This window comes from Bartonella sp. B39 (assembly GCF_053795145.1).
The window spans coordinates 692057-749727 of sequence record NZ_CP200036.1 but is presented as its reverse complement, the minus strand read 5'-3'; the positions used below and the strand labels follow the sequence as shown (position 1 = coordinate 749727).

Below are 57671 nucleotides of genomic sequence, written 5' to 3'. Positions count from 1 at the left end.
GGTGATTAGCTCAGTCGGTAGAGCAGCTGACTCTTAATCAGCGGGTCGTGGGTTCGATCCCCTCATCACCCACCATTTCTTTTTCAGATGTGTAGCTTGCCAGCAGGTTTTGCACTATTTGCCACCTAGTTTTGCACCAATGTAGCTTGCCAGCAGGTTTTGCACTATTTGCCACCTAGTTTTGCACCAATTTATTTTTTTTCACAGGGTTTTTTAAGGGGTTCTAAAAGGGTCTTCAAAGATCATTTAAAGACTCTTTGAATGAGTCTTTTTTTTCTGTTAAAAATCACGATTTGAGATGATCAGTTTTTTTGCCACAATCACATGATTTGATACCTACAATTTGTAAGATCATGAGTGCAGAGCACCATAAAATTTTGTATAATTTGTATCGTATTTTGTAAAAACTACCTCCTTTTCAAAGGATTTTCATTTTTTCAAAGGGTTCTCAAAGGGTCTTCAAAGGCCTTTCAAAGGTTATTTAAAGACCCTTTAAATGAGTCTTTTTTTTCTGTTAAAAATCACAATTTGAGATGATCAGTTCTTTGGCAGGAGTCGCACGATTTAAACCACATGTGTAAGATGTTGTGACCTCTTTTATCTGAAATTGACTAAAGGTTTTTCGGATCTCTGGCACATCATTGAGTGAAAGAAGAAACTTCCCCTTTAATTGCGCAAGGAGCGCAGACATGGTCTGGTAATCCTCCCGCTTAAACAAATCCTTTCCATAATAGGGCTCAACGCCAAAATAAGGTGGATCAAGATAAAAAAACACCTGTGGACGATCATAGCGAAGAATAAAGTCAGACCAATTTAAATGTTCAATGGTGACCGTGGATAAACGACGGTAAATAAGCTTTAACAAGGCTTCAAGTTTCAAAGGATTAAACTGTGCAGTGCAGTGAGGATCAACTCTAAACCTACGATTGGTTACCTGACCACCAAAACTCAAACGCTGCAGATAGAAAAATCGTACAGCCCTCTCTAAATCCGTAAGGGTTTTGGGATCTTGTAAAGAGAAGTGTTGAAATACTTCACGGCTGCTAATCTGGAACTTTAACAAATCCGTAAATGGCTGATAATGGCGTTGCAACACCCGAAAAAAATTCACCACATCACCTGAACGATCATTGATCACTTCATATAAAGGTTTCAATTTTCGTCTAAAGAATATTCCTCCCATGCCAACAAAAGGTTCTGCATAAGTTTTATGAGGAATGCTTTCAATGATTCTGATAAGGGTTTTAGACAACTTGATTTTACCACCAATATAAGCACTAGCTGGTGTGATAGGATCAACAGATTTTAATGTTTCAGCATAAAGTGTATCCATACTTTTTTAACTTCTTCCATACATGATAGCCGCCTTCTCATTGCTTCAAGTGATAAGAAGTGGCTGCGATGTTATGTGTTTTGGCATCGGACGGGTGTGTCGCTAAACTATCCCCGTTGGCTGGGTAACCAGCCCAGCCTCTATTTATTGTGTCTCTCCTCCCTTTTGTTTGGTGCTTCCAGTGTAATTTCTGTGGTGTATCCGCTTGATTTCTCATAGCGATGGGTGACGGTTGCGGCTTTCCATGAACCATTGATTTCGCTGCGGAACCCCTGTAGCAAAAGAGGTTGATCGGCCATGATTTCTGGATAACCCTCAAGGGTCAAAGAACCACTCCCCACAGCACGGCAAAGTCGGTCTGATTCTGATGCCGCTACTGCTAACGCCTCTTCCTTGCAGGTATAACAAGTCCGCAGACGACGCACAGGTCCGCTAACCCCTGTCTTATGTTTGACTTGGTATTGCTGCCCTTTTGAGCGATCAAAATAAGAAGCTTCCACCACACCGTATTGCGTGCGTGGCTCCAACGTGAATTCCCAACTGGAACAGTCGTGCTTATGAAGTTCGAGTGCTGGTAAATTGTCTCCGCTTAAAAATAAAAACTTATTGTCCTTGATCAAAAAACGTGCCTGCATGCGGTCAGCAAGGCGGGTTAAAAAATCAACCGCAGATTGATCTGTACGAATCACATAAGGCAAAGCTTGTTTGGTCAACTGGGGACTGATCTTTGCTTGATAGCCATGGCGCTTGGCGAGTGTCTCAACAATCTCACCAATGGTTCTGTGATCAAAATGTTCACTAGCTTGTTCTTTGAGTTCCTTACGCATCGAGGCGCTTTTGCCACAAAGGCGTAAAATCTCTCCTTCACTGCCGCCTGAACTTACAACCGATTCAACAACAAAACGCCCCATAAACGCACTGATGATGTTCTCATAGCCAAAGATCACCTGTAGAGTGCTGTTGCTGGCCGGAACACTTAAATCATGACCGCTATCGTCAAATTCTGCTTCAAATGTATCGGCTTCATTACCGGCATTATCAGTGATGGTTGCCGTTAAAAGACGCTGGTAAAAAACTTCATGAACAGGTCTGTCTCCCACCTTAACCACAATAAAAGGGTATGTACGCATTAATCCCATAGCCGCTTCACCATGCTTTGGGGATTAGACAACACAAATTCAGGAAGTATCACACGCAATCCACGTGGCAAAAGCACACCATATTTGGCAATCTCTGGATTGGCCTCCAATGTGGCTTCTAAATAACCTTTTAAAGCTCCCACGCGAGAGCGATCCCCTAACACAGCCATGGCATGGTGAAAGCAGATGAGGTCTAAGCTCATATCCTCTAGCTCTACAACAATGTGCTTTTCTGCTATCTTCATTGGCATTGTCCCATCTGATATTGCCCCATCTGATACTGTCCTTGAGGTTTTCCCCCATCAAAAAAGGGCAAGAGACTAATGGAATAGCGGAGACGCTGAGATTGGCCAGAGCGGCTGATATAATCATGGTCTTTACTAATACTGGTGAGCACCACGCAGCCATGCATAATGGCGCTATAGGTGGTATCATTGATCCAACGGATCATCGCAACGGGTTTGGCTGCTCGAATCGTTTGGGTAATGGCATCTATCGCTTCACGGTCGCCAAACTCTTCTGGAAACAAAACCCCATGGATGGTTTTGGGATCATTACCATAGCCGGTAAATTGCAAACCAGATGCCTTGCCAAAACGCTCCATAGAGATCCAGGAGGCAGAAAACTCTTCTTCAAAGGATTGGAAATTCAACCAGTCCACATAAAATTGATGTGGTCCTAACATCATCAAAGGATCTCTCATAGGCTCCCTCCCCTCATTCTGTTCCCCCATGCAGGGCATTGGCACGTGCACGTTGAATGGCGTGACTTACCGCACGACCAGTGGCAATAGGATCACGGGCACCATTGACATGTACCGTGACATTTTGATTATGGGTGATGGTGGAGCGGTCTTTGTCCCTTATCCCTGTGTCAGGAGCCTGTTTGTGATGGCTTCCCGCAAATTGCACAATCGGTTGAATGGCTGTTTTGCCCCCAAGCCAACTTGGCAAATGGAAAAGGTCCGATAAATCAATCGACCCAATCCATGTCTTGATGCGGCGGGGCAAGGATGTAAAAAAATCGCTCAACCCCGTGATGGAGGCCATAAAACCATCGACAATCCAATTGGCCAAGTCCTCCCCCGCCTGTTCCATACCGGCTTTGGCATCCTCAGAGAGCTTTTCTTGAGCAAAAAAACTAACCAACCATTGCCAAAAGTTGGAAAGGCTTTGTTTAAACCCATCCCACACATTGCCAAACCACCTGCCAACAGCGTTAAGTCCTTGTTTGAATTTTTGCCAAGCTTGAGAGAAATCAAAAGCAGCGGCAATAATATTTTTCCACTTGGTGATGGTTGCGGTATCAGCACCAAAAAAGCGCATGACGGCTTCAAAGGCACGACTAAGAGCGCGTGTTATTCCCCGTGCAAAGCCTTTGACAAAGGAAGAGAAACGATCCCAATATTTCCACAAAGCAAAGCAAGCGGTAAGGATCACAGCCACAACAGCAGCAATCAGAGCCCCTATCGGGGTAAAAACAGCACCAACTACAGAGGCAATGCCAGCCCCAACCACTTCTATCGCTGTCCCTATCGAACCAAAAGAGGCGGCGAATGCAGAACCAGAGACCATAAGCCCCCGAAACGTAGCCACCAGTAAAGTTATCGGCCGTAAAAGACGCAGTGATCTCCCACCAAGCCCTGCCGCCATTATTCCCAGTGAGCGACCTGAAGCCGCTAACCCTCGCCAATTTGCCTTAAGACCACGACTGAGTGCTCCAAGCTTGATAAAAGAGCTGATCAACTGCAGAAACCCAAGACGTGTACCAGCCATGGTAAAACGCAACACACGCAGAGCAATATTAAAAGCCATCAGGGCGGCAATGGTTTTGATGATAGCGCTTGTTAAAGTGGGATGGGCATTCGCCCATGTCATCAACCCATTGGTAAAATTGCCAACACTTTCCATCAAACTGTTGACAGGGGGCAATAAAACTTCACCAATGGTAATCCCCAACGCCACGATACGATTTTGCAAAAGTTCAAATTGCCTCATCGCACCGGTTGCTTGTTTGTCCGCCTCTTGCTCCACGGAGCCTTTAAAGACTTTTGGATCTCTCACAAACTCTAGAGCTTGCCATAACAATTCGGGATTGCCGACCAATTTGGCAAAATCACCGGTAAAATCGCGTCCAGCGATGGCAATCAGGGAACGCATACCCTGTTCTGATTTGCCCAAAACATCAAAAAAGCGAACCAAGGTACCGGTCGCATCTTTATCGAGATCTTCCATGAATTTTTCACGGGATAGCCCGATATTGGTAAAAGCATCCTCAATATGCTTGCCTCCCGCCTGAATGCGGGCACTGATTACGTTAAAGCCACGCGCTGCGCTTTCTGGAACAATACCAGCGGAAATCATTGCTGTACCAAACGCCGCTGTTTCACGCGCCGTGAGTTTAAACATGGTTGCCGCACCGGTGGCACGATTGGTAAAATCGGAAACCTCACTGGCCTTGGCGGCCATATGATTGGAGAGATGATTGATGGCATCACCTAAAGCCTCAATACCTTCCTGATTGAGTTTAAAGACATTGCGCAATTTAGCAAAGCGCTCCCCAATCTGATCCCCCGTCATATCAAAAGCCACTGCAGCTTTAGCAGCATAAACGCTAAAAGCTTCTAGATCTTGCTCGCCGATGCCGGCTTGGCTGGCACTGGTCATCAGCTCCAAAACTTCACGTGCCGCTAGCGGAATCTTGGTGGAGGTTTCCAAAGCAAAACGGCGCAATGCTTTTAAGCGCTCAAGGGGCGCATCCAGAACCTTTTCCAATCCTTTCATCGATTGGTCAAATTGCATGGCTTTATAGAGAGGGGCAATCAAGGTTGCTGTTTGCGCAATGGCACCCACCATGCGCCCACGTGCTTGATTGAAAGCATTTTCCGCATTTGCTGTTGCCTCCCTCAGATGCTCAGGGTCAAACCAATTTTTAAAGTGCTGCCTTGTCTTGTTTTGGAAATGCGCAACATCTGAACTAAAGGCTGCAAGATCCCGCTTGGCAGAAGCTATCCCCTCTTGCAGATGATTAACAAAACGCACAACAAGGGAAACATCCATGAGAGTATTTTATCCTAACTGATGGCTTTCATATTCTAGGGCTTTAAGGCGTGCTAATTCGCTGCGATAGGAAATCACATCCCGCCAATCCATCTGGTTAATTTCTGAAGGTGCCCAGTGATAATAAAGCGCTAGTTCTGCTCCAAATTGTCCAGCATAAAGGATTGGCGTTGCGTAAAAAAAGCAAAAAAAACCTTGAAGACAGAAATAATGTCAACAACATCAAGACGATCAATCAGTTCAACAGATTCATGTGACATATCGGCTAAAAGCGCTGTGATGCCTTCTGTCGCCTCACTTGTGAACAAAACTTGAGAAAGCTTTGTGATAAGCACATCATTGGTGAGTGTTTTTTGCTCTCCAAGTTCAGAACCAAGCAACTCTGTCAACTGTGGTCCAATCAGCACCGCTAATTGCTTGGCTTGTTTGAAGGTGGGGCGATAAAAGGTCAGTTTCTTGTATAGAGATTCTTTGCCATTTTTGTCTTGATAAAGAAGAGGAACCTGCAACTCCACATCAATGGTTGTTTGTAAACTTGTCATGATCAATTCCTATAAATGAGATCCCTAATAATGAGAGCTTATAAATTGAGAATAGAGCGTCGACGGCCACCGATATCTTGTCCATTGCGTACAAGCCAGCCGCCTCGTTTAAAAGAAAAGCGATGCAGGACAGAACCATCCCAAAATTCCGTATAATCCCAAATATTTTTAATCTCGCAATCATAGCCTGTGGCTTTCCCACCAGACAGACCTTCACTATCAACCTTAACTAAGCGGCCTATGACATCGATGGAATGTTCATGCTCGCGCCCATCTTCTTCACAAACCACATGCTTTTTGCCGGTAAATTTATGACGAACACCAGGGGCACCACCAAAGATGCCAATGATTTCTGGGGTATGGCTGCGGATTTTCATTTGCAAACCAAAAGCTTTGACACCAAGGCCAGCAACATCAATTTGCATATCAGAACCACCTGGTTGATAGGTTTCGGTGATTTCTTCCAATGTGGGAAGTTTAAGTGTCTCAAGATCAAGATGTAGATTGACATCATCATCAACAATCAGGGTAAAACCGCGTATAATGCGTAAGGTCATATTTCACTCCTTGCTGCTTTGCGATAACCCTCAAGCGTATCGCCAAATGCGTAAGTCATTTTATTTTGGATATCCTCGGCCAGCCGATTAAAGTAAGTGCCATTGCGGCGACTGCCAAAACTTAAATCTTCTAAAGGCGGAACTTCTTCCGCATCAAATTCCACCCGTAACTTTCCCAGCTGTAAATTGCTGTTTGAATTAAAAGCACGATCAAACCAAACACGCCCACCCAAAAGGGCGCCACGGGCAATCATATCATCTAGAAACTGCGTGAGACTGCGGGTAATGGCAATGACATGTTGGCCTGTAAGGTTCTCATCATTTGCCCAAGGGCGCAAATTATTGATAATGGTTTTCTCTAGTGCCGCACGGGTGCGTACCACATTAACAAAACGCCACAATGGATCACTGGATGTGGTGTGGTTTCCCCATAAAATGCGTCCATTGGCGACAAATTGCCCCTGCGCATTTTGGCTAAGCCGTGCTGGAATAAAGGTAGCAATATCGGCTTGATTGAGGCGGTTTGCCTCATGATCCATTTCTCCATCAAAATAGCTAATCGGGCGCGCCGTGCCTAAAATGCCTTTGACATCTTGATTGGAAGGAGACCAAAAAACACCGCCCCTTTGCTTATCCCGTTTGATAAACATCGCCACAGCAAAAGGACTTGCCGGTTTAATGCTAAAACCACCATCACTATTTGCAACCCGTACAAAGGGATCAATCAGATAACAAAAGCGTGAGGAAAAATCTGCACGAAATGCAAGGCTTTCTTCAGTGTTTTTGCCTCCCGTATCAAAAACGGCTATCGCTTGCAGCTTTTCGGCAACTTGTTCAAGTGCATCCGCCACGGGGTTTTTGCCATTGTCAACCCGCCCTGCACTATAAGCCGGTGCCAGGAGAATCCCAGGTTCAACACCTAAATGCCCCCGTGCATGTTTCAGCGCATGCACACCGGTCAAGGCAGAATTTGATCCCACCATTTCAGCTTGTGTGTCAGCAATGGTAGATTTTTCTTCCACACGCACAAGAATAATTTGTGCCCCTCCCCCTTGTGCACACACAGCATTAATCACATCAACAGCCGTGCCTTTTTGTCCAAGCTTGTCGATTTTGTCCGCTTCATGCGTAGAGATAAGTACAGGTTCATTAAGGGGATAAAGTTGTGCATCCGCATCAAGCGCCGTGACAACAGCACCAATGGCCGTCTGACTAAACATCTCCAACGGCCGCGATTCTTCACCAGCCTCAACAAGGCGAATCCCATGATTAAATTCTGTTGCCATTTTGCTCTCCAAATCAATGAAGAGACCATAACAACAAACGCATAAGTATCATAAGCCTGACACTGTCAGTCAAATATAGGTCGATGGCAACCCCGGCAGGGCGGCCTTAGCCAATTCGGCAATAGTAAACCATTCCTTCATGGCTGCCCCCTTTTAATGCGAACAGGCGTTGCGCGCATGAGTTTCAATCGCGCCGCAATCTCCCGCTGTTCCTGCTGGAGCCTCGCAATCTCTGCTAACCGTGCCTCATCCCCTTGCAACAGCAATAAACCATCTTCACTCACAACCTCATCCCACAGCCAAAATGCCTCTGTCGCCCGCACAAAAGCCTTAAAACGCGGCAGGGAAATATCCACCTGCTTACTTTCCGCAACATAAGCATCTAAACTTGCCTTACTTAAGCAACCAATCCCTAAATAATGCGCCATACGCTCGGCAATCACACTGCGTTCAAACGGGCATTCACGCAAAGCCCGCGCCATGGCACGCTTAATACGTGAACGAAACCGCTCCAGATCAATCTGGGCAACAGGCTCACGACAGGGAAAAACCGGCTGTCGAAAAAAATCAAGCTGTTGAGAACCATGCCTCTTCATGCCTGCTCCTCCCCCCGTTCTCTTGCAAGATAATCACAAAACCGCGCCTTTGTCTGCGCATCCGCTCTCTGCCAAACACCCAACAATTGAGCAAAAATACGTTCCTGTTCATTGATGTGAGGCGGCGTATTAATGCCATTGACCAAATCAAAAGCCCGCCGTAAATCCCCCTCAACCTGTTGCAAAGCAATCGCCACACGCCGCTGCGCAACCGGCTCCATCTTCGCAAGCTTCAACAATTGCGCCTGATTATCCGCCAATGCCGTGCCACGCAAAACCGCCCGTAATTCCGGCTGTAAATGCTGGGAAATTTTCGTTAAATAATGTACTGCACGTTTCGATAAACCAATGCGATCCGCCACATGTTTGGCAAAAGACAAAACTGTTCCTTTGCCATTTTCTCCACTCGCATGAGAAATAGGTGCAACTTGCACTAATTGCTCTTCATCATGAAATAGTGCAAACTTTGCACTATTTCTCGTTTCAGAAATAGGATCAAGTTGATCCAATTTCTCATCAGCAGACCAAAATGCAATGTTTGCGCTTTGATTTGCATGTATATCATCACCAATCAAAGGGTAAACATTACCCTTTGATTTTTTATTCCTACCAATCTTAATCTCCCCATACTTCTTTTCCCATAATTTGCGGTAGGTCTGGACAAACAGGGCACGGTCAATCACCGACAATTCATTGCGGAAAAGGTTTTCTGCAACCTCTAAAAGCGCGGCATTGTCCTTATCAGCTTGCACCACAACAGCATTAATTTCGCTATAGCCCAAAAGCTCAGCAGCACGTAACCGGTGCGCACCAGCAATCAACGTATAATTGCCTCCCTTGGCATTGGGCGTATGGCGTACTGTAATCGGATTCATCAATCCCTCTCGCACCATTGATTGCGCAAGCGCCTTGGCATGCTCATCATCCACAGGGCGAATACGCTCAGGCACCACAATCAAATCTAAAGCAATCTCTTGAAATCGTGCCATCACGCCGCCACCTTTTCCATTTCTTTAAAAAACAAATCCATCGCACGCCCAGCCCACCTTCGATAAGCTTTCGCAAAAACAGGTTCTTCCAAACGTCGATTAATCACTTGCAAAGATAGAGAGATAGAAGTCCGCTGCCGTGCTTGTATGGCAACAATACGCCATCGTGGTACCCCAAACTGATAATGAAAAAGATGAATGACAATCTGCCGCGCTAACATCGCATCAAACAAATGATGCGGCGGGTTAATAATATATCGTACAGGTAAATGGCGAAAACTGCTTTGCACAACCTTATAACAGCAAGCGAGCATCGTTTCTAATCGTTCAACTTCTGAATAAGGATTAACGATATCGCTTCTGACATCTGGGGTCCATAAATTACAAGCAGCAACCATAATCCCCCCCGATAAAGAAAACTTGACCACCACCTAATCGCCAAAAACAAACCATCCAATCAGCTGCCTGATGAGACAACTGTATGCAATTTATCTTGCCAATTTCGTATTGATGTTTAGACATTGATAAACCTTTTTATCTTATGGTATCTAAATTCATGGCAAATGCGTTTAACACGCAAAGCCGTGTAACGAGTTCAAGCGGCATTACCGCGCAGTGCGGAAGGGGTACGCGAGTCCGTATTAGCGTGTTTTGCTGCTTTAAAAATGCGACGGCGACTTTTGGGGTAGCGGTCGCTAAAAACCTGCTCAACGGGCAAGCCGATAAAATCGGCAATAGCGCGTTCAGCTTTCTCGTTAGACCGTGTCCAGATATGTTGAACACTGGATGACGATAGTTGATAAGCTTTTGCAAGCTCCGCCAAGGTCATATTACGACGGCGTAGCTCGGCTAAAATACTATGGCGATCCCATATTTGGGTCATGGTCATAACTTTCGCTCCTGCTTCAAACGGATGCTGCAACATCCGTCTTTGTGGGGTTAATTGTAAAATATATGCCCGCTATATCGGGCGGTAATAAAAGATATAATTCACTTTTATGAATTAGTAAACCTAAATGTGTATTAGGAGTGTTTTTTTGGGACGTCCTAAAAAAGAACCTAAAACAGAACTAGCAAAACGGTTACGTGAAGTGCGTCTTGCTCTTGGTTTTGTGGAACGCAAACAATTTGCTGATCATCTTGCGGTACCTGAAAGTACTATGAGCAACTATGAAACTGGCTTACGCGAACCACCTATATCCATGCTGATAATTTACAAAAATATTTGCGGTGTATCTGTGGAATGGCTAGCTACAGGTGAAGGCGAAATGTTCACGGACGTAACGAAAGTGACAGATTTAGAAGCACCTACCATCCCTGCTGGACTCATGAAAAAGCTTGGTCGCATAGCTTATACGACCTATCGTGATACAAAAATAAAACTCCCCCCTGAAGATATAGCGGAAATCGCGGCGGAGCTCTATGGAAAGTTGCAAGAGCTTGCTCAAAACATCAATGATACGGAAGAAGTTGAGCTTACTTTGCCTCTTCTCAAACTGCATTTAAAGCGTCAAATCGAAGCTGAAAGAGCACATATAACAACTACACAAAATACGGCTTAATGCCTCTCTAAAATGAAAAACTGATATGAAAATCTTTTTACATTAGAAAAATTATGTAACTATCTTATTTATAATAATATATTGCTCATAAAAATAGATAATCACCAATAGGTGCAAATCTTTTTTGCTTTTTTGGTCATTTTGGATTGTTTTTGGAGTTGCTTTTACGATTTGTCTGATTTTTTTCAAAGGTCTTTCAAAGCCGGATTTCTGGGCTTTTACAGACTTTTTAAAATTCTTCAAAGGATTTTCAAAGACCTTTCACAGACTTCTCTCATTTTTAGCACAAAATTCCGATTTTTATGATTTTTCGCTCTTTTGGGCCATTTTAGGTGTCAAAATTTAATTTTACAAAACGCGCATTTAATGGTAAAAATTGTACATAAAAACAACAAATTACCACATATTCCTAACTAATCCCACCTCTTCCCACTTAGTGCAAAACCTAGTGTCAAACTACAATAAGGAAATCAGCCAACATATATAGAATAAACATGAGAGCTAGAGCTCTACTCATTTAAAGTATTTCTTTCTAACCGAATTGCTGTTTATTATCTCATTTGTGCCTTATAATGTAAAAAATTGACTTTATATTTTAAACACCGAGCGATATCTCTGTCTCGAAAATAAGTCCTTGATATGCCGGCTTAACGTGCGGAGGGGTGTAATTTACAACCTCATCGTAATCAAGTGATCTGTCCATATGTGTGAGTATAGCTTGTTTTGGATTTAGATATTTTATCCACTCTAGCGCTTGTTCAAGTGAAAGATGGCTTGGATGAGATTCAAACTGAAGAGCCTCAATAATTAAAACATCCAAATTCATCAATTTTGGTAATGTTTTTTCAGGAAATTCATTAACATCTGTACAATAAGCAACATTTCCAATACGAAAACCTAAAGAATGAATGTTACCGTGACATTGTAGATGCGTATTAACGGTTATTGCTCCGCCCTGCCCCTGAATTATAAATTTGCTATCTTCATTAATAAGGTGCGCTTTTAAAATGGGTGAATAAGACGAATTTTTTAGTGTTTGAAAACAATAGCCGAAAGCATTTTTCAAATGCTCCAGTGTAAATGTATCTGCATAAATATCTATCAAACATTTTTGTGCAAGTGCATAGCTGCGTAAATCATCAATCCCATGAATATGATCTGCATGAGAATGCGTATAAAGTGCAGCATCAAGATGGTTCACGCGCGCATTGATCATTTGTGATCTAAAATCTGGGCCAGTATCAATAACGACTGCTGTTTTTTTTCCCGATATATGAATACGTTCAACTAATAAAGAACTTCTGTAACGTTTATTTTTAGGGTTATTTGGATCACAAGCTCCCCAATCACCATTGGGACGTGGTACTCCCGGAGATGAACCACAGCCTAATATTGTAAATCGGTACCGATCAAACATAGCTTTTTGCCTTATTTCATTTTGTTAAATAAACGAAAAGCATTTTGCGTCGTTATCTGAGCTGTTTCTTCAATACTTAAGCCAATAGTTTCAGCCAAAACAGCTGCTGTATAACGCATCAAAAATGGCTCATTTGTTTTTCCTCTATGGGGAACAGGTGCTAAAAATGGAGCATCTGTTTCAACCAATAAATGCTCATGAGGTATAATTTTTGCTATTTCACGAATTTCAAGGGCATTTTTAAAAGTAAGAATACCTGAAAAAGAAATATAACCACCAAGTTCGATGCCGGCACGAGCAAGTTTCATCCCAGATGAATAACAATGAAGAACAAATGGAAAAGTGCCCTCTTTTATCTGTTCACGTAATATTTTCTCCATATCTCCATCCGCATTGCGTGAATGTATAACAAGAGGGAGTTGTGTTTCACGAGAAGCGATAATATGTTCTTGGAAAATTTTCTTTTGCTCTTTTGGTGAAGAATAATCATAGTGATAATCAAGCCCCACTTCCCCAAACGCAACAATTTTGGAATGCTTCGAGTGATGAATAAGCTTCTCAGCTGTAATATTTTGTTCTTCATGGGCATGATTTGGATGCGTGCCAACGGAACAAAATACTTGCTCATAAGTCTGCGCAATTGCTAAAAGTTTATCCAACTTATGAACATGCGTTGAAATTGTTATCATACGTTTAACATCAGCATCTAAAGCCCGTTGGATAACATCATCCAAATTTTGTGAAAAATCTTCAAAATCAAGATGACAATGTGTATCAATCAACATGATGAGTCTCGTCTTTTCTCAAGATATAACGGGGAAAAATTGGCTCTGGTGGAGGAAGATCAAGACCTGCTTGAATTTTTGAATTACTGATATGATACAATAGCCGATCGTCTTCTGCAATTGCAAGGCTATCAAGAAGCTTGGCTGCCGATTGTGGTATGAAAGGCAACAGCATAATTCCTATTTGCCGCAGAACTTCTACAGTTATGTAAAGAACTGTAGAAAATCTTTCTGGATTATTTTTCCGTAAACTCCAAGGTTGTTCACTGGCAAAATAGCGATTAGCATCTGCCACGACTGAAAAAATAGTTGAAAGTGCTAAATGCATCCCATGACAAGACATGGCTTGGCGCATAATTTCAAGCGCTTGAAGAGAGTATTCTAAAAGCTGTTGATCTTGAACTAAAAAAGCAGCTGGTATAGGAACTTTTGCATCGCAATTTTTGGCAATCATGGACAAAGAGCGCTGTGCTAAATTACCAAGATCATTAGCAAGATCCGCATTAATGCGATTCACAAAACTATCATGGCTATAACTACCATCTTGTCCAAATGGCACTTCACGAAGAAGAAAATAACGAAACTGATCAATACCATAGTGATCAATCATTTTAAAAGGATCAACAACGTTTCCAATGGACTTTGACATTTTTGCACCACGATTGAGTAAAAAACCATGAGCAAAAACACACTTAGGCAATTCAATTCCAGCGGACATTAAAAATGCTGGCCAATAGACTGCATGAAAACGAATAATATCTTTACCAATGATATGAACATTTGCAGGCCAAAAATCACGTTTTTTTGAATTTTTATCGAAAAAATCAATTGCTGACAGGTAATTTGTAAGCGCATCAACCCAGACATACATCACGTGCTTTGAATTACTTGGAACAGGAATTCCCCAATTAAAACTTGCCCGTGAAATGGAAATATCTTTTAAACCCGACTTTATAAAACTTATAACTTCGTTCCGTCGTTCAAGTGGAGCAATAAAATCAGGATGGTTTTCATAATATTCAAGAAGAGCTTTTTCATAACGGGAAAGCCTAAAAAAATAACTTTCTTCTTCGTTCCATTCAACTGGAGAGCCTAATTCCTTTTCGCGGCGGATGTTATCTTCCCCAACTTCAGTATCTTTCTCTTCATAATAGGATTCCTGACGAACCGAATACCAACCAGTATAACGTCCAAGATAAATATCGCCATTCGCTTCCATCTTTTTCCAAATTTCTTGACAAGTTTGATGATGGCGCTCTTCTGTCGTACGGATAAAATCGTCATTAGAACAATTTAATACTGCAAGCATTTTTTGAAATGCTGCACTGTTGCGGTCTGCAAGTTGTTTAGGTGTTATGCCTAATGCTGCTGCTGTTTGTTGCATTTTTAAACCATGCTCATCCGTACCAGAGAGAAAAAACACATTTTTTCCGTCTAATCGTTGAAAACGGGCCAAAACATCACTTGCAATTACACTATAGGCATGCCCAATATGTGGAGTCCCATTAGGATAAAAAATTGGAGTTGTTATATAATATGTATTACGCATGTCATACTCATTGTGAAACGCAATAAAAGATACACTGACATAACGTCTGTTAATCACATTGTCACGGAAAAAACGTACCCTCGCGAATGATCTTATGAACTTTGAAAAGCAAGTTGATAATGAATTGCTTTTTATCGAGATTAAATGATTGTATTTCCCCTATCTCTTGATAAATCTCCTGCCATACTTGCGCATATTTTTTTGAGAGAGCCAAATCTTCCCTTTCAACGAGCATGATAGCTTTTTTTTGAATTTTATCAAGAAGTTCGTCACAAAATTGTTGAAATTGAATCTCTGAAGAAAGAGATGAGAGTTTTTGTGCAACAGTATGTACAACAGTTGGATTGCAAACAGATTTCTCCAAGAGAGTATCAATAGTTCTAACAATTTCAAAACCACCATCGCAAATAAGTAAGGCAGCTTTTCTAGGGCTTCCGTTGGATTTTTGAATAATCATTTCAACAGTTTTTTCATCAGGTAAATTCTGATTGGAAAAAATATGTGTAATGGCTTTTTTCATCTCATTATCATGCAATGGTCGCAAAGAAATTTGCTGACATCGTGAGCGAATTGTTGGAAGCACTCTTCCTAGAGAGTGCGTGATAAGAATAAATAAAGTCTTTGTAGGAGGTTCTTCAAGCGTTTTGAGAATTGCATTAGCCGCACTTCTATTCATATCGTCTACAGGATCAATGATAACAATACGCCACCCATTATTTTGCGAAGTTTGGTTTAAAAAATGCATAACATCGCGGATATCATCAATAAGTACACCTGTTTTGAATTTTTGTGTTTTTAAATCAAAGCGACGTGAAACGTGTAAAAGATTGGGATGACTACCCTGCGTAATTTGATGCCATGTAATAGAATTATGCTCTGGTTGTAGGAAATCATCCCTTTGAGAGCTTAAAATATTCCAAGCAAAGTGAAATGCCAATGTGGCCTTGCCAATTCCGTGCTCTCCTTCGAATAATAAAGCATGATGTAAACGCCCCTTTTTACGCACTTGCATCAGAAAATGACGAGCAGTCTCATGACCAAAGATCATATTGTTCTGTGAAGGCGATAAAACTGTGTCAATATCGTCATATTGGCGCACAAAATTTACGTCATTCATATAAAATGATCCATAAATGCTTGATCACAAATACTTTTTATTTGGTCTGCAACAACGTGAATTGTATTTGTCGCATCAATCACACGAAACCTATGAGGTTCCTGTTCGGCTAGTCGAAGAAAAGCTTGGCGCCTTTGTTCTTGAATTTCTAAATTATCTTTTTCAAAATAATCAATTGGTTCTGCTTTTTTTCTTATATAATTTACGCTTTCCAAAAATCTTCGAGTATTTACACGTTCCATAGCGTACTCTGCCGATATATCTAGTAAAAATGTCAAATTAGGCATTATCCCATTGAGAGAAACACGTTCTAAAACAGAAAGAATAGAAGAATCTACCTTATTATTGAGTCCTTGATAAACACGTGTAGAATCAATAAAGCGATCACATAACACCACTTTACCTTCTTGCAAAGAAGGTACGATAACTTCGGTAACATGATCGATGCGTGCAGCTGTAAACAAAGCGGCTTCAATCACAGGTCCATACTGTTGAGCCTGACCGGATAATAAAATATCGCGTATTATTTCTGCACCTCGCGTTCCTCCTGGCTCTCGTGTCATAACAACTTCATAGCCCTTGCCCTTGAGATGCTCATAAAGACAAAAAATTTGCACCGATTTTCCTACTCCGTCCCCCCCTTCAAATGTGATAAAATAACCTGACACCTATAAACCTTATCCTTTATTTTAGCGCATACTATAAATATTTTCGTAACCATCCAATTGTTATCTCATAGAATGAATTTTTTACTTTTGCAAAAAAGCTTCCTTCCTGAACATTTTTTCCAGCAAAAACGGTCTTTTCGAGAAAAATCTTTTTATCTTCTAAAATTTGAAGAATACCGACTGATTGTCCTGAAACAATGGGAGCTTTTAATGGACCACGATATTTAATTTTTGCTTGAATGTTCATTTTTTTTTGATTCGAAAGCATAAAATTTATCGGCTCTTTAACAATAAGTGGAACAAAATTTTGCGATCCACCATAAACAGAAGCGCAACCAATCACCTCCCCTTTTGTGAAAATCGTTTTAAGATCGAAAGCTGTCATTCCCCATTGAAGAATGCGTTCTACTTCTTTTGTATGCCCTTTACCATCTTGCAAACCGTTTATTGCTAAAAAAAGACGTCGATGGTTTTTATAAACGGAAACAACCATTGAAAAACCTTCTTTTTCACTGTAACCAAAGCCAAATCCTTCTGCACCAATTTCTTTAGAAATAAGAGGATTTTTATTACGTTGAAAAATTTTATTCCAAGTAAAGTGGGGTTCACGGTAAAGCGTGTAATAATCGGGATATTCATGAGCAATATGACGCGCTAATGTGATCATATCGCGCAATGTCACAAACTGCCCTTCTTCTGAAAGCCCTGTCGCATTAACAAAATGGCTATGCGACAATCCGAGAGCTTGAGCCCTCTGATTCATCAACTTTGCGAAATTAGCCTCACTTCCCGATATCCCCTCAGCAAGGATAATAGCAGCATCATTTCCATTGACAATAATTAAACCACGCAAAAGATCAGAAATACTAATTTCTGTCTTTACTTTTGCAAACATAGTGGTTGTACCAGAAGGTGCTCCACCTTTGCGCCAAGCATTTTCACTTACCTTGAATTTCTGTGCACTACTTAACAATCCTTCTTTTAATTGATGAAATATGACTTCAGCCGTCATCAGTTTTGCTAATGAAGCAGGGAAAAAAGCAATATCACTCTGTTTTTCAAAAAGTATTGTATCTGTGTCATTATCTAATAGCAGTAATTGCGATGCGGAATTTTGAAAATTTTGTGCTCTTCCCCACCCATCCAACGTCAACATCCAAAATAAGATGAATAAAACTCTTAATGCTTTGTGCATAACCCCTTCTCCCATATCTAAAGAGGCAGCATAAAGAATCTTCTTATACAAGGAAAGATTTGTTTTTTGTAAACTGAAAATTATTAAAAAATGAGACCAGTTTTTTATTTTTGCTCAGTATCGCCAAAACAAACCAGCATGCTATACTCTCTTTTTCGTTTTTCGCGTAGGATTTATTTTGAATGTCTCAAATACGGCAAAGCGTAATGACGCTTTTAGAAAGTTACCTTATTCCATAATAATACGCAATCTCATCTTTTTTTGTTTGAAATAAAAAATACTACTATAATCAACCAGTTCCTATCATCTGTAATTTAAAAATTATAGATGATGAGAAAAAAACATTATTCTCTTAAAACTTGTAGCTAATTGACTCGTATCTTCTTGCTTGGCTTATTTATAAAAGCCACTTGATCAAACAGCGTTGGCTTACTAATCAAAACGGGACCGATTTTGGGCAACCTTATTGAAAAAGTTTTATCGAGTTCTTTTTGTTCAATTGCAGATTCATCCAATCGTTTTTGATTGTCTGCACCGATTCTTTCTAGCACAATATTTTCTCTTTCTTTTGAAAGACCTGCCAATGCTAATGAGGACAAAGCCTCATTCCCTGAAATATAAGAAGCCATTAAATAAGCACCATCATAATAGCCAACAGGCGCATCAGAAATATATTCCACTTTAACATTTGCCACACCTGCACTTGCATAACCAAGTATTTCCGCAGCTTGCTTTGATAAATCAATGATTCTATCTTTCATAAAAGGACCACGATCATTTACTCTAACAATGATAGAAGATCCATTTCTCAGATTAGTAACACGAGCATAACTGGGTAAAGGCATTGTGGGATGAGCAGCAGTCAAAAGGTTCATATCATATATCTCACCGTTTGCAGTTAAACGCCCATGAAAATCTGCACCATACCATGATGCTTCTCCAATACGTTGATAGGTTGGATTACTTTGGGGATAATACCATTTTCCGTTTACTTGGTAAGGTCTACCGACAACAGCTCGCCCACTTCTCTTTTCTTTTGATTGATTTTGTTCACTAGAATTTTTTTTAGGAAGAACAGAAGTATTTACATTGGTTGCTTTATTATTGTAAAAACCTTTTATTGTAAAAGGTACTGTTCGGCTCGCACAGCAAGATGCCAATAACTGAGATACAACTACCACAGAAACGAATTGAAATGTTGAATGAAGAATAGAAGTAAACTTTTCCTTGCTAATTAAAAGCATTTGTCAGCCCGCTTATTTCTAATTAAATATTTACTGCGAAAAATCACATTACACCTTCTATATGCGACATAGAAATTCACATTTTTGGATGATTTCCCTCGCACGGCTATGATAGCTTGAAATTTTACCTTTTATCAAGGAAAATTAATGCATTGTTAATCTTTTTATGATTTTTGTAAGAAATAAATGCGATCTTATAGACGTTATGAACGAATTAAAAAATAAAGAAATCAATATCTTCATATGTCACATTGATGTCTTTTCCCGTGGACAGCTGAGAAGCTGAAATCGTTGTGTCATGCTTTGCTTGCATCACAATGTCGCTCTCTGCAACAAGATTAGACGAAACCGTTGTGGTGTGCGATTCGGATTTATTTATTGGAAGATTTTTCGTGAAAAAATCCGCTTTCCGACGATTGTTGTTGCTGATTAAACTTCTCTTGGGCTCCTTTTATAACAATATTTCCACCAAAATGAATGGAAATATCCGCCTTTGCCTGATCTTGCGTCCTTCTCTGTGCCGGCAATAAGCATTGAAGCAATAATTGTTGTGTTGTTCTCAGATTCAAGGGAAATCCCTCCCCCCGGATATGCTTGAAACTACTACTTGCGTAGTATCAACATTGTTATGTATTGATTTGCTGCCACTAAATGCCCCACCATCTTTATGGTACGTGTAATCTGTTATCAAGTTTTACATAATTTGACAGCAGGTTTTGCACCAATTTTTTTCATAGAATTTTAAAAGGATTCTCAAAGGATCTTTCTGAAGCCTCACAATTTCTGCTAACCGCGCTTCATCCCCTTGCAATAACAATAAACCATCTTCACTCACAACCTCATCCCACAGCCAAAATGCCTCTGTCACCCACACAAAAGCCTTAAAACGCGGCAGGGAAATATCAACCTGCTTACTTTCCGCAACATAAGCATCTAAACTTGCCTTACTTAAGCAACCAATCCCTAAATAATGCGCCATACGCTCGGCAATCACACTGCGTTCAAACGGGCATTCACGCAAAGCCCGCGCCATGGCACGCTTAATACGTGAACGAAACCGCTCCAGATCAATCTGGGCAACAGGCTCACGACAGGGAAAAACCGGCTGTTGAAAAAAATCAAGCTGTTGAGAACCATGCCTCTTCATGCCTGCTCCTCCCCCCGTTCTCTTGCAAGATAATCACAAAACCGCGCCTTTGTCTGCGCATCCGCTCTCTGCCAAACACCCAACAATTGAGCAAAAATACGTTCCTGTTCATTGATGTGAGGCGGCGTATTAATGCCATTGACCAAATCAAAAGCCCGCCGTAAATCCCCCTCAACCTGTTGCAAAGCAATCGCCACACGCCGCTGCGCAACCGGCTCCATCTTCGCAAGCTTCAACAATTGCGCCTGATTATCCGCCAATGCCGTGCCACGCAAAACCGCCCGTAATTCCGGCTGTAAATGCTGGGAAATTTTCGTTAAATAATGTACTGCACGTTTCGATAAACCAATGCGATCCGCCACATGTTTGGCAAAGTGCAAACTTTGCACTTTGCCATTTAAGTCACCATCATTTGGCAAAGGGTAAACATTACCCTTTGCCACTTTATCCTTTGTATATTGATTACCGTGGTCACCACCACGTTGAATCTCCCCATACTTCTTTTCCCATAATTCGCGGTAGGTCTGGACAAACAAGGCACGGTCAATCACCGACAATTCATTGCGGAAAAGGTTTTCTGCAACCTCTAAAAGCGCGGCATTGTCCTTATCAGCTTGCACCACAACAGCATCAATTTCCCGATAACCCAAAAGCTCAGCAGCACGTAACCGGTGCGCACCAGCAATAAGGGTATAATTGCCCCCTTTAGCGTTGGGCGTATGGCGTACTGTAATCGGATTCATCAATCCCTCTCGCACCATCGATTGCGCAAGCGCCTTGGCATGCTCATCATCTACAGGGCGAATGCGCTCAGGCACCACAATCAAATCTAAAGCAATCTCTTGAAATCGTGCCATCACGCCGCCACCTTTTCCATTTCTTTAAAAAACAAATCCATCGCACGCCCAGCCCACCTTCGATAAGCTTTCGCAAAAACAGGTTCTTCCAAACGTCGATTAATCACTTGCAAAGATAGAGAGATAGAAGTCCGCTGCCGTGCTTGTATGGCAACAATACGCCGCCGCGGCACCTCAAACTGATAATGCAGAATATGAATAACAATCTGTCGTGCTAACGCCGCATCAAATAAGCCATGTGGAGGATCAATAATATATCGGATCGTTATATGCTTAAAGCCACCACTCACTACTTTTAAAGAACAGGAAAGCATCACTTGTAAACGTTCAACTTCTGAATAAGGATTAACGATTTCTCTTTTTGCCTCTGGAACCCATAAATTATAAGCAGCAACCATAATCCCCCCCTGTAAAGAGAATGGAAGCACCAGCTGATTTAAAAAAACAAACCATCCAATCAGCTGCCTGATGAGACAACTGTGTGCAATTTATCTTGCCAATTTCGTATTGATGTTTAGACATTGATAAACCTTTTTATCTTATGGTATCTAAATTCATGGCAAATGCGTTTAACACGCAAAGCCGTGTAACGAGTTCAAGCGGCATTACCGCGCAGTGCGGAAGGGGTACGCGAGTCCGTATTAGCGTGTTTTGCTGCTTTAAAAATGCGACGGCGACTTTTGGGGTAGCGGTCGCTAAAAACCTGCTCAACGGGCAAGCCGATAAAATCGGCAATAGCGCGTTCAGCTTTCTCGTTAGACCGTGTCCAGATATGTTGAACACTGGATGACGATAGTTGATAAGCTTTTGCAAGCTCCGCCAAGGTCATATTACGACGGCGTAGCTCGGCTAAAATACTATGGCGATCCCATATTTGGGTCATGGTCATAACTTTCGCTCCTGCTTCAAACGGATGCTGCAACATCCGTCTTTGTGGGGTTAATTGTAAAATATATGCCCGCTATATCGGGCGGTAATAAAAGATATAATTCACTTTTATGAATTAGTAAACCTAAATGTGTATTAGGAGTGTTTTTTTGGGACGTCCTAAAAAAGAACCTAAAACAGAACTAGCAAAACGGTTACGTGAAGTGCGTCTTGCTCTTGGTTTTGTGGAACGCAAACAATTTGCTGATCATCTTGCGGTACCTGAAAGTACTATGAGCAACTATGAAACTGGCTTACGCGAACCACCTATATCCATGCTGATAATTTACAAAAATATTTGCGGTGTATCTGTGGAATGGCTAGCTACAGGTGAAGGCGAAATGTTCACGGACGTAACGAAAGTGACAGATTTAGAAGCACCTACCATCCCTGCTGGACTCATGAAAAAGCTTGGTCGCATAGCTTATACGACCTATCGTGATACAAAAATAAAACTCCCCCCTGAAGATATAGCGGAAATCGCGGCGGAGCTCTATGGAAAGTTGCAAGAGCTTGCTCAAAACATCAATGATACGGAAGAAGTTGAGCTTACTTTGCCTCTTCTCAAACTGCATTTAAAGCGTCAAATCGAAGCTGAAAGAGCACATATAACAACTACACAAAATACGGCTTAATGCCTCTCCAAAATGAAAAACTGATATGAAAATCTTTTTACATTAGAAAAATTATGTAACTATCTTATTTATAATAATATATTGCTCATAAAAATAGATAATCACCAATAGGTGAAAATCTTTTTTGCTTTTTTGGTCATTTTGGATTGTTTTTGGAGTTGCTTTTACGATTTGTCTGATTTTTTTCAAAGGTCTTTCAAAGCCGGATTTCTGGGCTTTCACAGACTTTTTAAAATTCTTCAAAGACCTTTCAAAGACTTCTCTCATTTTTAGCACAAAATTCCGATTTTTATGATTTTTCGCTCTTTTGGGCCATTTTAGCTGTCAAAATTTAATTTTACAAAACGCGCATTTAATGGTAAAAATTGTACATAAAAACAACAAATTACCACATATTCCTAACTAATCCCACCTCTTCCCACTTAGTGCAAAACATAATGTCAAACTACGATGCCCCACCATCTTTATGGTGCGACATTTCATAATGTAAGCTATTTTCTGCATTGCTGACCAGGATATCATTGCTGGTTTTGAGCCCAACCTTGCCCTCAGCAGCAATGGAATTGCTCATGAGGGTAAGGTCATGATGTTTTCCATCTTGCTCCGCAACTGCCGTGATATCACCATCAGCTTTTATCGAGGAACCAACAGATGTAGACTCTTGCATGTCAACTTTCGAATTTTCACTCTGAAAATGGTATGCCATTTCATCAACTTGTGTTGATCTGAGCCTGATGGGTTTTGGTTAAGGGAACAGCCACTATTGTTTCGTCTCCCATTTCACATTGTGCTTTTTATCTGGTTGCCTCTTTAAGGATGTTCGTGCCGCTGATGATGATCGATTTTGCAAAATTTTTTTGTTTGCTAACGTTTCCTCTCACCTTCAAAATATTTTATCATATCGCGTTCACTTTGCATCGTAGCGCTCACCCCAAAGGTATCATTGTCAAAAAACTTCTGATACCCCGCAATAAAGAGATTTGTTAAAAATGAATCACTGCGTGAGGGAGATGATACATAAATCTCTTTTGAATCTCGCAAGTTGTAACGGTAACATGCTTTGCTCATACATTCATAAATTGATGCAAATTCACTCATGAAAGAGTCCATATTATCAAGAGAAGAATAGACTGGTTGCCAACCACATTTTGACAGTGCTTCTCCAACTGCAATACGATCCGCTCCAGGCTTTTCCTATAATACCAGAGTCGATGACGGAGGTTGGTTCATACATTCAGCTATACTTAACAAAGTTATAGTGCTCAATAATTTCAAGATTTTCCTCATTTTCTTCTCTTTCAATGGATTTATTTGCGATAAAATGGCTCGTAACTTGTTAATATTCCATCTTCGTGCCCAGGACAGCTATAGGACAGTCTTGAAATGGTGTACCAAAAAAACAACCCCACACATGCATGCAAAAGCACGCAAAATATGAGGGTTCATCACCAGCAAAAAACTATGGCTGGCATTCAGGCTGGTCTTTATTCTCTTTACAATAAGGGCTATTCAAGCGTTTTTTGGCACTTCGCGTGGGAATGTCGGCATCAGGTTGACAAATTGGGAGATTGTCAGATTTATACTTCTCACACCAATTCACCATCCCAAATTTATGACGGAAACCTGCTCGAACCAAGCACGCATCAATGGATGCATCCCTATTTATTTTTTCATTGGTGCTTATTTCTAAATGGAAACCATCAAGGGTCGGCATTCCACATTCTAATAGCGCTTTTTTTATCTCAAGTCGGTCTGCACCCGGTTTTTCAAACATATCCACAGCCGTTAAAGGAGTCTGATCTGAGTAACACCCAGCCATAAAAAACAGAGTCATCCCGCTCAATAATTCTAATATTTTTCTCATTTTTTTCTCTGAATAAACTCCTACACGGCAAAATAACCCATACGCTATTTTACATCCTAGCTTCTCACTTCTAAAACAACGATGGACATTATCGACGTTTATTATTACGCTGGCTACTTCTTCTTACTGACTACTGCCAGAAAACACCCTTTTGCAGTGGGATTGCCACCGGCTAATATCTCTATTAACAATGTCTTTTTTATGTCTTTCCAGGCCGACATGAGTTTGCTTGCCATTATTCAATTTATCTAACATATTGGCCATAGATTGAGCATTAAAGACTGGGGGCATAGAGATTGATCTCTGTTTGATCTGCTAACCCATGTAAACCTTGTTTATCTAAGGACTGCAGCGCATTCCCCACGGTCATGCTACCGCGGCTATGGCCATAAAGTTTTAACCCTGTAATACCATTTCTATACACCAAATCTTTTGATTCTTGTGTTGAATTAGTCAAACCCAAAAAGTTATTTTTCATAAACTTCTGGTAGCCTGCTATCATAAGCTCTGATATGGCAGAATCAGCTTGGGAAACCATAACAAAATAAAGCGGATTATTTTATCCTTCGCGTGTTGCTCTGCATAAACAGTGGCTTCCTCAGATGAGGTAGAGGTTCCATTAAAGGAGGCATGCACCTTGCCATCAGAACCTTCTTGCAAATGCTGATTTTCCTCAGCATTTAAACAATGAAACTTAGAAATATTTTGTCCACGGCTGTCTTTGATAGGATTTCCATTTTCATCTTTGAGATAAATTATATTGCTCTTTTCATCGCGATCAGTAACAGTGATAGGGTGCTCTTTGATAAACATAGTTTTATAAATTGCTTCGTAGTATTCAAAGCCTTCTTTCAGTGCTCATCTTGGCCCACTATTGACTTTCATGGCTATATCTTCCAGCTTTGCTACGTCTAATGATGCTACAGCTTGGTGGGTTGCAGCAGTTGTTCCGTTACACTGTTGGATAGGGATGATGGCACACAAAGGAAACACGCTCGCACATTCATGAAAAAGTACACAGAATGTGCGAAGTGTGGTTCATCACCAGCATAAAACTTAAGGCTTGCATTCATGTCAATTTTTTTAAAACCAAATGAACCATAATTATTTCTACACTCAGGACTCGCATTTCCATAACAATTATGGGTACTAGGATCATATCCTGCTAATGCTCTCCCTATCTCTCTCATTAGAATTGCTGGTGAAAATAATACATAGGAAAACTCCAAGGGTACCTTATAATCAGTAGGTGGATTTTGACCAATCACTGTACTAATGGAGTCTAACATATGGCTTTATAAATAAACATAATTTTTCTTGCCATCGCTTACATAATTTAGCATATGGGTCACGATTTAGCATTATAAGCTGGTCCTGAAAGATAGATATCTGTTTTTTCTTCTATACCGTAGATACTACGCTCTTCAAAATCACGCAAGCCATTGCCAACGGTCAGGGCGCCACAACTATGCGCACGAATAATAACCCCATCATTGCTATAGCTATGCACCAGATTCTAGAATTTTTCGGTCGAATTACTCCCTTCCCCAACATACTGATAAATCACTATTCCTAACTCTATTTCCCATGAGTCAGCTTTTGGAAAATACATAAAATAAAGTGAATCATGTTCATTATCAGCCAACTGAACAGCATTATGAGTTGCTTCATCTTGTGTGTTAAAAATGCCATTGTAGAATACACGGATATTGCCATCAGAGCCAGCTTGTAAATGCTGCTCATCTTCAGCTTTTAAATCATGATACAGAGATATTTTTTGTCCATGGCTGTCTTCTATAAGACTTCCATTTTCATCTATTTTATAGAGTACATTGCCATTTTTATCGTGCTCAACCTCACTCACGGGACGCTTTTGAGATATGCAATTTCAAGAATTTTGTCGAAGTAACCAAGCCATTCATCCAACAATTTATTTTTATATCTAGGCCATTCTGAACGATATCCTCAACTGATGTAGCGTCTATCGATGAAGCGGCTTTATGGGCTGCCGCGGTGTTGCGGTTGAGGGCATCAATGATTTGCCCAGCATCTTGCCCCATCGCCCTTTGTCCAGTTATATCAGTAAGGATGATGCTGCTATCACTGATAGCAGCTTTAGTTTCTCCTTCCGCTGCATCCTTGGCTTTTTCGTGATTTAAAACATTTTTGGCAAGTTTTTTATGATACCATATTGCCCTTGTTCCAAAGCACCACCAGAAGAAACACTGAAACATCGGCTGCTGGCTTGCGCATGGGTACTGTTGATGATGTCACTGATGCTAATGCTTCGTGTGGTCAGGCTGTTTTTTTCTGCCGACGCGGTGCTGGTAACAAGTCCTCCAGTTAGGGTCGTTTTATCTTTAACGTTGATTTTAAAGTCGCCTTCACCGGCTTTGATGCCTGATTGTTCCACAACACTGTGATAATCGCTGGAAGATTGATCCTTTTGTAAGAAAAGGCTTGTTGATCCTGCATCAAAACTTTTGCTTCCACCAAATCCTGCAGAAACTGATTTCTGCTTGCTGGAAATTTGACCGGCATTACTGCGACTGGCAATGGTGAAATCACCCCCTACTTCCATTGCTACATGGTTTGCAGAATCCACGACGCCTGCCAGCGTGGCGTTTCCCCCACTGTTGGTGTGAAGAGTGCCGTTGCCAACAATATGAGCGTTCTTCTGGTAAACCTCCTTACTGGAGCCTTTCCCTTGACTAAAGAAGGCATTGCCTGTTTCCCCTGCGCCACCAGTACCATAGCTATACCCAACATTCACCGAAGCACTTTGCGTGTGGTTTTGCGTGTTTTGTGCACTTTCAAAGGTTATATCTTTTCCTGCTTCTAAGGTGATATTCTCGCTCTGTTCATCATTATTTAGTGCATAGACTGGATTGATGCAGGCGATGATATCAGCCCCTCCAACACTATTGATGCTGCCTTTGTGAGCTTGCATATTGACAGAACGCCCGCTTTCTATTGTATTAGTTAAGCAATTGACGTATCAGAAGACGCCTCTGCTTTCTCAGTCTTCAAGCCCTACTGTCACACCGGCAAAAATATCAGCCATATTGGCACGAGCCCCTTTTGGTGAGCCATCCTTTATCCCATTGTAAAAACCTTTGTCTTTGTCATAAAGATCATAGCCTTTTAGACTTACAATAATGCCATTACCGATTTTGTGTTTTGTATCCTCATGACCAAAACGTTTTGCTGCATTCCTTACATCTTATACGGTGCCAAGAGTACCGACATTGACAAAGGTTGTAACACCTGCAAACGACCTTTCGTGTATTTCTTGTGCCTTGGAAATGTCATGATTTTCCGAAAGCGTCACATTATTACCGGCATGAATATCTACATCACGCTGTGCTGAGATTGTGCAAAATCTACACCACTAATAACTATACCAGCATCGAGACTCTCAACCGTTAAAACAGCATCACCACCCGTTATAAAAGAAGAAAAATCAACTGTTCCGCCACTAATATCTGCCTTATCATAAGCTACAATTTGTTTAAAATGAACGAGGGCATTCGTTTCTGGTTGTGCATGAATGACGATGTTTTGATGAGACAAAATCGATTGGGAAACAGAAATCCCTTCATGCGAAATCAGTCTAACATCACCCGCCCCATAGATATTTTCAGCTGCAATGCTCCCCTTCACACTTTGTAGATCGATATTACCCTGTTTCCCCAGAACAATAACACCAGCAGCTTCAGTAGCAGCCATATCAATCCCACCTGCTAAAAAATGCGCCTGTATATTGCCACCAGCGTGCGCCTTTAGGTTGCCTTCGGATAACACAAGACCACCAACCGTAAGGTCGCCACCTGTTTCAAACGTCAGATCAGCGCCAACGCCAAGTTGAGAAACTTTTATGGCATGGAGCGAAGACAACCCCATATTTCTCCCCGTCGTCGCTTTTCCGGTAATAGATAAAATCCCGCTTTGTGCATCTGCCATCAAATGACCATCAGCACTCAATGTTTCTAAAGAAATCCCCTGATGAGCAACAATCTTAATATCCTTTTTCGATGTAATGCGCTTTGCCAGCACGCTTTGGCTTTTTGATTTCAGTAAAACGCCTCCATGACCAAAAACATTCTTCAGAGAGATTTTCCCATCAGCAGAAAGATGCAACTGCCCAACATTCGCCGCCATATCATGACGCATCCGAACCGCAACGCCCTTTTCTGTCGCAACAAGTTTGATACGATCCGCCTGCAAAGCCCCTAACGCAGAACCATCTATCGCATATTCCGGTTTGCCAGTAATGTCGGTGAGTTCCTTCATTTCACGAGAAGCGTAATCAAAGTGCCCCGTCCCAACCGTCACCCTAATCTCTCTGCCTGCAACAGAACCTTCTAAATGTACGGTCCGTGAAACAATATCGAGAATATCAACTGAACTATTGCCAGAGAAAAAATTTGCTCCCTTTGTTCCAAAAGTTATATTCCCTCCTTTCACCTCAAAGCCTTTCAGAAAACCAGAGACATCAATTTCAGGAACACCTGTTGTTAATGTCGCATGAGGGGTATTAATAAAGCCACAGCCATCACAAGTTATGCCATTAGGATTAGCAATAATAACATCTGCTTGGTGCCCAAAAACTTCCGCAGGACCGTTAAGTACACTGCGCTTGCCACTGGTCACTTCATTTAAAATCACTTTTGCTGAACCAGAAAAATGCAAATGCGGATTGCCCGGCATAATGCCCCCCAATTGTGATCGTCCCACTTCACTCGCATGACTGTTGAGAATGACACCTGGATTACCAACATTAAAATCGTAATATTTATTGTGTGATAAGCCCTTGCCATTGGGTGTTACAATATCAATCGAGGGAACCCCATTGGGCGCTGCCACAATATCAGAGCGATATGCGCTACCTGCGTTAGGATCCACAGAAATTTGTGCCTGAACTGCTGGAGATTGGAATAGAAAAGGTAAACTAATTCCGCTTACCAAAACTTTTTTGAGCATTGTACTGGAAACTAAAACTCCAAACAAAGTTGTTCTTTTTTCTCTTTTACCATATGTCATGCTTTAATTCCCCATAGCTATGCTTAAAGATCCATTGTTAATGTCATAAAAAATGTTCCAGACTTTTTGTGCTTGACTGTGCTCCACAAAACGTTCGAATATCTCGCATCAAGAGATACAATACCCCCCGCAAGCTTTACGCCTGCTGTCCAACCTGCAAGCTGTTCACTCGTAAAACTATACAAAGGATTGACTGCCTGGGGCTGCGAAAACACACAACCATAGTCCAAACCAATATAAGGACGAAGTTCACCAAAAACCCTTTTAAAAGATGCATTGTTGCTCCACAGAATTGTTCGTAACAACAAGTCATTACGGATAAAAAAACCGTTATTACCAAAAATCAAACTCTTACGCGTGCCACGCACATTGGAAGCTTCCCCTAATGAAATCTGCTCCACACCCAATAAATTATGAGGCGAATATTGCCCACTCAAAAGGTTGCTCAATACAAAGTTCCATTCCCCTAACTTAAAGGGCATCATTGCATTGATCGTACCAGTAAATTTCGCAAATTGAGGCTCCGCATCATGTACAAACAATAGGAAGAAGTATTTTCCAATTAAGTTTTCAAGCTGCTATTCCTAGAATGTTTTCCATAAAGGATCTTACAAAGGCAAATAGCATTGCACAAATTATAATTGAAACTACATCCGTTATTGACCATTTGGTTTGTTCCTTACTGCTTTTTTTAGCAAATAAATAGGTAGTACTCATTTTTGATTTTTTTACCTAATTTTATATCTATCATAGTGTTACCTAATCTCATCAATTTAAATTCAAATGAGAATAAATCATTCAATTTTATAAAAATTTATCGAGAAACAACTTCCTATCTTAAACATATTTCTACAAAAAATAATAATTTATTTATTACGCTCATTGGCTCGTCATTTGCTATTCTATTTACTGGTGCAATTTTAAAATTTTTAATTCCAGTTTTCGTTCTTTCTGTGGATGAAGAGGAAAGCTTTGTTAATTATATTTTTCTCTCATTGCTGTTGGAGCGACTATCGGTGGTTTTTTATATAGTAAAATTATATTAAATGTTACATCGTTGTAAGCTCATAGTATTTTGCTTCTGCATGGTGTTATTATGTCTTTATTTGCAGTACTTTATTTAAAACTAATTCTAGTGTCAGCATTTGTTTTAGGATTTATTGGTGCATTTGTAGATATTAGTTTATTTTCAGCTCTTCAATTATACTCTCGTCGTGAAGATTTTGGTAAGAGTTTTGAAACTTTTTCAACTTTAGCAAACTCTGCTGAAGCAGTGTCTAGCTTTATTGCTGAACTTTTTTCACTCGTAGGAGTAGTGGGCTCTCTTTAGCTAGGTCTATATTAATTATTTCCACCGGAATTATTTGAGTTATAAAAATTAAGAAAAGTAAAAATATAACGCCCCTTAACACTACAGTAGACGACGATCGTTGATATATTTGATATCTACATGTTGTTTCTTTTTTTTAATATGGTTAGTTAATTATATTTGAAACAAAATTATTTATATTCCTAACTGCTTTTTGATGATTTTACGTGGAGTGGTGTTAATTTGCCAGATTTTACAACAGTTGCTTTGTATCCAAAAGTAACGAAGTAATGAGAGCTTTTGCATATATCATATAATTCATTGATTTATAAATATAAATTGTCTTTTTGTAACTTGAATGAGACTCCCAAATATCGTATGATTCTCTCATTTAAAACCTGTTTATAATGAATCAATTATCTTCTTTTGCACATAAGAATCGGAGCTAATGCGTAGGCAAAAAACTATAAAAAATGGATAAAAATACCTCTTATGAAACGTCTTAATGCAAGAGCTGTCGCAACACTAGGGGGGTGAGCAGCGTGATAGTAGTTTTAAAGCATTTCTAGCCTTAGGTGAGAAAAAAGGTTACGATGAAAATTTTTGATAATTATTCTTGCAGTGCTTCAAGAAATCGTGATGCGCGGGTACACAATTCCAGCCTTAAAGCTCTTTCGAGCTAAACAGAAGACAGTATAGCTTCGCTCTATACCAAAGCAGTTGATAAAAAATGACTAGCAATAAAATCGATCAAAAATCCTTAGAAGAGCTTAGGATAAACGAAAAATAAGCCAAAATAAATGAAGGAAGTCAAATCCTCAAACTTTTGTATAATCTATTAATTTTATTTGAAGTTGGTGAGCGCGCAGGGATTCGAACCCTGGACCTACTGATTAAAAGTCAGTTGCTCTACCAGCTGAGCTACGCGCTCCCACACAAGCCATTTTGCTCGCAGAAAGTGAGTGGAACATACGGTCGACTTTTCATTTGGTCAACACCTTTCGAAAAAAATATTATTATTCGGTTTAGTTATCAATAATTTTCTGTTTTTTCTCATCACTGTGTATACATTTTTTTCTATTTTGAGTTTAAATAAAAGGAATAATTCCAACATAAAAATGCGGCATAGATTCTCAGCACGGAAGAATGAATATTTTAAAATTATGAGAAAAACAGATAATCTGTACAAATGGAAAACTTTGTTGATAAATAACTAAATAAAATAAGAAATAAAGCAAATATATACTTCATTATTAATTTTAACAAGTATAATAATAAAAATATATAATTATTAATAGTTATAATTACTATACTATTTTATTAAAATTATAATTATATATTTTTACTTATAGTGTTCAACTATGAGCTCTATTTTATTAATGCACAACGAAAATATAAATAATAAATCTATTATTATACAAAAATAAAACAAATATAAATCAAAATCTTAGCTAAATTAAAATAATATTACTTATAATGATAAGAGATCACCCTCAATAATTTAGATATAAACAATTTATTTAAGATAAAAAGCAGGAATAATACGGGGAATGGTCTAAATGCGTAATTGAGCTGCCATCCCTGCTAAATGAGTGGGAATACTGTTTGATCGAGCTCTTGATGACAGAGAGTGAAGAGATGTAGATCTATCCTTAGAAGAGATAGATAACTCTTTCCAGAACTGAGTTGCAGAATTTAGTCTAAGATAGGTTATATTATCTAATTTTAGTAAAATATTATTTTATATATAATTTAATAATTATTAATACAATATAAGAAATATATTTAACTACATTAAATAAAATAAAATTTTATATTATAATAAGTATTGTTTATTAATATAAATTAACAAATATTATTTTTGTAAAATCAATTATAAAATAAAATGTATGTATTTATAAATATTTTTTAATTTATAGCAAAAAATTATAATATTTATAAATACATACATTTTATTTTCTTTTTACCTCGCTTTTGATTCTTTTGATTGGAATATTGAATGCTGACATGTAAACAATATGAGCTACTCTTATTTATTCATAATCATATGAAAGAAACAGGCATTCCTCCCTCTTTTGATGAAATGAAAATTGCATTGGAGCTTTCTTCAAAGTCTGGTATTCATAAGCTCATGATAGCCTTGGAACAACGAGGTTTTATACGTCGTTTGCCAAATCGTGCCCGCGCGGTAGAGGTGATTCGACTTCCCGAGAAAATAACATTTAATCTTTCTCTAGCACGTAAAATTTCTCCCAGTATGATAGAGAAAAATAAAAGAAAAATATTAAAAAACTTTGATGATCTTGATAATTTTGAAGTAGAAGAGAAAAAAAACATTGCTGTTCCTATTATGGGTCGTATTGCTGCAAGTGTGCCTGCCTCTGCTATATTACAACAAACAAATACGCTTTCTTTACCACAAGGTATGATTAATTCGGGTGAGCACTATGCTTTAGAAGTCAAAGATGATTCTATGATTGAAGCTGGTATTCTTGATAAAGATACTATAATTGTTAGACGCCAAAATACAGCAACATCAGGTGAAATCATTGTAGCACTCATTGATAAAAAAGAAGCAACTTTAAAACGTTATCGACGCAAAGGAACCTCTATTACACTAGAAGCTGCAAATCCTCACTATGAAACATACATATACGGATCTGAGCGTGTACAGATACAAGGTAAACTTATAGGACTTATTCGCAAATATTAAAAAATAAAAGCATTTACCTAAACACACTCCATACATTCAATAAAAAATATTTGGTGTTTTCTTTATATTGTGCCACACTTATGAATGAAGCAGTCACGCTCATAAGATATTATAGAAAAAACAAATGACTTTGTCGTGAATTATATTGCACAAATATCAAAGATAAAGCACATTTTTTATTCTTAATGAAGTGAAAATAATAAATAAAATTTAATCGTTATAAAGTTGCAGGATTTATCATGACAGCACCTCGTATTAGTTTCGTCTCCCTTGGATGTCCAAAAGCGCTAGTAGACTCTGAGCGAATTATTACAAGACTTCGATCTGAAGGTTATGAAATCTCACGTAAGCATCAAGGTGCTGATCTCGTTATTGTGAATACCTGTGGTTTTCTTGATTCTGCCTGAAATGAATCACTCGCCAATATTGATGAAGCTCTCAAAGAAAATGGAAAAGTTATTGTAACAGGTTGTCTTGGTGCTGATCCTGATGTTATTCGCCGAGCACACCCTAATGTGTTGGCTATTACAGGACCACAAGCCTATGAAAGCGTTATACAAGCTGTTCATTCAGCAATTCCCCCAGTTCATGATCCTTTTATTGATTTAGTTCCCCCACAAGGTATTCGTTTAACACCTCGCCATTATGCTTATTTAAAAATTTCTGAAGGATGCTCTAATCGGTGTAGCTTTTGCATCATCCCTACCCTGCGCGGTAGTCTTACCTCACGTCCCATCAATGAAGTTCTTCGCGAAGCTGAAAAACTGGTACAAGCAGGCGTAAAAGAGCTTTTGGTTATTTCACAAGATACCAGTGCTTACGGCATTGATATTAAATATTTGGAAACTCCTTGGAAAGATCGCACAGTAAAAACAAAATTTTTTGATCTTTGTCGCGAATTAGGAAACATGGGTATTTGGGTACGTATGCATTATGTTTATCCTTATCCTCATGTTGATGAAATTATTGAATTGATGGCTGAAAGAAAAATTCTGCCTTATCTGGATATCCCTTTTCAGCATGCATCACCAAATGTTTTGCGTAATATGAGACGTCCTGCCCTTATGGAAAAAACAAATCGTAGAATTGAAAAGTGGCGAGCAATTTGCCCAGATCTGACTTTGCGATCAACATTTATTGTCGGTTTTCCAGGCGAAACGAATGAAGATTTTAATATACTTCTTGAATGGTTAGAGGAAGTAAAAATTGAACGTGCCGGCTGTTTTAAATATGAAGAAGTAAAAGATGCTGTCGCAAATGATTTGGGATTAGAAAACATTTCTGAAGAAGTAAAAGAAAAACGCTGGCATCGTTTTATGGCAAAACAACAAAAAATTTCCAATCATCTTTTAAAGAAAAAAGTCGGAAAAAAACTTCAAACTCTTATTGATGAAAGTCAAGGCAAAGTAGGAAAAGGTCGTAGTCAATATGATGCTCCAGAAATAGATGGTGTTGTGCATATATCATCACGACGACCATTACGTGTCGGTGAATTTGTCACCATCAAAATCGAACAATCAGATGCTTATGATCTTTATGGTATCGCGGTTTGAAGTTTAACAAACTAAAACTTAAGCATTTAATACTTATACTAATTCTTTAAAATTAAAAATTTTTTTATCAAGCAAATGGCTTGGACGCACATTGCTCAAGGCGCGAATCATAGTGTCTTTACGTCCGGGCATTCTTCTTTCGATATCACTTAACATTTCCTTCATTGCACTACGTTGTAAACCATCCTGACTACCGCAAAGATTGCAAGGAATAATAGGAAATTGCATTGCCTGAGAAAATTTCTCTATATCTTCCTCTGCACAATAAACAAGAGGACGCAAAACAAAAAGATCTTCTTCATCATTGATAAGCTTTCCAGGCATAGCTGCTAATCGCCCACCATGAAATAAATTCATAAAAAATGTCTCTAAAACATCATCACGGTGATGCCCAAGAACTAATGCAGAACATCCCTCTTCACGTGCAATACGGTATAAATTGCCACGTCGTAACCTAGAACAAAGAGAACAATATGTTTGTGTATGTGACAATTTGTCCGTTACAACGGAATAAGTGTCCTGATATTCAATGCGATATGGAATTTGATAAGAGTTTAAAAATTTCGGAAGAATGTGCTTTGGAAAACCTGGTTGTCCTTGATCAAGATTACAGGCCAAAACTTCGATAGGTAAAAGGCCACGCCATTTTAAATCCAGAAGAAGCGCTAGTAAACCGTAAGAATCCTTTCCACCTGATAAAGCAACGAGCCATTTTTTTCCTGAAGAGAGCATAGAAAAATCATCAAATGCCTGCCGAATATGACGCAAAAGCCGTTTACGTAGTTTATTAAACTCTACGGTTGAAGGAGCAATCCTAAATATTGGATGACAATCATCCGCTTCTCTCATTAAAAGATCAGTTTCTTCTACATTCTCTTTCATTTCCTGATATTCGACTGAAACATTGACCATAATACCATAATCCTGCACAAGAAACATCTTATTCTGAAAGTATGATCAAGATAACAACAGATGGAGTGCAGCTCAAACTTATACTCATTTTCCGTATAAGATGAGGTACGTAAAAAATAAATGAAGCCACACAAGCCAAACTGCTATAAAACATAACAACAAACTTGATACAGCACCATTCATAAAAACCGCCCGTTGGCTCCAAAGACTATGAACCAACACAAAATTCCCGAGCGTGTCACAAAATCGAGAGAGCAATCCTCCCCTAAAGCACCTATCGAGAATAAAACTCAACAACCAAATTGGGTTCCATCTGCACAGCATAAGGAACATCTGCAAAAGCAGGAACACGCGTAAATGTTGCCTTCATCTGATTATGATCCGCTTCAATGTATTCAGGCACATCACGTTCGGCCAATTGCACAGATTCCAAAACCAGAACAAGCTGTTTTGATTTCTCACGAACTTCAATTACATCACCTGGTTTACAACGGTATGATTGAATATTCGTGCGCTGACCATTTACATTAACATGACCATGATTGATAAATTGGCGAGAAGCAAAAATTGTAGGTACAAATTTTGCACGGTAAACGACAGCATCCAAACGCGATTCCAAAAGGCCAATAAGATTTTCACCCGTATCACCACGCCGCCGAGCAGCTTCCGCATAAGTTTTACGAAATTGTTTCTCTGAAATATCACCGTAAAAACCCTTTAATTTCTGCTTAGCACGCAATTGCACACCATAGTCAGAAAGTTTTCCTTTACGGCGTTGTCCATGCTGACCTGGACCATAATCACGACGATTAACAGGAGATTTTGGACGACCCCAAATATTTTCTCCCATCCGGCGGTCAATTTTATACTTTGTTGCTTCGCGTTTACTCATCGCATTTCCTTAAAAATAAAATACAAGACCTCATAGTGAGACCTCAAGGAAACGCGCCCTCCTCTGCCTTTAAATACAAAGACTGACAGGATACTTTAACACATAATATGCAAAATTATCCACGGGACACGTCAATTAACACCGTTTTCTCGAAAGAAAAAGCTAGAGCAATTTTATTAATCTCACACCAAAAAGTCAACTCCTTTCACAATATTTAAGCCAAACCCTTTTAACAAACGCTTCGTTGAAGAATCTATGTTTTGCGATGTAAACAACGCAAAATCTTTATTATGTGTTTTTCTGTTTTTGTGATGTATTCTTTCCGGTAGTAATGATCTTGTCTGTTTTGCCACAGCTTTTGCCGGATCAATCCATTCAACAGGCCATAAAGCTTGTTCACGAAATAAGTGAATCAAAAGAGGATAATGTGTACAAGCTAACACAATAATATCAGTATATTTGCCATTTTTCTCAACAAAGCATGGAAGGATTTCATTCCGTAATTCTCTCAAATCAACAGATTTCCCGCGTAAATAATCTTCAGCAAAGCTAGCAAGCTTTTCACTTCCAACAAGCTGAACATGACATTGATCTGCAAAAGTGTTGATTAACTCATGTGTATACGCACGTTTCACTGTTCCAGGAGTGGCTAACACTGAAATAAAACCAGATTTTGTTTGTTCAGCTGCTAACTTAATTGCAGGAACTGTTCCGACAAAAAGAATATGGGGAAAATTTTTTCGTAAATCTGCCATCATTAATGTAGAAACGGTATTGCAAGCGATCACACACAAGACGGGATTATAACGTGTTAAAAGATTTGTAAAAACCTTTAAAATGTGATCTTTCAAGACATTTTCTTCCCAATTTCCATAAGGGAATCCTGCATCGTCAGCAACATAAATAAATTGCGTTTCAGGAATAAGAAGACGTACTTCCCTCAACACTGTTAAGCCGCCAATACCACTATCAAAAAAAAGAATAGGACGCTCATCCATCAGTTTTTACATTTGTTTTTAATTTTTTACGATTACGCTCTGTGGGTGTACCACTTCCTCGTGGAAACTTGGGCGAAAAATGCTCTAGTGAAGATATAATCCCCCGGAGCAAACGAACTTCAGATTCGCTAAAATAGGCACGCGTAAAAACAGAACGTAGATTTGCAAGCATAACCTCTTTGCGTTCTCGGGGTCTAAAATATCCACGAATATCCAAAGCATCTTCTAATTGAGATAAAAAACCATGAAACGTTGCTTTATCAGCTGGCTCCAGCTCTACCGCACGAAAAGCAGTATCCCTCGCATCTTCCAAACCTGACTTCATCCATTCGTAAGACATAAGCAAAACCGCTTGCGCAATGTTAAGTGAAGAAAAAGCGGGATTAACTGGAAAAGTAATAATTTCATCAACAAGACTTATTTCATCATTTTCTAGTCCCCACCTTTCTCTTCCAAATAAAATACCTGTTTTATGCCCAATATTTTCACGTTGACGTAAGATACTCGCCGCTTCAACAGCACTTTTTACAGTTTTAAAACCGCATCTTTCACGTGCTGTTGTAGCAAAAACATAATGCAAATCTGCAATTGCGTCACGCAACGTATCAAAAATAACTGCGTCATTAATGACATGATCTGCTTTACTAGCAGCAGCTATGGCTTTTTCATTTGGAAATGCTTCTCGAGGTTTGACCAACCGAAGCTTAGAGAGCCCAAAATTTGCCATCGCCCTTGCTACCATACCAATATTTTCAGGCAGCTGTGGTTCGACTAAAATAATAATTGGACCATTTGTTAAATTTTTACGATTCTTATTAGTTCCAGCCATCAATTCTCTCTAATTTCATACATTATGTTCCTACAGATGTTTTTTTAAACGCAGCCTTCTTAAAAAAGATTCTCCCCAAAATGACCTTTTTAATAACAAATTAAGGCCAATATTATCTTTTTACATAGAGTCTATTGCGAAGTAACAACTTTAAAATTAACAACGAATAATAAGAACAAATAAATTTTAGTCTTAGATGCTTAGAGTGGTTGTGTGAATTGTCTTGACATTTTTTGTGCATCAAGAATACCTCATTGAAATATGCTATAGAGCTTATAGATAACAATCTGAGTTGAATTATGAAATCATAAATTCTAAGATAAGGGGTATGCTCTTTATTTCTGAACTTTTTCCTGCAAAACTTATCCATCGTTATAAACGTTTTCTTGCTGATGTTAAACGAGAAGATCAGCACATCTTCACCGTGGTGGTTCCTAATACGGGATCGATGCTTGGTTTGGCAACTCCCAACTCTAATATTTGGCTTTCATATCACAATAATTCCAAACGAAAATACGCATATCAATTAGAAATTATTGAAGTAAATAATACTTTAGTTGGCATCAATACGACTTTACCTAACAAACTTGCATTAGAAGCAATTCAAAATGGTTTGTTACCGGAATTAAACGGATACAAAACAATTTTGAAGGAACAACGCTATGGTACGCAATCACGAATTGACTTTCTTCTGCGTGATGACGTTCTTTCTGACTGTTATCTAGAAGTTAAAAACGTCCATTTTATCCGCCAAAAAGGATTAGCAGAATTTCCTGATACCGTGACAAAACGTGGTACACGTCATCTTGATGAACTCATAAAAGTTGTGCAACAAGGCAAACGAGCCGCTATGCTTTATGTAATTCAACGGGAAGATTGTTCAGCTTTTACAATTTGCCATGATCTTGATCCAACCTATGGACGTAAATTTGATTTAGCGTTAGAATCGGGGGTAGAATTTTATGCTGTAAAATGTCACGTAAGTACAAAAGGTATCTTTCCGATTCATCGAGTGGAAATAGAAAACAGAAAAAGTAATGACTGATTATATTGAATATAATAAAATCCCCTTAAAATTTAACGGACAAATTCGCATTTTTGATGAGCACGCTTTTTCTAAAATGCGTGAAGTTGGTCGCATTGCTGCGGAATGCCTTGATGCACTTATGGATATTATTAAGCCTGGCGTCACTACACAAGAAATTGATGACTTTGTATTTATTTTTGGAGCCGAAAGAGGAGCTCTTCCTGCTGATCTGAATTATCACGGATACAGACATTCATGTTGCACATCAATCAATCATGTTGTTTGTCATGGCATCCCTAGTAAAAGGCCCTTGCAAGAAGGCGATATTGTGAATGTTGATGTGACCTTCATTCTCGATGGCTGGCATGGAGATTCAAGCCGCATGTATCCTGTTGGAAAAATCAGACGTGCTGCAGAACGTTTGCTAAAAATAACGCATGAAAGTCTGATGAGAGGAATAGCCGTAGTCAAGCCTGGAGCAACAACAGGTGATATTGGTGCCGCCATTCAAAACTACGCAGAATCTGAACGTTGCTCAATTGTAAGAGACTTTTGTGGACATGGAATCGGTCAGCTTTTTCATGATGCGCCTAATATTCTACATTATGGAAAACCTAAAGAAGGAATAGAACTAAAACAAGGTATGATATTTACAATTGAGCCAATGATAAACCTTGGTAAACCACAGGTCAAAATTTTATCCGATGGTTGGACAGCCGTTACACGTGATCGATCTCTTAGTGCACAGTATGAACATACAATTGGTATAACAAATGAAGGATGCGAAATTTTTACGCAATCTCCTAGGAATATTTTTTATATTCCCAATTCATATGCCTAAATAAGTGTAGAAATATCATGGCTAAAAAAATAAATAAAAAGGAAGACATCCAGAGCAATCATTTTGCATTAACATCAAGTGCTCCACTTAACCCAATGGCAGAAACAAAAAGTGAAAAAATTCAGAAAAATTTACACATACATAAACATTACCAAGGACATCGCGAACGTCTCCGTAAACGCTATTTAAAGTCAAAAGGAAAAGCAATTGAAGATTATGAATACCTTGAATTATTGCTTTTTCGCACGATTCCTCGAGCAAATACAAAACCAATAGCTAAGAGCTTGATAGCGCGTTTTGGCTCATTAGCTGATGTATTAGGTGCTGATATTTATCGACTTCAAGAGGTTCAAGGATGTGGACCAGCTACTGCGATCGACTTAAAAATTATTTCGGATGTTGCTGGGCGTCTTGCTCGTGCAGAATTGTTTAAACGTGATATTTTTTCATCTTGGGATAAAGTATTAGCTTATTGTAAAGCTGTGATGGCTCACGAAACACGTGAACAGTTTCGTATTTTATTTCTTGATAAGAAAAATGGTTTACTTGCTGATGAAGTGCAACAAACTGGAACCATTGATCATACCCCTGTTTATCCGCGTGAAGTAATCTCTCGAGCTTTAGAATTATCTGCATCAGGACTTATCTTAGTACACAACCACCCGTCTGGTGATGCTAGACCTTCTCAAGCAGATATCACCATGACATATAGATTAAAAGACGCAGCAAATGCATTAGGTATTACTATTCATGATCACCTAATTATCGCACGAAACGAACACACGAGTTTTAAAGCATTAAAACTCATATAAAGCTTATTAAACGAAGAAAAATTTTATTTAATTATTCGTAATAAATCAATTCTCTAAATCAACATCCAATATAGCCATCGAGAAATTGTATGACAACTCATCTTCATCTTCATCTCGATAAATAATGCCTAAAAATTCATCACCAATATAAACTTCACAAGAATCATCCTTTTTAGGACGCGATTTTACTTGTAATGCTGAATTTTGGAATATGTTTTTAAAATAACTATCAAGTTTTTTTATTTCATCAGCATTCACCATGCTCTCCTGTCTTTTGAGAATCCCAAATTTTAATCTTTGATGGCAAATAAGGCACTCCAAAGATAGTAAAAACTTTTATTTTTAATCTTCTATAACACCTATATTTGAAATAGCACTATCTTAACACATTCACGAAAAGTCATTTATCAAATGACCCGTCGTTAAAATATAATCGTAAAGTAAAAAAACAGTTAGAAAATCATAAATTTTTAATAATCTTTACTTTATCCTCAATTTCAACACCTACGTTTATAAGCGCACTCTGCTGAAACATTGATCGATGAACTTATATATTTTTTCTCTTGTAATCTGTCATCAAGTTTTACCTAATTTGACAGTAGGTTTTGCACCAATTTTTTTCATAGAATTTTAAAGGGATTCTCAAAGGATCTTTCTGAAGCCTCGCAATTTCTGCTAACCGCGCCTCATCCCCTTGCAACAGCAATAAACCATCTTCACTCACAACCTCATCCCACAGCCAAAATGCTCCCGTAGCGCGAACAAAAGCCTTAAAACGCGGCAGAGAAATATCCACCTGCTTACTTTCCGCAACATAAGCATCCAAACTCGCTTTGCTTAAACAACCAATCCCTAAATAATGCGCCATACGCTCAGCAATCACACTCCGTTCAAACGGGCATTCACGCAAAGCTTTAGCCATGGCACGTTTTATTCGTGAGCGAAATCGTTCTAAATCAATCTGGGCAATCGGCTCCCGACAAGGAAAAACCGGCTGTTGAAAAAAATCAAGCTGTTGCAGATTGGGCGCTTTCATGCCTGCACCTGTGCTTGTTGCCCATCAAGATAATCACGAAAACGTGCACGTGTCTGCGCATCCGCTCTCTGCCATACTCCTAACAATTGAGAAAAAATCCGTTCCTGTTCATTGATTTGTGGCGGTGTATTAATGCCATTGATCAAATCAACAGCCCGCCGTAAATCCCCCTCAACCTGTTGCAAAGCAATTGCCACACGCCGCTGCGCAACCGGCTCCATCTTCGCAAGCTTCAACAATTGCGCCTGATTATCCGCCAATGCCGTGCCACGCAGAGCTGTACACAATTATGGTTGTAAATGCTGGGCGATGCGATTAAGAAGCTTCACCGACTCCTTCGATAAACCAATCCTATCGGCAACATGTTTAGCAAAAGGGTAAACATTACCCTTTGATTTTCCATCCCCTTCAAACACGACTTCATTTTGATCTGAAGGGGTATCTTTGTTCGTTTGAGCAATTCGGTCAACTTGACCAAATTGCTCTTTTTTGGCTTTATATTGATTACTACCATCCCCTCCCCGTTTGATTTCTCCATACTTCTTTTCCCATAATTCGCGGCATGTCTGGACAAACAATGCGCGATCTATCACTGACAATTCATTACGAAAAAGATTCTCCGCAACCTATAAGAGTGCAGCATCATTCTCTTTATCGGTCTGCACCACAACAGCATCAATTTCCCGATAACCCAAAAGCTCAGTAGCACGTAACCGGTGCGCACCAGCAATAAGGGTATAATTGCCCCCTTTAGCGTTGGGCGTATGGCGCACTGTAATCGGATTCATCAATCCCTCTCGCTCCATAGATTGCGCAAGCGCCTTGGCATGCTCATCATCTACAGGGCGAATGCGCTCGGGCACAACAATAAGATCAAGATTAAGTAATAAGATCAAGATTAAGTGTTTGAAACTGTGCCATCACGCTGCCACCTTTCTGATCTCTTGTAAAAACAAATCCTGCACACGCTTTGCCCATTTGTGATAAGCTTTGGCAAAAACAGGTTCTTCCAAACGTCGATTAATCACTTGCAAAGACAGAGAGATAGAAGTCCGCTGCCGTGCTTATATGGCAACAATACGCCATCGTGGTACCCCAAACTGATAATGAAAAAGATGAATGACAATCTGCCGCGCTAACATCGCATCAAACAAATGATGCGGCGGGTTAATAATATATCGTACAGGTAAATGGCGAAAACTGCTTTGCACAACCTTATAACAGCAAGCGAGCATCGTTTCTAATCGTTCAACTTCTGAATAAGGATTAACGATATCGCTTCTGACATCTGGGGTCCATAAATTACAAGCAGCAACCATAATCCCCCCCGATAAAGAAAACTTGACCACCACCTAATCGCCAAAAACAAACCATCCAATCAGCTGCCTGATGAGACAACTGTATGCAATTTATCTTGCCAATTTCGTATTGATGTTTAGACATTGATAAACCTTTTTATCTTATGGTATCTAAATTCATGGCAAATGCGTTTAACACGCAAAGCCGTGTAACGAGTTCAAGCGGCATTACCGCGCAGTGCGGAAGGGGTACGCGAATCCGTATTAGCGTGTTTTGCTGCTTTGAAGATGCGACGGCGACTTTTGGGGTAGCGGTCGCTAAAAACCTGCTCAACGGGCAAGCCGATAAAATCGGCAATAGCGCGTTCAGCTTTCTCGTTAGATCGTGTCCAGATATGTTGAATACTGGATGACGACAGTTGATAAGCTTTTGTGAGTTCCGCCAAGGTCATATTCCTACGGCATAGCTCTGCTAGAGTACTATGGCGATCCCATGTTTGGGTGGTTGTCATAACTTTCACCCCTGCTTCAAACGGATACTCCAATATCCGTTTTTTGTCGGGTTAATTGTAGAATATATGCCCGCTATATCGGGCGGTAATTAAAGGTATAAACAATTATAATTACTTTGTAAAATTAATTATAATTGTTTTGAGGTGTTTTTTTGGCACGTCCAGAAGCAGAACCAAAAACAGAATTAGCGAAACGATTTCGTGAAGTGCGACGCGTCCTTGGGTTCGCAGAACGCAAAAAATTTGCGGAGCATCTTGGTATAACCGCTGCATCTATAGGAACGTATGAAATTGGCATAAGCGAACCTACCGCCTCTGCTCTATCTAAATATCAAGAAATATGCGGTATTTCATTAGATTGGCTTGTTACAGGTGAAGGTGAAATGTTTAGTGACATGGCAAAGGCTAAAGCAGCAGGTTTTAAGGCACCTACCATTCCTTCTGGCCTCATGAAAAAGCTTGGTCGCATAGCTTATACAACCTATCGTGATGCAAAAATAAAACTCCCCCCTGAAGATATAGCGGAATTAGCGGCAGAGCTTTGTATAAAATTGCAAGAACTCGTTCAAAACATCAACGACATGGAAGAAGTAGAGGCAACTTTCCCTCTTCTAAAATTGCATTTAAAACGGCAAATTGAAACTGAAAGAGCACATCTAGAAACTACACAAAATACGGCTTAATGCCTCTCTAAAATGAAAAATGAAAGTGGAAATCTTTTTACATTAAAAAATTCAATTAACTAACTGTTTTTAAAAGATTATATCTTACAAAAATAGAAACGCGCCATATAGCGCATATCTTTTTTGCTTTTTTGGTCATTTTGGGTTGTTTTTGGAGTTGCTTTTACGATTTGTCTGATTTTTTTCAAAGGTCTTTCAAAGCTGGTTTTCTGGGCTTTTACAGACTTTTTAAAATTCTTCAAAGACCTTTCACAGACTTCTCTCATTTTTAGCACTAAATTCCGATTTTTATGATTTTTCGCTCTTTTGGGCAATTTTAGCTGTCAAAATTTAATTTTACAAAACGCGCATTTAATGGTAAAAATTGTACATAAAAACAACAAATTACCACATATTCCTAACTAATCCCACCTCCCTCTTCCCACTTAGTGCAAAACCTAGTGTCAAACTACAATTGGGAAGAAAGAACGCATTTGCCAACGTTTTAGGATTGTATACAGCAATATATGTGCATGGGGCATTTTCCATGCTAAGTGTATCAGTACTCATTTTCAACAACAACACGCTGTTTTTTTTAATAAAATTCATGGGTAGCTGCACTTTATTATACATGGGAGTTAAATCGCTTAAATCTGGAATAAACAGCTTGAATTCAAAAGGAGTAATATCAAAGAATAAAAAGCATGATACGAGTGAAATAAGGCTTTTAACCAGCTACATAGACGGCTTTATAACACAAATACTAAACCCCAAAGTATCAATATTTCACATAGCGGCCTTCCCGAAATTTTTGTCTTCTAGCGGTAGCATAAAAAAAGACTTTGAACTTATAACCATACATTCTTTCAGCATCGTTGCATGGTTTACTTTAATGACTATTTTTATATTATTTGCCGGCACCGCTTTAAAAAAGAAACGTGTAAAAGGCTTGATTAATATAGCGACAGGAGCAGTTTTATCTTTGTTTTCTTTTTTTATTTTCTTTGGATAATTTCCTCTTTCAATAATAAGTTGCACGACTAACAGAAAAGTCTTCCCATATTTTTGTCTGTCTATCGCTATTAATATCGATATTCTGTCCTCTCCTAGGACATATATTATCACCAATTATTCCTCGTTTTTTCTGTATGACTGAACTATGAATTGATCTCATGTACTTTCAAACTTTAATAAATTAAAATGAGGTTTGAGATCCCGCTTTGCGGATGCTACCCCTTCTTGCAGATGATTAGCAAAATGCTATGATGCAAATCTGTTACCATTTTCTTCCCCAAATTAATGAAGAAACGATAATAACAAGTACTTCAATATCATAAGTCTGGCACTGTCAGACAAAATGGCTTTTCAAGCTCTGTGTGAAGACCTTTCGAGGAGATTTATATAGCATATATCCTATAACTAAAATTTTAAGTAGTACCATACCATCACAAACCTTATCTTTATAAATAGCAATTAAGTAATGTTTAAAGAAACAATTGCAAATAGGATAATATTCAGCAATAATAATTAACATTAATTATTTATAGGTTGGTATTATATTGTCATTATTGTTTAAGTATCAGCTAACCATTTAAATACGATAAACTAGCTAAAAACTTGTATTGATATCATTTCTTCATAAAATATGCATTTATGAAATTTAAAATACTTTTTACTGAGAAACTACATCCTACATAATAATAAATAGCTGTGGAGATATTTTTATGCTAAACGTACAAACTAATTCAATTATACTTACTTATCCTATGGTTAAAATGTTAAGACAATTTTCAATCGTTATTTTTTTAGTATTTTTGCCATTTTTAAGCGGCTGTGGATTTAATACGATACCAACAAATGAAGAAAAAGCACATGCCGCATGGGGTGAAGTGCTAAGTCAATATCAACGCCGTGCAGATCTCATTCCCAATCTCGTAGAAACTGTAAAAGCTTACGCAGCTCATGAAAAAGCTGTTTTTACCAATGTTATTGAAGCACGTGCTAAAGCAACACAAGTAAATATTAATGCCGATATGTTGAATAACCCGCAAATTATGCAGCAATATCTCAACAATCAAGCAAATTTATCAAGCGCACTTTCGCGTCTTATGGCTGTTGTCGAAAACTATCCTAATCTTAAAGCAAATCAGAATTTTCTTACTCTTCAATCACAATTAGAAGGGACTGAAAATCGTATCTCTGTTGCGCGCCGTGATTATATCGAATCAGTACGTGTCTACAATACTGCACTAAAAACAATGCCAACAATGATTTGGGCAAAATTATGGTTTCGTGATGCTAAGCCTATGCCAACTTTTACTATCGATACCAATAACCAACAAACACCGAAGGTCAATTTTAACTAATGAAACCGTTTCGACGTTCTATGCAACGCAGTGTTTTTCAATGCTTATGGGCTCTTGTTTACACTCTATGTTTGGTCATTGCATTGGGAAGCGTCGCTTGCTCGCAGACTAAATTTCCTCCGTTAACTGGCTATGTCAACGATGTGGCCCATTTGCTTGATAATGAAACAAAAGAGAATCTAACAGAAAAACTAGCTGTACTTGAAGAGAAAACAGGAGATCAAATTGTTATTGTAACTCTCCCTACTCTTTCAGGAAGCGGTATAGAGACATATAGCAATTCTCTTTTCCGCGCATGGCGATTAGGTCAAAAACAGATCAACAACGGTGTATTATTCGTCATTGCACCGAATGAGCGTGAAGTACGTATTGAAGTGGGCTATGGTTTGGAAGGAGAGTTAACGGATGCTATTTCCGCAGTTATCATTAATAACTTCGTTCTTCCAAATTTCCGTGACGGAAATTATCAAAAAGGAATTGTCGAAGCAGTTCATGCAATTATCAAAGTCATTACAGAAAATGACTCTGATTTTTCTTTTAGAATCAAGATGAAAGCCAAGGCTGTTGAAGAACAAAATAAAAAAGCTGAAAAAGAAGAAATGGTAATCAATATAATTATGCTTTTAATCCTTTTTATAATGGTTGGTTTACCCATTCTTGCAATGATTTTTGGTAAAAAAGTAGGGCCACAAAAATATCTTTGGATGGGTATCATCTTCACACCTTGGTTTTTAAATTTAAATGCTGTCGGCAGACGTTCTGGTGGAATTTTTGGTGGTCATTCAGGAGGCGGAGGATTTAAAGGTGGTGGTGGATCTTCAGGTGGTGGTGGTGCGACAGGAAGATGGTAAAATGAATGCAGATTTTAATTCACTACCATATTATCTCAATTTTAATAAACAATTTCATATCTTACTTTGCAATTCTTTTACTAAGTACAATACAAACCCAAATACAAAAATAAATATTGCTAATGACATTTGAATTGAAACATACTGATCGTGATCACTTACCACATTACTTTAAAACAATCCCCGATAATCCACCGGTTGAATGGAAAATAAGTAATAGCTTGGTCGAATATCCTGAAGCACTGCGTTATATGCAAGAGCGTGTAGAAAACATTCTTGCAAAAAATGCACATGAACAAGTTTGGCTTCTTGAGCATCCTTCTCTTTATACAGCTGGTACAAGTGCGAATAAAAAAGATCTCTTAACTCCCCACTTATTTCCTGTTTATGAGGCAGGCCGTGGCGGTGAATTTACATATCATGGTCCAGGACAACGTATTGCTTATATTATGCTTGATCTTAAACGCAGAAAAAAAGACATTCGTGCTTTTATTAGTGCATTAGAAGAATGGATCATACAAATGCTTGCAAAATTTAATATTAAAGGTGAACGCCGCGAAGATCGGGTTGGTGTCTGGGTTAAACGATCTCATTGCCCATCAAAACAAAACAAAAACTCCCCCGAAGATAAAATTGCTGCTATCGGCATTCGTGTACGCAAATGGGTAAGCTTTCATGGAGTTTCCATCAATGTTAATCCTAATTTAGCGCATTACTCAGGAATTGTTCCCTGTGGAATCACAAATTACGGTGTAACCAGTTTTCTTGATCTAGGTTTCCCTGTAACAATACACGATATTGATATTGCTCTGAAACAAGCATTTGAACAAATTTTCGGTTCAACAATTGATGTATCCTAAGTGCATTGATTTTTAAATAAAAAAAAGGCATAGAATTTATTGTAATTAGATTTTATTTTATGAGGTGGATAATCAAATGCCATGAGCGATAACAGCAAGGATCTTTTCAGTATTTTAAATAATGTTCAATCCCGGGTAAATATAAAAGAAAAAGGTCTGCAATCCCCAGTGAACTCAGAAGCGATGACTTCGAAAAAGGATACACAAGAAGATAACTATAACGCCCACTCTATTCGGGTTCTTGAAGGCTTAGAGCCTGTACGTTTACGTCCTGGAATGTATATCGGTGGAACAGATAGTAAAGCACTTCATCATTTATTTGCTGAAATTATTGATAATGCGATGGATGAAGCCGTCGCTGGTTATGCAGACTTAATTGATGTATCCTTAGATAGAAACGGTTATTTAACGGTGACAGATAACGGGCGCGGAATACCTATCGAAAATCATCCTCAAATGCCTGAAAAATCTACTCTTGAAGTCATCATGACACAACTCCATTCAGGTGGAAAATTTGATGGCAAAGCCTATCAAACTGCTGGTGGGCTTCATGGAGTAGGAATTTCTGTCGTCAATGCTCTTTCTGATGATATGGAAGTCGAAGTAGCACGAGAACGAAAACTTTATCGGCAACGCTTTTCGCGCGGTATTCCTCAATCTGAATTAGAAGATTTGGGTGATGTTTATAATCGTCGTGGCACACGCGTTCGTTTTCATCCTGATAGTCAAATTTTTGGCGAAAAAGCAGCTTTTGAACCAGAAAAAATTTATAAGATGGCACGCTCTAAAGCCTATCTCTTTGGCGGCGTAAAAATTCGCTGGAATTGCGATCCTGTCATACTTGAAGGCATAAAAAATATTCCTGAAAAAGCTGTTTTTCACTTCCCTGATGGGCTTAAAGATTATTTACTCTCATCACTGAAAGATGAATATCGGATCACGTCAGAAATTTTTTCTGGTAAAACAAAAAAGTACAATGGTCATGGTTCTGTTGAATGGGCTGTCGCTTGGCATGGTGGTGATGCTTATGTACAGTCTTATTGCAATACTATTCCTACTGAAGAAGGTGGAACACACGAAATAGGACTACGGCAAGCTCTCTTGCGTGGTTTGAAATCCTATGCTGAGTTAATAGGAAACAAGCGCGCTGCTATCATTACGTCCGATGATGTTATGATTTCAACCGCTGCAATGCTTTCAGTCTTCATCAAAAATCCTGAATTTGTTGGACAAACAAAAGATCGATTAGCATCAATCGAAGCACAGCGTATCGTTGAGAATGCAATACGTGATCCTTTCGATCATTGGCTGACAACTTCTCCACAAGAATCAACAAAACTTTTGGATTGGGTTATTGAACGTGCTGAAGAACGCGTTAAAAGACGCCAAGATAGAGAAATAAGTCGAAAAACTGCTGTACGTAAATTACGTCTACCCGGAAAACTCGCAGATTGTAGCCAAAACTCTGCTGCTGGTGCTGAATTATTCATTGTTGAAGGCGATTCTGCTGGTGGTTCTGCTAAACAAGCACGAAATAGAGCAAACCAAGCAATTTTACCCCTTCGTGGAAAAATCTTAAATGTAGCCAGTGCCGCACACGAGAAAATGAACTCAAGCCAAACAATTAGTGATCTGATACTTGCTCTTGGATGTGGAACGCGCTCTAAGTATCGCGAAAAAGATCTCAGATATGAACGTATTATCATTATGACGGATGCGGATGTTGATGGTGCTCATATTGCCTCACTCCTCATTACCTTCTTCTTTCAAGAAATGCCCGATCTTATTCGTCAGGGACATTTATACCTTGCCGTGCCTCCTCTTTATCGAATCTCACAAGGAGGAAAAGTCGCTTATGCACGTGATGAAGCTCATAAGGAAGAATTACTAAAAACAGAGTTCACTGGAAAAACTAAAATCGAAATTGGGCGTTTCAAAGGACTTGGAGAGATGCGCGCTGAACAACTTAAAGAAACCACTATGCATCCTCAAAAGCGTACACTGTTACGCGTTTCTATTGACACTGTAGAAATGCAAGAAACGAAACATATAGTAGAAAGTCTCATGGGGACAAAGCCAGAAGCAAGATTTCGATTCATACAAGAAAACTCTACTTTTGTTTCTAATCTAGATATATGATTTTCAAAAAATATCCCCTCTCAAACAACTGCTGCTGCATCAATCACGCGCAGTTGTGGATTGATAGTTCCATTCCAATAATTCAAACTCAGATTACCAGCTACATGGATCATTTCACCAATATTTTCAGTAAGAAAATCACCAAGCGATGTTCCCACCGCACGGAAAGCTATTCCTTGTAGTTTTTTTCCTTCCATATTAGATATAACTAGGCGAAGATGTCCTTTACCAACCTCACACAAATTAATTAACCGATGAGAGGGAAGAACAAAGACAGGTGTAGTATTACCTGAACCAAATGGTCCTGCTTTTTCTATCATATCAAAAAGCGCTTTATTGATTCCAGCAGCAGAAAGGCAACCATCTATACTAAGAGACCTTTTAGCATGCAACTCAGAAACCCTTAAAGAAACTTTTTCTTCCAACCACTCTCGAAAATTGTCAATTTTTGTTGATTGGATTGTGATCCCTGCTGCCATACTATGTCCCCCACCCTTTTCTAATAAATTTAATGTAACGGCTTCACGAACAAGTGCTCCTAAATCTATGCCACTAATTGAGCGTCCCGACCCTACTCCACTTCCATCTTCTTTCAAAGCAATTGCAAAAACAGGACAAAAAAAGCGCTCTTTTAAGCGGGATGCAAGAATACCAATGATTCCTGGATGCCATTCTTGATGAGCAATAACAAGTGACAACGGCGTTTCTTGCTCTTGATAAAGAGAATCGATGTAAGACTCTGCTTGCGCTAATTGGATGCCCTCCATTTCTTGGCGTTCTTGATTAAGCTGATCTAATTGTTCTGCTATTCTATCAGCTTCATCTTTATCATCACAGCAGAGCAAACGTGCTCCCAAAGCTTGGTCGCCAATACGTCCCCCTGCATTAATTCTAGGGCCTAACAAAAAGCCTAAATGAAAACTATTAAGCGGCTCACCTATACGCGCGACCTTTGTTAAAGCTGCTATCCCAAGATTATGCATAGAACGCGCAACTTGGAGTCCTTTAACCACAAAAGCGCGATTAACACCCTGTAACGGCACAACATCACATACGGTCGCCAATGCAACAAGATCAAGCATACTTAAAAGGTCAGGAAGTTTCCCTCCAAACTTCTTTTCTCGCAATAAATGATTAACCCATACTAACGTAACAAAGATAACGCCAGCAGCGCATAAATGCCCTTGTTCAGAAAAATCATCAGGGCGATTAGGATTGACAAGAGCAACAGCTTCTTGATGAATTTCTGACATTTGATGATGATCTAAAACTATAACGTCAGCGCCTGCAAGCCTTGCTGCTTTTATTGCTTCTGGACTGTTTGCGCCACAATCAACGGTGATAATCAAATGGGCACCTTCTTGTACGAGCATTCTCATTGCTTGTTCATTTGGACCATATCCTTCAACAATACGGTCAGGAATATAAATTTTTATTTCCATATCAAAATAACGGAAAAAGCGCGCTACGAGTGCTGATGAACAAGCACCATCAACGTCATAATCACCAAAAACGGCAATCTTTTCTTGATGCAAAATAGCTTTAACAATGCGCTCTGCTGCACATTGCATATCCGTAAATTTTTTTGGATCAGGTACTAAATCACGCAACATTGGATTGATAAAAGCAACAGCTTCAGATTCATCCACATCTCTTGCTGAGAGAACGCGCGCTAACGCATCTGGAAAACCAAATTTTTGAGAAATAGCGCGCGCATTATTTATTCCTCGAATATCAAGGGCATCTAACCAAGCCTGACCGCAAGCAGAAGATTCAACATTGAGAAAATAACGGGGATGCTGCATCAGCATTCATTTTACAATGAAAGCGAATAAAATACAATCAACAGTTAGAAATAAAGCATTCTTTCGGAATATTCGTTCTGGCTTAAAATGTGCACAAATATCACAAAATTCGTAGTATTATAATACCTTAAATATAATGCTCTGTTTTATAAGTTTTTATTTTCTCTTGACGTACATCAAAAGACATTATATCAGAGCGGGTAATGCGCGTTAAATATCGCTATGGTAACAATTTTCAACGCAAAGCAACAAAAAATGCCCTTAGTATGAAAGGGTTTTAATAAAGGATACTTCTATGGCAACTTTTTCACAAAAGCCAACTGAAGTGGTGAAAAAATGGGTTATTATTGACGCAGAGAACCTCGTTTTAGGTCGTCTTGCCACATTCGTTGCTAACCGCTTACGGGGCAAACATAAAGCTGCATTTACTCCACATGTTGATGATGGTGACAATGTTATTGTGATCAATGCAAATAAGATAGCTCTTACAGGAAAAAAATATACAGATAAAAGATATTATTGGCATACCGGATATATTGGTGGGATCAAAGAGCGTACGGCACGACAAATTCTTGAAGGACGTTTTCCTGAACGCGTTGTTGAAAAAGCTGTGGAACGCATGATTCCTCGTGGACCACTTGGTCGTCGCCAATTGAAGAATTTACGTGTTTATGCTGGAAGCCAACACCCGCATGCGGCACAACAGCCCGAAGCTCTTGACGTTGGTGCTTTAAACCGCAAAAACAAAAGGATTGCTTGATTATGGCTGAAATTAATTCTCTTTCTGAGCTTGGTGCAGTAACAAATATTGTAGAAGCCAATGAAAATGTCGCTCCTGTCCATGTGCAAAAGCTTGATTCACAAGGACGTGCTTATGCAACAGGGAAACGTAAAGATGCTGTTGCTCGCGTATGGATCAAACCAGGTTCTGGGAGAATCATCATTAACAATAAGGAATTCGACAAATATTTTGCGCGTCCTGTTCTTCGAATGATTCTTCGGCAGCCAATCGTTGCAACCAATAGGGATAGCCAATTCGATATTATTGCAACCGTTGCAGGTGGTGGTCTTTCTGGACAAGCCGGTGCGGTGCGCCATGGTATTTCCAAAGCTTTAACCTATTACGAGCCAGAACTTCGCACAATCTTGAAAAAGGGCGGCTTTCTTACCCGTGACAGTCGTGTTGTTGAACGTAAAAAATATGGTAAAGCAAAAGCGCGTCGTTCTTTCCAATTTTCAAAGCGTTAATTTCAACTTTTTGTGCAATACATCGAGCCCCGTTTTAGCGGGGCTTTATGTTTGTTAAAGCGGTTTTTTTAAGAAAACAGGGTAACCTGCTCTTCTCTATCGTGAAAAAAATTTAAGGAATAAAAAGATCATTTTTTCCTGATAGGTAAGTACTCAAAAGAGGTTGATCGGAAATGCTTGGAAAGTTTGGATCAACATTTAGGATTTGTACTTCAGTAGTTCAGATTTACCTACGCGCTCGTTTGCAAAAATATTCGTGATACAACTGAAATTTCCTCATTCACTTTTTCTACCATTCTTTAGCATAGCTTCAGTCCAAAAAGTGCTTTACCATTGTGATAAAACGGGGAACGGAAATAGGTTTTGACATATATTCTTCACATCCACTTGCACGAATTCTTTCTTCATCCCCTTTCATAGCAAAGGCTGTTACCGCAACAATGGGGATAGATCTAAGTTCCTCATCTTCTTTTAATTGTTTAATAACGTCAATCCCTGATACCTCAGGTAACTGAATATCCACAAGGATAAGAGAGGGCATTGATGAACGAGCCAATTCTAATGCCATAAGACCATTACGGGTTTCAACGGTTTCATAGCCACTCGCCTCTACAAGATCACGAAATAATTTCATATTCAGTTCGTTATCTTCTACGATCATGACTTTTTTTGACATTAATACCACTCCACCCTTCTGAGATAAAATAGACAAATAAAAATTAATACACACTCTCCATAACTTAAGATAAAATGATAAAAAAAATTGTAAACCACAAAGAAACAAGATAACGCCCGATAAAAGCATTTTTTCGCAAATATTTGTATTGCTAAATGTGACGATTCTTCAGTTCGTCAGAAAAGAGTTTTTATAACACTAAGTCTTTATCGTCACATATTTTTTTGATTGGCATACAAAGTTTCTGAATATCGAAATCACAGCTTACACCCTTTTCACCGTAAAAAAGATATCAATCACGAAAATTAGCTCAAATGCACATTTTGAATAGGAAAAAATAATTCTATAACTATTTATATGCATAGATGCTTTAGTCAGTAAAAAATCAATATTTTGTAAATTAATTCAAAAGCGTTTACCATTGTGATATTTTGTTATCTCAAATGCTTTTGTTATACATCAATATAGCTATTGGATAACAAATCAGAAAAAGGTTATCTATGGATTTTAAACGAAATTTGGAGATGAAATTCACTTGTGCTTAATGCATTGTAAAATGCAAAATCTGAATCTTGCAACTTATACCGATGCCCTGCTTTTTTCATGCATTCATAAACTGAAGCAAATTCACTTGCATACGAATCCATATCTTGAGGAGAAGAATAAATCGATTTCCATACACAGTTTGACAATGCTTGTTGGATCATGGGCTAATCAGCACCGGGTTTTTCCCATAATGCCAAAGTTGATGGAGGTGGTTGATTAATACATCCAACCATAGTTAACAGAGCTATTTCACCCAATAATTTCAAGATCTTTTCATTTTTCCCCTCCTTCAATGGATTTATTTACAATGAAATGGCTTATAATCCTACTAATATTTTTTGTTCCAGCTGTCCAAGATAACTATGGATATAGTGTGAATGGTCAATAAAGAAAACAACCTTGCACTCTCATAAAAGCAAGAGTGTGGGAGTTGTTAATTGTTACCAGCAACAAGACTTAAGTCTGGCGTTTAAGACTATTTTTATATTTTTTACAATAGGTGCTATTTAAGTGCTTCTTGACACTTCGTTGTAGGATAACAGCGCCAGGATGAACAATAGAAAAGTTCTCAGCTTTACAAATAATTTTTATACCACCTTCGCTTTTTATCTTTATGGCGGAATCCTGCTCGGAGCATATAAAAAACATCAATGCTTTCCCACGCATTGTTGATTAGATTTTTATCTTCTTTATCAAAATCATACGGCACTGATCAACCACATTCTAACACTACTTTTGCTACCTCAGCAAACTCTGCACTAGATTTCTTCCATATACTCAAAGTACTCTACAGGAGTCTTATTAAACTGACATCCATGATAATTAACAAAACCATTGCATTCATAATCTTAAAGTTTGTTTCATTTTTCCTTCCTCGAATGAATCTGTACACGATGAGGTAAACCATAGAGCTGCGTATATCTTGGTTTTCCACTTCCAAGACAATTATGAACATTGATAGGATCAGTTATTATTTTGAATGTTTCTATCAATCCGTTACTGCCAGCAGGTATCTGTTCAAAGGTATAAGGATTTCCTCCAATCCATCTTCCAACAAAATCATATTTATGATTTTCTAAACCGACACTCATTTTTTTACCATCACTCAATCTCTCTAACGTATCCGCCATGGCTTGAGCGTTAAAGGCCGGTCCAAAAAGATTGATCGTTGTTTTTCCCACTAACCTATATCTGCCCTTTTGATCTAGAGATTGCAGTGCGTTACCCACTGTCATGCTGCCACGACTATGAGCATCAAAATGCAATCCATCATTGCCATTGAGAATCATTAAATTCTGCACTTTCCTTGTCGAATTGCTTAGACCAAAAAAGTTATTTTCCATAAACTTCTGGTAACCCGCTATCATAAGCTCTGATAAAACTGTGTTGCTTTTGGGGAAATGTACAAAATAGTGTGGTTCATTCTTATTGTCTGCATGCTGAAGTGTATAAGCAGCCGCTTTATTTGCCGAAGTAAAAATTCCATTGACAAAAATATGGATTTTACCATCAGATCCTGCCTTTAAACTCTGCTTTTCCTCAGGTGTTAAATAATGATATTGAGGAAAAACCCGCCCCTTTTTATCTTTTAAATAAATAACCTTTCCATTTTTATCGCGATCAATAACAGCGATAGGGTGCTCTTTGATAAACATGATTTTATAAGCTTCATCACTATATTGAAATCCTTTTTCCAACAATCGTGTTTTCATTTCGCGGTTTTCTCGGGCTATATGCTCTAGCTCTTCTACATCCAGCCGTTCTATACCCTGATGAGATTCAGTTGTATTACGGTTAAGGGAGGCTATCGTTTGGTCAGATATTTGCCCCGTCAACGCCTTCTGTTCGGTTTCATTTGTAATGATAATCGTACCGTTGCTGATAGCAGACTTGGTTTCTCCATTCACTGAATCATGAGATTTTCCGTGATCCAAAGCATTTTTTGCAAGGTTTTTTGAAATACCATATTTTCCCTGTTGCAATGCTCCACCCGCTGCAATGCTGATCTCATCACTGTTTGCTTGAGCCTTTGCACTGTTGGCAATATCACTGGTCGTTATAGCCGCTGTTGTCAGAGTGTTTTTATCCGTAGAGGCAATACTGTCAATGACGCCACTGATGAGAGTTGTTTTACCTATAACAGTCATGTCAAAGCCTTGCTCACCAGCTTTAATCCCCGATTGCTTTAGAATATTCTCATAATGGCTTGACGATTTGTTTTTTAACCAATTGCCGTTTATGTTTGCTGCATCAGCCTCTTCTTCGTCATGATAAC

The 57671-nt window shown here is 39.0% G+C and carries 57 protein-coding genes, 2 tRNA genes and 7 pseudogenes (2 of these 66 running past the window's edge); 18 read left to right on the top strand and 48 right to left on the bottom strand.

All coding sequences use genetic code 11. The features are described from left to right. Positions 1-75 (top strand) — tRNA-Lys (locus tag V4P57_RS03375); it begins 1 nt to the left of the window's first position. A 439-nt stretch (positions 76-514) separates the two neighbouring features. Here V4P57_RS03375 and V4P57_RS03370 read toward each other — a convergent pair. The 12 genes from V4P57_RS03370 to V4P57_RS03315 all read right to left on the bottom strand — a co-directional run bounded on the left by V4P57_RS03370 (position 515) and on the right by V4P57_RS03315 (position 10390). Further along, positions 515-1333 (bottom strand): DNA adenine methylase, encoded by an 819-nt coding sequence (locus V4P57_RS03370; RefSeq protein WP_455465471.1) that lies wholly within the window; start codon positions 1331-1333, stop codon positions 515-517. A 140-nt stretch (positions 1334-1473) separates the two neighbouring features. After that, complete coding sequence (locus V4P57_RS03365; protein WP_455466951.1) at positions 1474-2463, bottom strand: phage late control D family protein; 990 nt, start codon at positions 2461-2463, stop codon at positions 1474-1476. Then, entirely contained in the window at positions 2463-2717 is a 255-nt protein-coding gene (locus V4P57_RS03360; protein WP_455465472.1) for a tail protein X, read from the bottom strand. The genes V4P57_RS03365 and V4P57_RS03360 overlap by 1 nt, the downstream gene beginning before the upstream one ends. Then, positions 2714-3175 (bottom strand): phage tail protein, encoded by a 462-nt coding sequence (locus V4P57_RS03355; RefSeq protein ID WP_455465574.1) that lies wholly within the window; start codon positions 3173-3175, stop codon positions 2714-2716. The genes V4P57_RS03360 and V4P57_RS03355 overlap by 4 nt, the downstream gene beginning before the upstream one ends. 13 nt (positions 3176-3188) lie before the next feature. Continuing rightward, entirely contained in the window at positions 3189-5531 is a 2343-nt protein-coding gene (locus tag V4P57_RS03350) for a phage tail tape measure protein (RefSeq protein ID WP_455466752.1), read from the bottom strand. Positions 5532-5662: 131 nt separating this feature from the next. Further along, positions 5663-6073 carry a hypothetical protein gene (locus V4P57_RS03345; protein ID WP_455466235.1) on the bottom strand — a complete coding sequence of 137 codons (411 nt, stop codon included), beginning with the start codon at positions 6071-6073 and terminating at the stop codon, positions 5663-5665. 38 nt (positions 6074-6111) lie between these two features. Beyond that, positions 6112-6630, bottom strand: coding sequence for a phage major tail tube protein (locus V4P57_RS03340; protein WP_455466234.1), 519 nt, complete (start codon positions 6628-6630; stop codon positions 6112-6114). Next, positions 6627-7916, bottom strand: coding sequence for a phage tail sheath C-terminal domain-containing protein (locus V4P57_RS03335; RefSeq protein WP_455466578.1), 1290 nt, complete (start codon positions 7914-7916; stop codon positions 6627-6629). The genes V4P57_RS03340 and V4P57_RS03335 overlap by 4 nt, the downstream gene beginning before the upstream one ends. Before the next feature lie 137 nt (positions 7917-8053). After that, entirely contained in the window at positions 8054-8512 is a 459-nt protein-coding gene (locus V4P57_RS03330; protein ID WP_455466577.1) for a hypothetical protein, read from the bottom strand. After that, positions 8509-9501: a ParB/RepB/Spo0J family partition protein gene (locus V4P57_RS03325; protein WP_455466576.1), complete on the bottom strand. Its 993-nt coding sequence runs from the start codon at positions 9499-9501 to the stop codon at positions 8509-8511. The genes V4P57_RS03330 and V4P57_RS03325 overlap by 4 nt, the downstream gene beginning before the upstream one ends. Beyond that, entirely contained in the window at positions 9501-9899 is a 399-nt protein-coding gene (locus tag V4P57_RS03320) for a hypothetical protein (protein WP_455466950.1), read from the bottom strand. Before V4P57_RS03320 ends, V4P57_RS03325 begins: the two co-directional genes overlap by 1 nt. 197 nt (positions 9900-10096) lie before the next feature. Beyond that, positions 10097-10390 (bottom strand): helix-turn-helix domain-containing protein, encoded by a 294-nt coding sequence (locus tag V4P57_RS03315; RefSeq protein WP_455466949.1) that lies wholly within the window; start codon positions 10388-10390, stop codon positions 10097-10099. 148 nt (positions 10391-10538) lie between these two features. Here V4P57_RS03315 and V4P57_RS03310 point away from each other — a divergent pair, with 148 nt between their 5' ends. After that, complete coding sequence (locus V4P57_RS03310) at positions 10539-11063, top strand: helix-turn-helix domain-containing protein (protein ID WP_455466575.1); 525 nt, start codon at positions 10539-10541, stop codon at positions 11061-11063. Positions 11064-11658: 595 nt separating this feature from the next. Here V4P57_RS03310 and V4P57_RS03305 read toward each other — a convergent pair. The 13 genes from V4P57_RS03305 to V4P57_RS03245 all read right to left on the bottom strand — a co-directional run bounded on the left by V4P57_RS03305 (position 11659) and on the right by V4P57_RS03245 (position 21931). Beyond that, positions 11659-12480 carry an MBL fold metallo-hydrolase gene (locus V4P57_RS03305; protein ID WP_455466751.1) on the bottom strand — a complete coding sequence of 274 codons (822 nt, stop codon included), beginning with the start codon at positions 12478-12480 and terminating at the stop codon, positions 11659-11661. An 11-nt stretch (positions 12481-12491) separates the two neighbouring features. After that, complete coding sequence (locus V4P57_RS03300) at positions 12492-13265, bottom strand: TatD family hydrolase (protein ID WP_455466750.1); 774 nt, start codon at positions 13263-13265, stop codon at positions 12492-12494. Next, the gene (gene metG, locus V4P57_RS03295) at positions 13255-14814 is read right to left on the bottom strand and encodes a methionine--tRNA ligase (protein WP_455466749.1); all 1560 of its coding nucleotides are present in this window, start codon (positions 14812-14814) and stop codon (positions 13255-13257) included. The genes V4P57_RS03300 and metG overlap by 11 nt, the downstream gene beginning before the upstream one ends. Before the next feature lie 61 nt (positions 14815-14875). Continuing rightward, positions 14876-15931 carry a DNA polymerase III subunit delta' gene (locus tag V4P57_RS03290; protein WP_455466748.1) on the bottom strand — a complete coding sequence of 352 codons (1056 nt, stop codon included), beginning with the start codon at positions 15929-15931 and terminating at the stop codon, positions 14876-14878. Continuing rightward, the gene (gene tmk, locus V4P57_RS03285) at positions 15928-16599 is read right to left on the bottom strand and encodes a dTMP kinase (RefSeq protein WP_455466747.1); all 672 of its coding nucleotides are present in this window, start codon (positions 16597-16599) and stop codon (positions 15928-15930) included. The genes V4P57_RS03290 and tmk overlap by 4 nt, the downstream gene beginning before the upstream one ends. A gap of 31 nt (positions 16600-16630) precedes the next feature. After that, on the bottom strand, positions 16631-17794 hold the full coding sequence (locus tag V4P57_RS03280) for a D-alanyl-D-alanine carboxypeptidase family protein (protein WP_455466746.1): 1164 nt from the start codon (positions 17792-17794) through the stop codon (positions 16631-16633). Between the two features lie 365 nt (positions 17795-18159). Beyond that, a complete protein-coding gene (locus V4P57_RS03275; protein ID WP_455466745.1) occupies positions 18160-19038 on the bottom strand; it encodes a septal ring lytic transglycosylase RlpA family protein in 879 nt (292 codons plus the stop codon). A 371-nt stretch (positions 19039-19409) separates the two neighbouring features. Further along, the gene (locus tag V4P57_RS03270) at positions 19410-19607 is read right to left on the bottom strand and encodes a hypothetical protein (RefSeq protein WP_455466744.1); all 198 of its coding nucleotides are present in this window, start codon (positions 19605-19607) and stop codon (positions 19410-19412) included. A 125-nt stretch (positions 19608-19732) separates the two neighbouring features. Continuing rightward, positions 19733-20185, bottom strand: a complete 453-nt coding sequence (locus V4P57_RS03265; protein ID WP_455466743.1) for a hypothetical protein — start codon at positions 20183-20185, stop codon at positions 19733-19735. Next, positions 20182-21042 carry a ParB/RepB/Spo0J family partition protein gene (locus V4P57_RS03260; protein WP_455466742.1) on the bottom strand — a complete coding sequence of 287 codons (861 nt, stop codon included), beginning with the start codon at positions 21040-21042 and terminating at the stop codon, positions 20182-20184. The genes V4P57_RS03265 and V4P57_RS03260 overlap by 4 nt, the downstream gene beginning before the upstream one ends. After that, positions 21042-21440, bottom strand: a complete 399-nt coding sequence (locus V4P57_RS03255) for a hypothetical protein (RefSeq protein ID WP_455466614.1) — start codon at positions 21438-21440, stop codon at positions 21042-21044. The genes V4P57_RS03260 and V4P57_RS03255 overlap by 1 nt, the downstream gene beginning before the upstream one ends. Then, positions 21424-21564 carry a hypothetical protein gene (locus V4P57_RS03250; protein WP_455466613.1) on the bottom strand — a complete coding sequence of 47 codons (141 nt, stop codon included), beginning with the start codon at positions 21562-21564 and terminating at the stop codon, positions 21424-21426. The genes V4P57_RS03255 and V4P57_RS03250 overlap by 17 nt, the downstream gene beginning before the upstream one ends. A 73-nt stretch (positions 21565-21637) precedes the next feature. Further along, positions 21638-21931, bottom strand: a complete 294-nt coding sequence (locus V4P57_RS03245) for a helix-turn-helix domain-containing protein (RefSeq protein ID WP_455466949.1) — start codon at positions 21929-21931, stop codon at positions 21638-21640. Between the two features lie 148 nt (positions 21932-22079). Between V4P57_RS03245 and V4P57_RS03240 the strand changes: the two genes are divergently transcribed. Further along, positions 22080-22604, top strand: coding sequence for a helix-turn-helix domain-containing protein (locus V4P57_RS03240; RefSeq protein ID WP_455466575.1), 525 nt, complete (start codon positions 22080-22082; stop codon positions 22602-22604). A 454-nt stretch (positions 22605-23058) separates the two neighbouring features. Here the strand turns inward: V4P57_RS03240 and V4P57_RS03235 are convergent. The 8 genes and pseudogenes from V4P57_RS03235 to V4P57_RS03200 form a co-directional block, all read right to left on the bottom strand. Beyond that, a pseudogene (locus tag V4P57_RS03235) lies at positions 23059-23316 on the bottom strand (hemagglutinin repeat-containing protein); the annotation flags it as partial. Positions 23317-24063: 747 nt separating this feature from the next. Beyond that, a complete protein-coding gene (locus tag V4P57_RS03230) occupies positions 24064-24468 on the bottom strand; it encodes a hypothetical protein (protein ID WP_455466741.1) in 405 nt (134 codons plus the stop codon). A 274-nt stretch (positions 24469-24742) separates the two neighbouring features. After that, a complete protein-coding gene (locus V4P57_RS03225) occupies positions 24743-24946 on the bottom strand; it encodes a hypothetical protein (protein ID WP_455466740.1) in 204 nt (67 codons plus the stop codon). A gap of 20 nt (positions 24947-24966) precedes the next feature. Next, on the bottom strand, positions 24967-25281 hold the full coding sequence (locus V4P57_RS03220; RefSeq protein ID WP_455466739.1) for a hypothetical protein: 315 nt from the start codon (positions 25279-25281) through the stop codon (positions 24967-24969). A 535-nt stretch (positions 25282-25816) separates the two neighbouring features. After that, positions 25817-25978: a hypothetical protein gene (locus tag V4P57_RS03215; protein WP_455466738.1), complete on the bottom strand. Its 162-nt coding sequence runs from the start codon at positions 25976-25978 to the stop codon at positions 25817-25819. A 6-nt stretch (positions 25979-25984) separates the two neighbouring features. Continuing rightward, on the bottom strand, positions 25985-26332 hold the full coding sequence (locus tag V4P57_RS03210; RefSeq protein WP_455466737.1) for a hypothetical protein: 348 nt from the start codon (positions 26330-26332) through the stop codon (positions 25985-25987). Next, positions 26325-26702 (bottom strand): hypothetical protein, encoded by a 378-nt coding sequence (locus V4P57_RS03205; protein WP_455466736.1) that lies wholly within the window; start codon positions 26700-26702, stop codon positions 26325-26327. Before V4P57_RS03205 ends, V4P57_RS03210 begins: the two co-directional genes overlap by 8 nt. Continuing rightward, on the bottom strand, positions 26624-27418 hold the full coding sequence (locus V4P57_RS03200) for a hemagglutinin repeat-containing protein (protein ID WP_455466735.1): 795 nt from the start codon (positions 27416-27418) through the stop codon (positions 26624-26626). Before V4P57_RS03200 ends, V4P57_RS03205 begins: the two co-directional genes overlap by 79 nt. A 1-nt stretch (position 27419) precedes the next feature. Here V4P57_RS03200 and V4P57_RS03195 point away from each other — a divergent pair, with 1 nt between their 5' ends. Continuing rightward, positions 27420-27578 (top strand): hypothetical protein, encoded by a 159-nt coding sequence (locus tag V4P57_RS03195; RefSeq protein WP_455466734.1) that lies wholly within the window; start codon positions 27420-27422, stop codon positions 27576-27578. Between the two features lie 274 nt (positions 27579-27852). Here V4P57_RS03195 and V4P57_RS03190 read toward each other — a convergent pair. Together V4P57_RS03190 and V4P57_RS03185 are read right to left on the bottom strand one after the other, a co-directional pair. Next, positions 27853-29511, bottom strand: a pseudogene (locus tag V4P57_RS03190) (filamentous hemagglutinin N-terminal domain-containing protein); the annotation flags it as partial. Positions 29512-29534: 23 nt separating this feature from the next. Next, positions 29535-30041 (bottom strand): annotated as a pseudogene (locus V4P57_RS03185) (ShlB/FhaC/HecB family hemolysin secretion/activation protein); the annotation flags it as partial. A gap of 8 nt (positions 30042-30049) precedes the next feature. On the opposite strand from V4P57_RS03185, the pseudogene V4P57_RS03180 reads away from it, so the two are divergent. Further along, a pseudogene (locus V4P57_RS03180) lies at positions 30050-30945 on the top strand (MFS transporter); the annotation flags it as partial. Positions 30946-31675: 730 nt separating this feature from the next. On the opposite strand, the gene V4P57_RS03175 reads toward V4P57_RS03180, so the two are convergent. Further along, positions 31676-31751, bottom strand: a tRNA-Lys gene (locus V4P57_RS03175). A gap of 1068 nt (positions 31752-32819) precedes the next feature. Between V4P57_RS03175 and lexA the strand changes: the two genes are divergently transcribed. Then, complete coding sequence (gene lexA / locus V4P57_RS03170) at positions 32820-33533, top strand: transcriptional repressor LexA (protein WP_455466733.1); 714 nt, start codon at positions 32820-32822, stop codon at positions 33531-33533. 239 nt (positions 33534-33772) lie between these two features. Further along, positions 33773-35086 (top strand): annotated as a pseudogene (rimO, locus tag V4P57_RS03165) (30S ribosomal protein S12 methylthiotransferase RimO). Between the two features lie 33 nt (positions 35087-35119). On the opposite strand, the gene ttcA reads toward rimO, so the two are convergent. The 4 genes from ttcA to V4P57_RS03145 all read right to left on the bottom strand — a co-directional run bounded on the left by ttcA (position 35120) and on the right by V4P57_RS03145 (position 38717). Further along, the gene (ttcA, locus tag V4P57_RS03160; protein WP_455466732.1) at positions 35120-35998 is read right to left on the bottom strand and encodes a tRNA 2-thiocytidine(32) synthetase TtcA; all 879 of its coding nucleotides are present in this window, start codon (positions 35996-35998) and stop codon (positions 35120-35122) included. A 274-nt stretch (positions 35999-36272) separates the two neighbouring features. Next, on the bottom strand, positions 36273-36890 hold the full coding sequence (gene rpsD / locus V4P57_RS03155) for a 30S ribosomal protein S4 (protein WP_455466731.1): 618 nt from the start codon (positions 36888-36890) through the stop codon (positions 36273-36275). A gap of 182 nt (positions 36891-37072) precedes the next feature. Beyond that, positions 37073-37888 carry a glutamate racemase gene (murI, locus tag V4P57_RS03150; RefSeq protein WP_455466730.1) on the bottom strand — a complete coding sequence of 272 codons (816 nt, stop codon included), beginning with the start codon at positions 37886-37888 and terminating at the stop codon, positions 37073-37075. Continuing rightward, the gene (locus tag V4P57_RS03145; protein ID WP_455466728.1) at positions 37881-38717 is read right to left on the bottom strand and encodes an RNA methyltransferase; all 837 of its coding nucleotides are present in this window, start codon (positions 38715-38717) and stop codon (positions 37881-37883) included. Before V4P57_RS03145 ends, murI begins: the two co-directional genes overlap by 8 nt. A gap of 328 nt (positions 38718-39045) precedes the next feature. Between V4P57_RS03145 and sfsA the strand changes: the two genes are divergently transcribed. Genes sfsA through radC form a run of 3 tightly spaced genes read left to right on the top strand, consistent with a single transcriptional unit; the run spans position 39046 to position 41397 of the window. Next, a complete protein-coding gene (gene sfsA / locus V4P57_RS03140; protein ID WP_455466727.1) occupies positions 39046-39762 on the top strand; it encodes a DNA/RNA nuclease SfsA in 717 nt (238 codons plus the stop codon). Next, entirely contained in the window at positions 39755-40585 is an 831-nt protein-coding gene (map, locus tag V4P57_RS03135; protein WP_455466726.1) for a type I methionyl aminopeptidase, read from the top strand. Before sfsA ends, map begins: the two co-directional genes overlap by 8 nt. A 17-nt stretch (positions 40586-40602) precedes the next feature. After that, positions 40603-41397 (top strand): RadC family protein, encoded by a 795-nt coding sequence (radC, locus tag V4P57_RS03130; protein ID WP_455466725.1) that lies wholly within the window; start codon positions 40603-40605, stop codon positions 41395-41397. Positions 41398-41442: 45 nt separating this feature from the next. Here radC and V4P57_RS03125 read toward each other — a convergent pair whose 3' ends face one another. The 5 genes and pseudogenes from V4P57_RS03125 to V4P57_RS03105 form a co-directional block, all read right to left on the bottom strand. After that, the gene (locus V4P57_RS03125; protein WP_455466724.1) at positions 41443-41655 is read right to left on the bottom strand and encodes a DUF3126 family protein; all 213 of its coding nucleotides are present in this window, start codon (positions 41653-41655) and stop codon (positions 41443-41445) included. Between the two features lie 325 nt (positions 41656-41980). Continuing rightward, a complete protein-coding gene (locus V4P57_RS03120) occupies positions 41981-42433 on the bottom strand; it encodes a hypothetical protein (RefSeq protein WP_455466723.1) in 453 nt (150 codons plus the stop codon). Then, positions 42430-43332: pseudogene (locus V4P57_RS03115) on the bottom strand (ParB/RepB/Spo0J family partition protein). Before V4P57_RS03115 ends, V4P57_RS03120 begins: the two are co-directional and overlap by 4 nt. A gap of 21 nt (positions 43333-43353) precedes the next feature. Then, positions 43354-43752: pseudogene (locus V4P57_RS03110) on the bottom strand (hypothetical protein). A 197-nt stretch (positions 43753-43949) separates the two neighbouring features. Further along, positions 43950-44243 carry a helix-turn-helix domain-containing protein gene (locus V4P57_RS03105; RefSeq protein ID WP_455466722.1) on the bottom strand — a complete coding sequence of 98 codons (294 nt, stop codon included), beginning with the start codon at positions 44241-44243 and terminating at the stop codon, positions 43950-43952. Positions 44244-44395: 152 nt separating this feature from the next. Here V4P57_RS03105 and V4P57_RS03100 point away from each other — a divergent pair, with 152 nt between their 5' ends. The 6 genes from V4P57_RS03100 to parE all read left to right on the top strand — a co-directional run bounded on the left by V4P57_RS03100 (position 44396) and on the right by parE (position 51121). Further along, a complete protein-coding gene (locus V4P57_RS03100) occupies positions 44396-44926 on the top strand; it encodes a helix-turn-helix domain-containing protein (RefSeq protein ID WP_455466721.1) in 531 nt (176 codons plus the stop codon). Positions 44927-45380: 454 nt separating this feature from the next. Further along, the gene (locus tag V4P57_RS03095; RefSeq protein ID WP_455466958.1) at positions 45381-45917 is read left to right on the top strand and encodes a LysE family translocator; all 537 of its coding nucleotides are present in this window, start codon (positions 45381-45383) and stop codon (positions 45915-45917) included. 712 nt (positions 45918-46629) lie between these two features. Then, a complete protein-coding gene (locus V4P57_RS03090) occupies positions 46630-47271 on the top strand; it encodes a LemA family protein (RefSeq protein WP_455466720.1) in 642 nt (213 codons plus the stop codon). After that, complete coding sequence (locus V4P57_RS03085) at positions 47271-48122, top strand: TPM domain-containing protein (protein ID WP_455466719.1); 852 nt, start codon at positions 47271-47273, stop codon at positions 48120-48122. Before V4P57_RS03090 ends, V4P57_RS03085 begins: the two co-directional genes overlap by 1 nt. 122 nt (positions 48123-48244) lie before the next feature. After that, positions 48245-48982, top strand: coding sequence for a lipoyl(octanoyl) transferase LipB (lipB, locus tag V4P57_RS03080; RefSeq protein ID WP_455466718.1), 738 nt, complete (start codon positions 48245-48247; stop codon positions 48980-48982). An 81-nt stretch (positions 48983-49063) separates the two neighbouring features. Beyond that, complete coding sequence (gene parE, locus V4P57_RS03075; protein ID WP_455466717.1) at positions 49064-51121, top strand: DNA topoisomerase IV subunit B; 2058 nt, start codon at positions 49064-49066, stop codon at positions 51119-51121. A gap of 20 nt (positions 51122-51141) precedes the next feature. Here the strand turns inward: parE and recJ are convergent, their stop codons facing one another. Next, the gene (gene recJ, locus V4P57_RS03070) at positions 51142-52926 is read right to left on the bottom strand and encodes a single-stranded-DNA-specific exonuclease RecJ (RefSeq protein ID WP_455466716.1); all 1785 of its coding nucleotides are present in this window, start codon (positions 52924-52926) and stop codon (positions 51142-51144) included. Between the two features lie 295 nt (positions 52927-53221). On the opposite strand from recJ, the gene rplM reads away from it, so the two are divergent. Together rplM and rpsI are read left to right on the top strand one after the other, a co-directional pair. Then, positions 53222-53686 carry a 50S ribosomal protein L13 gene (gene rplM / locus V4P57_RS03065; protein WP_455466715.1) on the top strand — a complete coding sequence of 155 codons (465 nt, stop codon included), beginning with the start codon at positions 53222-53224 and terminating at the stop codon, positions 53684-53686. A 2-nt stretch (positions 53687-53688) separates the two neighbouring features. Further along, entirely contained in the window at positions 53689-54174 is a 486-nt protein-coding gene (gene rpsI, locus V4P57_RS03060; RefSeq protein ID WP_455466714.1) for a 30S ribosomal protein S9, read from the top strand. A gap of 310 nt (positions 54175-54484) precedes the next feature. Here the strand turns inward: rpsI and V4P57_RS03055 are convergent, their stop codons facing one another. Next, positions 54485-54850, bottom strand: coding sequence for a response regulator (locus V4P57_RS03055; RefSeq protein WP_455466713.1), 366 nt, complete (start codon positions 54848-54850; stop codon positions 54485-54487). Positions 54851-56256: 1406 nt separating this feature from the next. Beyond that, a protein-coding gene (locus tag V4P57_RS03050) for a two-partner secretion domain-containing protein (RefSeq protein ID WP_455466712.1) crosses the window boundary here: on the bottom strand, positions 56257-57671 show its end. It continues 6598 nt past the right edge of the window; only the last 1415 of its 8013 coding nucleotides appear in the window; its start codon lies beyond the right edge, outside the window; the stop codon is at positions 56257-56259.

Coding starts and splice junctions, on each gene's coding strand:
- V4P57_RS03205 (WP_455466736.1), bottom strand. CDS start 26,702: ATGTTTCAGTGTTTCTTCTGGTGGTGCTTTGGAACAAGGGCAATATGG.
- V4P57_RS03105 (WP_455466722.1), bottom strand. CDS start 44,243: ATGACAACCACCCAAACATGGGATCGCCATAGTACTCTAGCAGAGCTA.
- ttcA (WP_455466732.1), bottom strand. CDS start 35,998: ATGGTCAATGTTTCAGTCGAATATCAGGAAATGAAAGAGAATGTAGAA.
- murI (WP_455466730.1), bottom strand. CDS start 37,888: ATGGATGAGCGTCCTATTCTTTTTTTTGATAGTGGTATTGGCGGCTTA.
- V4P57_RS03355 (WP_455465574.1), bottom strand. CDS start 3,175: ATGAGAGATCCTTTGATGATGTTAGGACCACATCAATTTTATGTGGAC.
- V4P57_RS03145 (WP_455466728.1), bottom strand. CDS start 38,717: ATGGCTGGAACTAATAAGAATCGTAAAAATTTAACAAATGGTCCAATT.
- V4P57_RS03350 (WP_455466752.1), bottom strand. CDS start 5,531: ATGGATGTTTCCCTTGTTGTGCGTTTTGTTAATCATCTGCAAGAGGGG.
- V4P57_RS03335 (WP_455466578.1), bottom strand. CDS start 7,916: ATGGCAACAGAATTTAATCATGGGATTCGCCTTGTTGAGGCTGGTGAA.
- V4P57_RS03360 (WP_455465472.1), bottom strand. CDS start 2,717: ATGAAGATAGCAGAAAAGCACATTGTTGTAGAGCTAGAGGATATGAGC.
- parE (WP_455466717.1), top strand. CDS start 49,064: ATGAGCGATAACAGCAAGGATCTTTTCAGTATTTTAAATAATGTTCAA.
- V4P57_RS03260 (WP_455466742.1), bottom strand. CDS start 21,042: ATGGCACGATTTCAAGAGATTGCTTTAGATTTGATTGTGGTGCCTGAG.
- V4P57_RS03320 (WP_455466950.1), bottom strand. CDS start 9,899: ATGGTTGCTGCTTGTAATTTATGGACCCCAGATGTCAGAAGCGATATC.
- rplM (WP_455466715.1), top strand. CDS start 53,222: ATGGCAACTTTTTCACAAAAGCCAACTGAAGTGGTGAAAAAATGGGTT.
- rpsI (WP_455466714.1), top strand. CDS start 53,689: ATGGCTGAAATTAATTCTCTTTCTGAGCTTGGTGCAGTAACAAATATT.
- V4P57_RS03090 (WP_455466720.1), top strand. CDS start 46,630: ATGCTAAACGTACAAACTAATTCAATTATACTTACTTATCCTATGGTT.
- V4P57_RS03220 (WP_455466739.1), bottom strand. CDS start 25,281: ATGTTTATCAAAGAGCACCCTATCACTGTTACTGATCGCGATGAAAAG.
- V4P57_RS03250 (WP_455466613.1), bottom strand. CDS start 21,564: ATGTCTAAACATCAATACGAAATTGGCAAGATAAATTGCACACAGTTG.
- V4P57_RS03200 (WP_455466735.1), bottom strand. CDS start 27,418: ATGCAAGCTCACAAAGGCAGCATCAATAGTGTTGGAGGGGCTGATATC.
- map (WP_455466726.1), top strand. CDS start 39,755: ATGACTGATTATATTGAATATAATAAAATCCCCTTAAAATTTAACGGA.
- V4P57_RS03265 (WP_455466743.1), bottom strand. CDS start 20,185: ATGAAGAGGCATGGTTCTCAACAGCTTGATTTTTTTCAACAGCCGGTT.
- V4P57_RS03305 (WP_455466751.1), bottom strand. CDS start 12,480: ATGTTTGATCGGTACCGATTTACAATATTAGGCTGTGGTTCATCTCCG.
- V4P57_RS03325 (WP_455466576.1), bottom strand. CDS start 9,501: ATGGCACGATTTCAAGAGATTGCTTTAGATTTGATTGTGGTGCCTGAG.
- V4P57_RS03365 (WP_455466951.1), bottom strand. CDS start 2,463: ATGCGTACATACCCTTTTATTGTGGTTAAGGTGGGAGACAGACCTGTT.
- V4P57_RS03055 (WP_455466713.1), bottom strand. CDS start 54,850: ATGTCAAAAAAAGTCATGATCGTAGAAGATAACGAACTGAATATGAAA.
- sfsA (WP_455466727.1), top strand. CDS start 39,046: ATGCTCTTTATTTCTGAACTTTTTCCTGCAAAACTTATCCATCGTTAT.
- recJ (WP_455466716.1), bottom strand. CDS start 52,926: ATGCAGCATCCCCGTTATTTTCTCAATGTTGAATCTTCTGCTTGCGGT.
- V4P57_RS03330 (WP_455466577.1), bottom strand. CDS start 8,512: ATGAAGAGGCATGGTTCTCAACAGCTTGATTTTTTTCGACAGCCGGTT.
- V4P57_RS03290 (WP_455466748.1), bottom strand. CDS start 15,931: ATGAATGACGTAAATTTTGTGCGCCAATATGACGATATTGACACAGTT.
- rpsD (WP_455466731.1), bottom strand. CDS start 36,890: ATGAGTAAACGCGAAGCAACAAAGTATAAAATTGACCGCCGGATGGGA.
- V4P57_RS03280 (WP_455466746.1), bottom strand. CDS start 17,794: ATGCACAAAGCATTAAGAGTTTTATTCATCTTATTTTGGATGTTGACG.
- lexA (WP_455466733.1), top strand. CDS start 32,820: ATGCTGACATGTAAACAATATGAGCTACTCTTATTTATTCATAATCAT.
- V4P57_RS03345 (WP_455466235.1), bottom strand. CDS start 6,073: ATGACAAGTTTACAAACAACCATTGATGTGGAGTTGCAGGTTCCTCTT.
- radC (WP_455466725.1), top strand. CDS start 40,603: ATGGCTAAAAAAATAAATAAAAAGGAAGACATCCAGAGCAATCATTTT.
- V4P57_RS03085 (WP_455466719.1), top strand. CDS start 47,271: ATGAAACCGTTTCGACGTTCTATGCAACGCAGTGTTTTTCAATGCTTA.
- V4P57_RS03225 (WP_455466740.1), bottom strand. CDS start 24,946: ATGAAAAATAACTTTTTGGGTTTGACTAATTCAACACAAGAATCAAAA.
- V4P57_RS03300 (WP_455466750.1), bottom strand. CDS start 13,265: ATGTTGATTGATACACATTGTCATCTTGATTTTGAAGATTTTTCACAA.
- V4P57_RS03370 (WP_455465471.1), bottom strand. CDS start 1,333: ATGGATACACTTTATGCTGAAACATTAAAATCTGTTGATCCTATCACA.
- V4P57_RS03245 (WP_455466949.1), bottom strand. CDS start 21,931: ATGACCATGACCCAAATATGGGATCGCCATAGTATTTTAGCCGAGCTA.
- V4P57_RS03230 (WP_455466741.1), bottom strand. CDS start 24,468: ATGAGAAAAATATTAGAATTATTGAGCGGGATGACTCTGTTTTTTATG.
- V4P57_RS03275 (WP_455466745.1), bottom strand. CDS start 19,038: ATGCTTTTAATTAGCAAGGAAAAGTTTACTTCTATTCTTCATTCAACA.
- metG (WP_455466749.1), bottom strand. CDS start 14,814: ATGCGTAATACATATTATATAACAACTCCAATTTTTTATCCTAATGGG.
- V4P57_RS03255 (WP_455466614.1), bottom strand. CDS start 21,440: ATGGTTGCTGCTTATAATTTATGGGTTCCAGAGGCAAAAAGAGAAATC.
- V4P57_RS03315 (WP_455466949.1), bottom strand. CDS start 10,390: ATGACCATGACCCAAATATGGGATCGCCATAGTATTTTAGCCGAGCTA.
- lipB (WP_455466718.1), top strand. CDS start 48,245: ATGACATTTGAATTGAAACATACTGATCGTGATCACTTACCACATTAC.
- V4P57_RS03340 (WP_455466234.1), bottom strand. CDS start 6,630: ATGACCTTACGCATTATACGCGGTTTTACCCTGATTGTTGATGATGAT.
- V4P57_RS03120 (WP_455466723.1), bottom strand. CDS start 42,433: ATGAAAGCGCCCAATCTGCAACAGCTTGATTTTTTTCAACAGCCGGTT.